50 protein-coding genes, 1 tRNA gene and 1 pseudogene (1 of these 52 cut by a window edge) are annotated in these 57,073 nt (G+C 69.6%); 25 read left to right on the forward strand and 27 right to left on the reverse strand.

Features of this window, described 5'->3' with window-relative positions; genetic code table 11:
* Positions 1-303, reverse strand: a pseudogene (locus BLT27_RS13765) (IS6 family transposase); the annotation flags it as partial.
* Positions 304-407: 104 nt separating this feature from the next.
* On the opposite strand from BLT27_RS13765, the gene BLT27_RS13770 reads away from it, so the two are divergent.
* A complete protein-coding gene (locus tag BLT27_RS13770) occupies positions 408-1,082 on the forward strand; it encodes an HAD family hydrolase (protein ID WP_089734869.1) in 675 nt (224 codons plus the stop codon).
* Positions 1,083-1,112: 30 nt separating this feature from the next.
* On the opposite strand, the gene BLT27_RS13775 is transcribed toward BLT27_RS13770, so the two are convergent.
* From BLT27_RS13775 to BLT27_RS13790, 4 genes are all read right to left on the reverse strand, one after another.
* On the reverse strand, positions 1,113-2,066 hold the full coding sequence (locus BLT27_RS13775) for a M48 family metallopeptidase (protein ID WP_089734871.1): 954 nt from the start codon (positions 2,064-2,066) through the stop codon (positions 1,113-1,115).
* A gap of 101 nt (positions 2,067-2,167) precedes the next feature.
* On the reverse strand, positions 2,168-3,781 hold the full coding sequence (locus BLT27_RS13780; protein WP_089734873.1) for a GTPBP1 family GTP-binding protein: 1,614 nt from the start codon (positions 3,779-3,781) through the stop codon (positions 2,168-2,170).
* An 80-nt stretch (positions 3,782-3,861) separates the two neighbouring features.
* A complete protein-coding gene (locus tag BLT27_RS13785) occupies positions 3,862-4,233 on the reverse strand; it encodes a hypothetical protein (protein WP_089734874.1) in 372 nt (123 codons plus the stop codon).
* A gap of 71 nt (positions 4,234-4,304) precedes the next feature.
* On the reverse strand, positions 4,305-4,880 hold the full coding sequence (locus BLT27_RS13790; protein WP_089734877.1) for a J domain-containing protein: 576 nt from the start codon (positions 4,878-4,880) through the stop codon (positions 4,305-4,307).
* A 194-nt stretch (positions 4,881-5,074) separates the two neighbouring features.
* On the opposite strand from BLT27_RS13790, the gene BLT27_RS19860 reads away from it, so the two are divergent.
* Positions 5,075-5,248: a hypothetical protein gene (locus BLT27_RS19860; RefSeq protein ID WP_175526470.1), complete on the forward strand. Its 174-nt coding sequence runs from the start codon at positions 5,075-5,077 to the stop codon at positions 5,246-5,248.
* On the opposite strand, the gene pyrF is transcribed toward BLT27_RS19860, so the two are convergent.
* From pyrF to BLT27_RS13805, 3 genes are all read right to left on the reverse strand, one after another.
* Positions 5,245-6,084, reverse strand: a complete 840-nt coding sequence (gene pyrF, locus BLT27_RS13795; protein ID WP_089734879.1) for an orotidine-5'-phosphate decarboxylase — start codon at positions 6,082-6,084, stop codon at positions 5,245-5,247. The genes BLT27_RS19860 and pyrF overlap by 4 nt on opposite strands.
* Before the next feature lie 69 nt (positions 6,085-6,153).
* Positions 6,154-7,116 (reverse strand): beta-ribofuranosylaminobenzene 5'-phosphate synthase family protein, encoded by a 963-nt coding sequence (locus BLT27_RS13800; protein WP_089734881.1) that lies wholly within the window; start codon positions 7,114-7,116, stop codon positions 6,154-6,156.
* Positions 7,117-7,224: 108 nt separating this feature from the next.
* Positions 7,225-8,181 (reverse strand): glycosyltransferase, encoded by a 957-nt coding sequence (locus BLT27_RS13805; protein WP_089734883.1) that lies wholly within the window; start codon positions 8,179-8,181, stop codon positions 7,225-7,227.
* A gap of 225 nt (positions 8,182-8,406) precedes the next feature.
* Here BLT27_RS13805 and ilvD point away from each other — a divergent pair, with 225 nt between their 5' ends.
* Entirely contained in the window at positions 8,407-10,134 is a 1,728-nt protein-coding gene (gene ilvD / locus BLT27_RS13810; protein ID WP_089734884.1) for a dihydroxy-acid dehydratase, read from the forward strand.
* A 21-nt stretch (positions 10,135-10,155) separates the two neighbouring features.
* Here the strand turns inward: ilvD and BLT27_RS13815 are convergent, their stop codons facing one another.
* A complete protein-coding gene (locus BLT27_RS13815) occupies positions 10,156-10,821 on the reverse strand; it encodes a DUF7504 family protein (protein ID WP_089734886.1) in 666 nt (221 codons plus the stop codon).
* 126 nt (positions 10,822-10,947) lie between these two features.
* Between BLT27_RS13815 and BLT27_RS13820 the strand changes: the two genes are divergently transcribed.
* From BLT27_RS13820 to BLT27_RS13855, 8 genes are all read left to right on the forward strand, one after another.
* The gene (locus tag BLT27_RS13820) at positions 10,948-12,222 is read left to right on the forward strand and encodes an AAA family ATPase (RefSeq protein ID WP_089734888.1); all 1,275 of its coding nucleotides are present in this window, start codon (positions 10,948-10,950) and stop codon (positions 12,220-12,222) included.
* Between the two features lie 102 nt (positions 12,223-12,324).
* Positions 12,325-12,900: a DNA polymerase domain-containing protein gene (locus BLT27_RS13825; RefSeq protein WP_089734890.1), complete on the forward strand. Its 576-nt coding sequence runs from the start codon at positions 12,325-12,327 to the stop codon at positions 12,898-12,900.
* Positions 12,901-13,348: 448 nt separating this feature from the next.
* On the forward strand, positions 13,349-14,782 hold the full coding sequence (locus BLT27_RS13830; RefSeq protein ID WP_089734892.1) for a hypothetical protein: 1,434 nt from the start codon (positions 13,349-13,351) through the stop codon (positions 14,780-14,782).
* A 95-nt stretch (positions 14,783-14,877) separates the two neighbouring features.
* A complete protein-coding gene (locus BLT27_RS13835) occupies positions 14,878-16,335 on the forward strand; it encodes a hypothetical protein (RefSeq protein ID WP_089734894.1) in 1,458 nt (485 codons plus the stop codon).
* 74 nt (positions 16,336-16,409) lie between these two features.
* The gene (locus BLT27_RS13840) at positions 16,410-17,024 is read left to right on the forward strand and encodes a GNAT family N-acetyltransferase (RefSeq protein ID WP_089734896.1); all 615 of its coding nucleotides are present in this window, start codon (positions 16,410-16,412) and stop codon (positions 17,022-17,024) included.
* Entirely contained in the window at positions 17,017-17,691 is a 675-nt protein-coding gene (locus BLT27_RS13845) for a GNAT family N-acetyltransferase (protein WP_245707762.1), read from the forward strand. The genes BLT27_RS13840 and BLT27_RS13845 overlap by 8 nt, the downstream gene beginning before the upstream one ends.
* Before the next feature lie 66 nt (positions 17,692-17,757).
* A complete protein-coding gene (locus tag BLT27_RS13850; RefSeq protein WP_245707764.1) occupies positions 17,758-18,447 on the forward strand; it encodes a GNAT family N-acetyltransferase in 690 nt (229 codons plus the stop codon).
* Between the two features lie 185 nt (positions 18,448-18,632).
* Entirely contained in the window at positions 18,633-19,274 is a 642-nt protein-coding gene (locus BLT27_RS13855; RefSeq protein ID WP_089734898.1) for a DUF7978 family protein, read from the forward strand.
* Here the strand turns inward: BLT27_RS13855 and BLT27_RS13860 are convergent.
* Positions 19,271-19,789 carry a GNAT family N-acetyltransferase gene (locus BLT27_RS13860; protein WP_089734900.1) on the reverse strand — a complete coding sequence of 173 codons (519 nt, stop codon included), beginning with the start codon at positions 19,787-19,789 and terminating at the stop codon, positions 19,271-19,273. The genes BLT27_RS13855 and BLT27_RS13860 overlap by 4 nt on opposite strands.
* Before the next feature lie 59 nt (positions 19,790-19,848).
* The gene (locus BLT27_RS13865; protein ID WP_089734902.1) at positions 19,849-20,496 is read right to left on the reverse strand and encodes a metal-dependent hydrolase; all 648 of its coding nucleotides are present in this window, start codon (positions 20,494-20,496) and stop codon (positions 19,849-19,851) included.
* A gap of 99 nt (positions 20,497-20,595) precedes the next feature.
* Between BLT27_RS13865 and BLT27_RS13870 the strand changes: the two genes are divergently transcribed.
* Positions 20,596-21,303: a helix-turn-helix domain-containing protein gene (locus BLT27_RS13870; protein ID WP_089734905.1), complete on the forward strand. Its 708-nt coding sequence runs from the start codon at positions 20,596-20,598 to the stop codon at positions 21,301-21,303.
* Between the two features lie 282 nt (positions 21,304-21,585).
* On the opposite strand, the gene hmgB is transcribed toward BLT27_RS13870, so the two are convergent.
* The 5 genes from hmgB to BLT27_RS13895 form a co-directional block, all read right to left on the reverse strand.
* Positions 21,586-22,923 carry a hydroxymethylglutaryl-CoA synthase gene (hmgB, locus tag BLT27_RS13875; protein ID WP_089734907.1) on the reverse strand — a complete coding sequence of 446 codons (1,338 nt, stop codon included), beginning with the start codon at positions 22,921-22,923 and terminating at the stop codon, positions 21,586-21,588.
* Positions 22,924-22,997: 74 nt separating this feature from the next.
* A complete protein-coding gene (locus BLT27_RS20430; RefSeq protein WP_089734909.1) occupies positions 22,998-28,145 on the reverse strand; it encodes a PKD domain-containing protein in 5,148 nt (1,715 codons plus the stop codon).
* A 3-nt stretch (positions 28,146-28,148) separates the two neighbouring features.
* The gene (locus BLT27_RS13885) at positions 28,149-30,629 is read right to left on the reverse strand and encodes an Ig-like domain-containing protein (RefSeq protein ID WP_089734911.1); all 2,481 of its coding nucleotides are present in this window, start codon (positions 30,627-30,629) and stop codon (positions 28,149-28,151) included.
* Between the two features lie 68 nt (positions 30,630-30,697).
* On the reverse strand, positions 30,698-31,285 hold the full coding sequence (locus BLT27_RS13890; protein WP_089734913.1) for a DUF2150 family protein: 588 nt from the start codon (positions 31,283-31,285) through the stop codon (positions 30,698-30,700).
* 142 nt (positions 31,286-31,427) lie between these two features.
* Positions 31,428-32,267: a TatD family hydrolase gene (locus tag BLT27_RS13895; RefSeq protein WP_089734915.1), complete on the reverse strand. Its 840-nt coding sequence runs from the start codon at positions 32,265-32,267 to the stop codon at positions 31,428-31,430.
* Positions 32,268-32,463: 196 nt separating this feature from the next.
* On the opposite strand from BLT27_RS13895, the gene BLT27_RS13900 reads away from it, so the two are divergent.
* Together BLT27_RS13900 and BLT27_RS13905 are read left to right on the forward strand one after the other, a co-directional pair.
* A complete protein-coding gene (locus BLT27_RS13900) occupies positions 32,464-34,320 on the forward strand; it encodes a S8 family serine peptidase (protein ID WP_089734917.1) in 1,857 nt (618 codons plus the stop codon).
* Between the two features lie 274 nt (positions 34,321-34,594).
* Positions 34,595-36,472: a S8 family serine peptidase gene (locus BLT27_RS13905; protein ID WP_089734919.1), complete on the forward strand. Its 1,878-nt coding sequence runs from the start codon at positions 34,595-34,597 to the stop codon at positions 36,470-36,472.
* Between the two features lie 69 nt (positions 36,473-36,541).
* On the opposite strand, the gene BLT27_RS13910 is transcribed toward BLT27_RS13905, so the two are convergent.
* The gene (locus BLT27_RS13910) at positions 36,542-37,003 is read right to left on the reverse strand and encodes an NYN domain-containing protein (RefSeq protein ID WP_089734920.1); all 462 of its coding nucleotides are present in this window, start codon (positions 37,001-37,003) and stop codon (positions 36,542-36,544) included.
* A gap of 158 nt (positions 37,004-37,161) precedes the next feature.
* Here BLT27_RS13910 and BLT27_RS13915 point away from each other — a divergent pair, with 158 nt between their 5' ends.
* From BLT27_RS13915 to BLT27_RS20435, 9 genes are all read left to right on the forward strand, one after another.
* Positions 37,162-39,018, forward strand: a complete 1,857-nt coding sequence (locus BLT27_RS13915) for a S8 family serine peptidase (protein WP_089734921.1) — start codon at positions 37,162-37,164, stop codon at positions 39,016-39,018.
* A 448-nt stretch (positions 39,019-39,466) separates the two neighbouring features.
* Entirely contained in the window at positions 39,467-40,117 is a 651-nt protein-coding gene (locus tag BLT27_RS13920; RefSeq protein WP_089734924.1) for an adenylate kinase, read from the forward strand.
* A gap of 36 nt (positions 40,118-40,153) precedes the next feature.
* Positions 40,154-41,059, forward strand: coding sequence for a DUF106 domain-containing protein (locus BLT27_RS13925; RefSeq protein WP_089734926.1), 906 nt, complete (start codon positions 40,154-40,156; stop codon positions 41,057-41,059).
* A gap of 74 nt (positions 41,060-41,133) precedes the next feature.
* Positions 41,134-41,709: a (d)CMP kinase gene (gene cmk, locus BLT27_RS13930; protein ID WP_089734928.1), complete on the forward strand. Its 576-nt coding sequence runs from the start codon at positions 41,134-41,136 to the stop codon at positions 41,707-41,709.
* 3 nt (positions 41,710-41,712) lie between these two features.
* Positions 41,713-42,618 (forward strand): RNA-guided pseudouridylation complex pseudouridine synthase subunit Cbf5, encoded by a 906-nt coding sequence (locus tag BLT27_RS13935; RefSeq protein WP_089734930.1) that lies wholly within the window; start codon positions 41,713-41,715, stop codon positions 42,616-42,618.
* 55 nt (positions 42,619-42,673) lie between these two features.
* Positions 42,674-42,744 (forward strand) — tRNA-Pro (locus tag BLT27_RS13940).
* A 385-nt stretch (positions 42,745-43,129) separates the two neighbouring features.
* Positions 43,130-43,873, forward strand: coding sequence for a universal stress protein (locus BLT27_RS13945; RefSeq protein ID WP_089734932.1), 744 nt, complete (start codon positions 43,130-43,132; stop codon positions 43,871-43,873).
* A 108-nt stretch (positions 43,874-43,981) separates the two neighbouring features.
* On the forward strand, positions 43,982-44,917 hold the full coding sequence (locus BLT27_RS13950; RefSeq protein WP_089734933.1) for a ZIP family metal transporter: 936 nt from the start codon (positions 43,982-43,984) through the stop codon (positions 44,915-44,917).
* A 52-nt stretch (positions 44,918-44,969) separates the two neighbouring features.
* Positions 44,970-45,101, forward strand: a complete 132-nt coding sequence (locus BLT27_RS20435; protein ID WP_281241460.1) for a hypothetical protein — start codon at positions 44,970-44,972, stop codon at positions 45,099-45,101.
* A 61-nt stretch (positions 45,102-45,162) separates the two neighbouring features.
* Here BLT27_RS20435 and BLT27_RS13955 read toward each other — a convergent pair whose 3' ends face one another.
* From BLT27_RS13955 to BLT27_RS13965, 3 genes are all read right to left on the reverse strand, one after another.
* Complete coding sequence (locus BLT27_RS13955) at positions 45,163-46,377, reverse strand: MFS transporter (RefSeq protein WP_089734935.1); 1,215 nt, start codon at positions 46,375-46,377, stop codon at positions 45,163-45,165.
* Between the two features lie 109 nt (positions 46,378-46,486).
* On the reverse strand, positions 46,487-47,155 hold the full coding sequence (locus BLT27_RS13960; RefSeq protein WP_089734937.1) for an HAD family hydrolase: 669 nt from the start codon (positions 47,153-47,155) through the stop codon (positions 46,487-46,489).
* Positions 47,152-47,790, reverse strand: a complete 639-nt coding sequence (locus BLT27_RS13965) for a flavodoxin domain-containing protein (RefSeq protein WP_089734939.1) — start codon at positions 47,788-47,790, stop codon at positions 47,152-47,154. The genes BLT27_RS13960 and BLT27_RS13965 overlap by 4 nt, the downstream gene beginning before the upstream one ends.
* A 124-nt stretch (positions 47,791-47,914) precedes the next feature.
* Here BLT27_RS13965 and BLT27_RS13970 point away from each other — a divergent pair, with 124 nt between their 5' ends.
* Both BLT27_RS13970 and BLT27_RS13975 read left to right on the forward strand, forming a co-directional pair.
* Positions 47,915-49,414 (forward strand): replication factor C large subunit, encoded by a 1,500-nt coding sequence (locus tag BLT27_RS13970; protein WP_089734941.1) that lies wholly within the window; start codon positions 47,915-47,917, stop codon positions 49,412-49,414.
* Between the two features lie 112 nt (positions 49,415-49,526).
* A complete protein-coding gene (locus tag BLT27_RS13975) occupies positions 49,527-51,002 on the forward strand; it encodes a hypothetical protein (RefSeq protein WP_089734943.1) in 1,476 nt (491 codons plus the stop codon).
* A 117-nt stretch (positions 51,003-51,119) separates the two neighbouring features.
* On the opposite strand, the gene bioD is transcribed toward BLT27_RS13975, so the two are convergent.
* The 7 genes from bioD to BLT27_RS14010 all read right to left on the reverse strand — a co-directional run.
* A complete protein-coding gene (bioD, locus tag BLT27_RS13980; RefSeq protein WP_089734945.1) occupies positions 51,120-51,782 on the reverse strand; it encodes a dethiobiotin synthase in 663 nt (220 codons plus the stop codon).
* Positions 51,779-52,993 carry an aminotransferase class I/II-fold pyridoxal phosphate-dependent enzyme gene (locus BLT27_RS13985; protein ID WP_089734947.1) on the reverse strand — a complete coding sequence of 405 codons (1,215 nt, stop codon included), beginning with the start codon at positions 52,991-52,993 and terminating at the stop codon, positions 51,779-51,781. Before BLT27_RS13985 ends, bioD begins: the two co-directional genes overlap by 4 nt.
* 63 nt (positions 52,994-53,056) lie before the next feature.
* A complete protein-coding gene (locus BLT27_RS13990; protein ID WP_089734948.1) occupies positions 53,057-54,124 on the reverse strand; it encodes a (S)-8-amino-7-oxononanoate synthase BioU in 1,068 nt (355 codons plus the stop codon).
* A gap of 37 nt (positions 54,125-54,161) precedes the next feature.
* Positions 54,162-55,286: a biotin synthase BioB gene (gene bioB / locus BLT27_RS13995; RefSeq protein WP_089734950.1), complete on the reverse strand. Its 1,125-nt coding sequence runs from the start codon at positions 55,284-55,286 to the stop codon at positions 54,162-54,164.
* A 200-nt stretch (positions 55,287-55,486) separates the two neighbouring features.
* The gene (locus BLT27_RS14000; RefSeq protein WP_089734952.1) at positions 55,487-55,807 is read right to left on the reverse strand and encodes an antibiotic biosynthesis monooxygenase family protein; all 321 of its coding nucleotides are present in this window, start codon (positions 55,805-55,807) and stop codon (positions 55,487-55,489) included.
* A 77-nt stretch (positions 55,808-55,884) separates the two neighbouring features.
* Positions 55,885-56,835, reverse strand: coding sequence for a hypothetical protein (locus tag BLT27_RS14005; protein WP_089734954.1), 951 nt, complete (start codon positions 56,833-56,835; stop codon positions 55,885-55,887).
* Positions 56,836-56,901: 66 nt separating this feature from the next.
* Positions 56,902-57,073, reverse strand: the 3' portion of a protein-coding gene (locus BLT27_RS14010; protein ID WP_089735002.1) for an amino acid ABC transporter permease. 704 nt of this gene lie beyond the right edge of the window; only the last 172 of its 876 coding nucleotides appear in the window; its start codon lies off the right edge, out of view; it ends in the stop codon at positions 56,902-56,904.

Here is a 57,073-nt window from a genome sequence, read left to right on the forward strand (position 1 = left end):
GACAGCAGCGTACAGCCAGTACTGTTCATCGTCGAGTTGGATCACGGTCTCGTCGACCGCGACGTGATCCGGCGAGTGACCGTCCTCGGGCTGTAGATCAGCCTTATGCACCCAGTTGTGGACGGTCGATTTGACGCGGTCAACACCGAACAGTTCGAGAATCGAAACAGTATTCGAAAGCGAGAGACCAGCAAGATGTAGTTGAATACTGAGCTTCATCAACAGTCGCGGTGTTGCTTCTCGCTCCACAAAACCTAACTCGATCTCGTCCAAAGAGTCGTTGAGGCGGGCATTTTCTGGCATAGAGCACTAGAAAACTGCTCCGCCTCACCTTTCAATCCTTATCTGAACACCGCCTCCAGTTCAGGCCAGTCATTTATGACTCCGCCCGACGCAGTACCGACCGAATGACCGACGCCGACGTCGACACCGTCCTCTTCGACCTCGACGACACGCTCTGCCGGTACCAGCGGAGCGTCGGCGAGGTCCTCTCGCTCGCGTTCGACCGCACCGGGGTCGAGCCCGTCTTCGACGCCGACGACTACGTCGCCAGCTACGACGACTACGCCGAGCGAGCCGACAGCATCGACGACCTCCGTCGGCGCTGCTTCGCGGACCTGGCAGCCGACCGTGGCCTCGCCCCCGACGCCGGCCGCGCCGTCGCCGACGCGTACACCGAGACGCGGGACCAGACCGCCGTCGAGCCGCTCCCGGGTGCGGCCGCGGCCGTCGAGGCGCTCGCGACGGACCACCGGCTCGCCATCGTCACGAACGGCGCGCCGGAGATGCAGACCGCGAAGCTCGGCGCGCTCCCGTTCGGGGACCGGTTCGAGCACGTCGTCCACGGGGGCTACGACGCGCCGGCGAAGCCGAGCCCGGAGCCGTTCCACCACGTGCTCGACCTGCTCGACGCCCGGGCCGACCGCGCGGTCCACGTCGGGAACTCGCTCGGGTCGGACGTGCGCGGGGCCCACGCCGCGGGCCTGCGCTCGGTGTGGCTCGCCGACGGCTCGACGCCGGCGCCGACGCCCACGTACGCGGTCGAGCGACTGGACGAACTGGTCGACCCGCCCTGGTGGTAGCGCCAGCCCGCGACCGGCTCCGCGGCGTCGCTACTCGATCTCGATGGGCGTCCACGCCTCGTCGGCCCGGTCGAGCAGGCGTTCGACGCGCTCGCGCATCGGCGGGTGGGTCGCGAGCAGCCGCGTGAGTCCGCCGTCCTCCTCGCCGTGGATGTACAGCGACGACAGCAGCCCGCTGTCGGGGTTCGAGGCGCGCTCGATGCGGGTCAGTGCGCGGGCGAGGTCTTCCGGCCGCCCGGTCACGTCGGCGGCGCGGTCGTCGGCGACCAGCTCCCGTCGCCGGGAGTGCGCCCGGAGGAGCAGCGTCGCGACGACCGTGGCGGCGACGACGACCCCGGCGACGACGACGTACGCCCGCTCGACGTGCGCCGCGAGCGGTTCGAGCGGGCGGCCGAGCACCAGCCGCACCGCCCGACGGAGCCCCACGACGACCAGCCCGACGGGCAGCAACAGGAGGAAGAGCAGGCCGCTGAACGTCTCGACGACGCTGTAGCCGAGCGTCTGGACGAGGCTGTCGCGGCTCTCGATGTGGGCGAGCTCGTGGGCCACGATGGTCTCCATCTCGTCGAGCGTGAGCAGGCGGAACAGCCCCGCGTCGAGGACGACCACGCTCCCGCGGCCGCGGCCGCCGATGGCGAGCGCGTTGGGCATCGGCATCCGGCCGACCAGCAGGGTCGGCTCGGCGACATCCATCCGCTCGGCGAGCCGTTCGACGCGGGCGTGCAGCTCTGGGGCGCGGTCGTGCGGGAGCTCCGTCGCTTCGAGCGCGGCGAGGATGCGGGCGGTGCCGCCGCGGTAGCTCGCGTAGCCGAACAGCAGCGCGGAGGCGAGCAACGCGACGGCGAGCCAGACGGGGTCGGGGCTGCCGGCCCAGAGGACGGCGAACACGCCGGCGAAGAGCGCCCCGAGCAGCAGGTACAGCGCGAGGAGGACCAGACCGGTGCAGACGGTGAGAAAGCGGGTGGCCAGGGCGTCGGAGTCCATCTGGCGTGTAGCTACGGCCGGCGGTCTGAAACCGTTATCGGGGAGCGTGGCCTGCGTGGGCAGGGCGGTCGCGGGAACGGGGCCACAGAGAGCAGGTCCGCCTACTCCCGGTGGACCGCGGTGACGGTGCCGACGCCCTTGGACTGGCCCTCGCGGAAGACGAACCGCTGGCCCTCCTCGACGAGGTAGGGCTGGAACTTGAACCGGACCGTCGCGTGGCCCGCGTCGCCGGGGAGCAACTGGCCGTCCGCCGGGTGGAAGACGGCGGCCTCGCTGATGGTCTCGACGTGGACGACCGGCTCGTAGCCGTCGTCGATGCGCGTCGGGTGGTTGAGCACCATCACGTCGGCCTCGAACTCCCGCACCGTGGCAGGGTCGCTCTCGCGCGGGACGAGCGCCATCCCGCGCGATAGCTCCGATTCGCTGACACCCTTGAGCGCGATACCGACGATGCGGCCCGCGCGTGCCTCGTCGACCCGGTGGTAGTGCATCTCGATGGAGCGCACCTCGACCTCGCGCCAGCCGCCGCCGGGCATCGGCCCGAGCAGCAGCTCGTCGCCGGCCTCGACCTCGCCGGCCATGATGGTGCCGGAGGCGACCGCGCCGACGCCGGTGACCGAGTAGGTGCGGTCGACGTACATCCGGAAGTCGCCGTCGTCGCCGGCGGTCTTGGGGAGCCGCTCGAACAGCTCGTCCAGCGTGTCCAGCCCGTCCATCGACACCGCGCTGGTCGTGACGATGGGGACGACCGTCTCGCCGATCTCCTCGACGGCCGCGTCGACGCCGTGGCGCGCGACCCGCAGCGGCGTCTTGTCGACCTCGCGGAGCAGGCGCTCGACCTCGCGTTCGACCTCGCGGAGGCGCTCCTCGTCGACGAGGTCGGCCTTCGTGATGGCGACCATCGTCGGGAGCTCGGTCGCGAGCAGCACGCCGAGGTGCTCGCGGGTCGTCTTCGTCGGGCCGTCGTCGGCCGCGACAGTCAGCAGGCCGTAGTCGAGCTTCTGCCCGACCAGCCCCCGGATGGTGGTGCGGAGCCAGGGCTCGTGGCCGACCGTGTCGACGAAGGAGACGAGGCGGTCGGCCTCCTCGACGACGCGGGCGCGGTCCTGCTTCCGGTGGGGGTTGTCCATGTGGACCGACCCCGACTCGTCGTCGAAGCCGTAGACGGCGTAGGAGAGGTCCGCGGAGAGCCCGCGCTCGACCTCGTGGGGCTTCACGTCGAGGTAGCCCCGCGTGGAGCCGTCGCCGTCGTCGGGCTGGCCCGTGACCAGCGAGCCGACGAGCGTCGACTTGCCGTGGTCGACGTGGCCCGCCGTGCCGACGACGATGTGCGTGTCGTCGGTCTCCAGCACCGCACCCTCGCGGACCACCGCGACGCCGACGATGCCGCGCTCGTCGTCCTCGCCGACGCCCCACGTCTGGACGTCGTCGATGTGCGCGCCGGCCTCCTCGGCCAGCAGGCTCAGCACGTCCATGGACTCGGAGAAGGTGCCGGGTTCGATGCCAGCGAGACCGCCGTCGTCCGTGACGCCGACGACGTACAGCGCCTCGCCGTCACCGGAGAGGACGCGGTGACGGAGCTGCGCCGCCAGACTCTCGCGTCGCCCGTCCGTCAGGTGGACGTCCTTGCTGAGCCGTTCCTTGAATTCGACGTTGCCGCCTTCCTGCTCGCCGCGTTCGAGGGCCCGTTCCAGCACGGCCCTGTCGGGGCTCATGGTGTCGCGTTAGCATACAGTACGGAAAAGCCTTCCCGTATTTTGGGTATTGTTCACACAGGAACCGACGATGACCCAGTTCAGTCCCGCTTCCCGTAGAACAGCACCAGCCGACCGACCGCCGTCGCCCAGAACCACGCGAGCATCCCGAGCTCCACGGCGACCGGCAGCCCCTGCGGGAACAGCAGCAGGCCGACCACCAGTGCGACCCCGAGCAGCACCAGGAACGCCAGCGTGTTGTCGAGCACCGTCGGCGGCTCGAGCACGTCCTCGAAGGCCAGCTGGAGCACCGCCGCGGCGACGCCGACGCCGACCGCGAGCGCGACCGTCCCCGCCCCCGGTAGCGGCGGCACCGTCCCGCCCCAGAACTCGAGGTAGACGATGCCGGTGAGTACGACGGCGATCACTACGGCGGTCCGGCTCCGCCGCCGGTCGACCGTCTCGGGGACCATACGTACTCAATCGGCGCCCGACCTCAAAAGCCCACACCCCGGCGATACGGCTCCGGCGCGTCCCGACGTGTTCACTCCTCGGAGAGTCGGTCGTACGCCGCCGTCACCCGTTTGAACGCCTCCTCGTCGCCGCCGGTCGTGTCCGGGTGGACCTCCTTGACCTTCTCGCGGTACGCCGCGCGGACGTCGGCCTGGTCGGCACCCGAGTCGAGGTCCAGCCGGTCCAGTGCCTCGTTCCGGGACGGTCCGTCGGTCGTCCGGGGGGCACGCCGACGCTCGCGCTGGCCCCGTTGCCGCCGGCCCCCCTGTCCCGCACCGGCCGCCGCGGCCCGTGCACGGCGGCGGCGCTCCTCCGCCGCCCGCCGTGCCTCCCGCCCGAACCGGCTCCGTGGACCGCGTGGTCCCTCCGCCGCCTTCTGCTCGGCGGCCCGCCGCCGCTGCCCGAACGCGTCGCGGTACGTGCCCGCGTCGACGCGCTCGCGCAGCTTCCCGCTCGCCTGGAACCAGAACAGGTACGTGGTCACGGCTAACGGGGCCGCGATCCCGAGGACGAACAGCTCGCGGGTGACGATGGCGACGACCAGCAGCACCGTCGTCAGGCCCGCGAACACCGCCGCCAGACCGAACAACAGCGGTGAGTCTCGCACGAATCGGGGGTAGGGACTAGCCGACCTAATATCTCTCGGTGGTCTGTCCGATGGCTCGGCTCCGGCGCTCGCTCCCCTCCCCACCCAGTCGTCGTTCGACCGACCGTGTGGACCTCGGGCCGACCCCGGAGTACGGGCGCCCGGTACGGCAGCACCCGGGCACACTCAAGGCCCGCGGCGTGCTACACGCTCGCATGAGCGTCGAGACCCTCTGCCAGATCTGCGAGGACGCCCGGGCGACCCATCGGTGCAACCGCTGTGGCGCGATGGTCTGTGACCGGCACTACGAGCGCGAGTACGGGATGTGCCTCGACTGTGCGTCGCGGGCGGACCCGGCGGGCCGCGGCGGCGACACGTACCAGTACTAACGGTGCTGGTTCAGGCGGCGCTTGAGTCGACGGGCGGCGTCGCCCGCGGCGGCGAAGAACTCGTCCTCGCCGCGGGCGTTCTCGCCGGCGAAGATGATGCCTCGCGAGGAGTTGACGAGCCCGACGTCGACGCCCCGGGCCGCGGACTCGGTGCCCGCCGGCAGCTCCGTCAGTCCGTGCTCGACGGCGGCCTCGGCGTCGCCGCCCTGTGCACCGACGCCGGGGACGAGGAACGGGAGATGGGGGACGCGCTCGCGGACGGCCTCGAGCTCGTCGGGCGTGGTCGCGCCGACGACCAGCCCGACGTTGCCGTGCTCGTTCCACTCCGAGGCGCGGGTGGCGACGCGCTCGTACAGCGGCTCGCCGGTGGCGAGTTCGAGGTCCTGGAAGTCCGTCCCGCCCGCGTTCGACGTGCGGGCGAGCACGAACACACCGGCGTCCTCGCGCGAGAGGAACGGCGCGAGCGAGTCCCGCCCGAGGTAGGGGTTGACCGTGATGCCGTCGACGACGTCGAGCAGTTTCGCGTACTGTCGCGTCGTGTTGCCGATGTCGGCGCGCTTGGCGTCCAGCAGCACGGGCACGTCCTTGCCGTGGGCGTAGGCGACGGTCTCCTGGAGGGCACGCCAGCCGTCGGCGTCCTCGTAGAACGCGGCGTTGGGCTTGAAGCAGGCCGCATGCTCGTGGGTCGCGTCGATGATGCGACGGTTGAACGCCCAGCGCGGCAGGTCGTGGTCGGCGAGGAACTCGGGAATACGGTCGGGGTCGGGGTCCAGCCCGACGGAGACGACCGTGTCCCGGTCGTCGATGCGGGCCGCGAGTCGGTCGAAGAAGCGCATTGCATCGGTGTGCGCGGGGGGTCGTCTTGGACCTGTCGAAGCCGCGTCGGCCCGTTCCGTCGCCGGAACTCACTCGACCCGCGCGCCGCGGCTCGCGGCTTCGACGACGCGTACCTCGCCGTCCACGTCGGCCGCCCGGAGTGCCTCTCGCGCGGCGGCCGCGGCTGCGTCCTCGCGGGCCGCATCCGTCAGCCCGTACACCGTCGGCCCCCAGGAGGACTGGCCGACGCCGGTGACTGCGGGGTGGCCGGCGAGCTCGTCGACGACGGTGCCGACCGGCGGCCGGAACACCCCGCCCTGCTCGTCCGCGTACCACGCGCCGTTGAGGCGGCCGACGGCGGCGACGGCGTCCCCGAAGTCGTCGAGCCGGCCCTCCGCGGCGGCAGGCAGGAGCCGGCGGTTCACGACGCCCGCGACCTCGTCGGCGATACCGGGGTCGGCGCGTTCGACGACCGCTCGCATGCTCTCCTCCTCGTGGTCGCCGTTGCGCCCCCGGGCCGCGTCGGGAACCGCGAGCACGAACCGCCAGTCGGTGGGCAGCTCGTGCCGCGCGACGACCGGCGGGACGGTCCACTCGCCGGTCGCGGGTGGGTCGGTCGTGAACCGTGCCGTCGGGTGCCCGCCGTCGACGACGAACCCGCCGTCCTCGAAGGCGGCGACGCCGACGCCGGAGCGCCCGCCCCTGCCGAGTTCCGGAGCGCGCTCGCGGACCTCCGGCTCCCGGTCGTAGGCGTGTGCGACCGCCGCGAGCGTCGCCAGCGCGAGCTGGGTGCCGCTGCCCAGGCCGACGTGCCGCGGCAGCGACTCCGCCACCGAGACGGTGGCCCCGGGCACCTCGAGCACCGCGGTCGCCCGCTCGGCGTACCGGCGAACCGTCTCGTCCGCACAGTCCACGCTCTCGGCCCGCGTCGCCGTGACCCGTACCCGCGGCTCCGCGAGCGCGACACCGAGCCCGCCGTAGAGCCGGGCGTGCGCCAGCGAGAGGTTCTGGAAGCCGAAGTGCAGGCGCGCGCCGACGCCGACCGTTGCCATCACCGGCTACTGGTGGTATACGTGGGAACCCGTTACGGCGGTGGCAACCGTATCCGGTGTCGACTGTCCGCGGAGTGTCTCTCGAAGGAGTGGTCTCGACTCGCAGTCCTACAGCCCGTCGAGGATGGCCTCGGCGGCCACCTCGGCGCCGTTCTCGAAGCTCGGCGGGTCCGGCGGGTTCGCGACGGCGCGGCGGATGTGCGGTACCGAGTGCTCAACCTGGAAGCCGGTGACGCCGGCCCCCTGGATGACGCGGCCGACGCCGCGTTGCTCGTCGGTGAACGGCCAGATGATGCAGGGCGTGCCGGCGACGGCGGCCTCCATCACCGTCGAGTAGCCCGAGCAGACGACCACGTCGGCGGCCTCGAGGTGGGGGAGCATCGCGGGCACCGGCTCCCAGTCGTCGCCGCCGACACGGGTGACGCCGTGGCCGTCGTCGCGGAGCCCGGAGACGAGGTCGTCGAGCGAGTCCGAGTAGTGGCTCGGGACGACGAGCACGTCGAAGGGGTCGACCGTGCGGTCGTCGTCGCACTCCAGGGCGACGGGTGGGACGTGGGTGACACCGTCCGGGTCGTCGTCGCAGGGCGGCCACACGGCCGGGTAGAGGAACTGTTCGCACTCGTAGAGCTGGTGCTTGGTCAGCAGCCAGGTGAACCACTCCTCGACGGCGGCGTCGTAGAAGTGCGGCGAGTTGTGCGTCAGCACGTGCAGCGAGGTGTCGGTCAGCGTGGCGGCCATCGCGGCGAACATGTCGTCGGTGACGAGCGCGTCGGGCTCGGTCCGGCGGAGCCACTGCACGTAGTCGTAGACGCGCTTGCCGCTCATCGGGACGCTGTGGGTGATGACCCGGAGGAGGTTCCCGCCGTCCTGGTAGTCGCCGATGTAGTCGACGACCGCGGGGACGTACTCCTCGTAGCCGTTGAGTTCGACGAAGCGCTTCCCCGGGCCGCCGCCGGCGAGGCGGACGGTCGCGCCGCGGTCTTCGAGCGCCTTGGCCACGGCGAGCATCCGCGTGGCGTGGCCGGCACCTTCCGGATAGTGGGCGACGGCGACCTCGGGGTCCATGTCGTCTCGTCTGCCGCGTCCGCGCAAGAAGCTTTTGAAAGCCCAACACCGTCGGGTTGGTGGGGATGTCGGGCCCGACGCCGCGGCGGCAACTCGATTCCCCGCGGCCGTCGGTAGTGGGTCCGAACGTGGGCGTCGTGACCGACACGCCGGCCGGCGGTCGGGTTCGGCAGCAACATCTGTCCCAGCGACGGGACTTAAGCCCCGGCACCGCTACCTCCGACCATGCACGACCGACCCGAGAAGCCCGAGAGCCTCCGGAGCCGCGAGGTCACCGAAGGGCCGGAACGGGCACCACACCGGGCGATGTTCCGCGCGATGGGCTACGACGACGCCGACCTCTCCGCACCGATGGTCGGCATCGCGAACCCAGCCGCGGACGTGACGCCCTGCAACGTCCACCTCGACGACGTAGCCGCGTCCGCCATCGAGGGCGTGGAGGCGGCCGAGGGGATGCCCATCGAGTTCGGCACCATCACCATCTCCGACGCCATCTCGATGGGGACCGAGGGGATGCGCGCCTCGCTGGTCTCGCGCGAGGTCATCGCGGACAGCGTCGAACTGGTCGCGTTCGGCGAGCGCGTCGACGCGCTCGTGACCGTCGCGGGCTGTGACAAGAACCTCCCAGGGATGCTGATGGCGTCCATCCGCACGGACCTGCCGAGCGTCTTCCTCTACGGCGGCTCCATCATGCCCGGCGAGCACGAGGGGCGCGAGGTCACCGTCCAGAACGTGTTCGAGGGCGTCGGCGCGGTCGCCTCGGGCGACATGACCGAGGACGAACTGGACGAACTGGAGCGCCACGCCTGCCCGGGTGCGGGCTCCTGCGGCGGGATGTTCACCGCGAACACGATGGCGTCCATCTCCGAGGCGCTCGGGATGGCTCCCCTGGGCAGCGCGAGCCCGCCAGCCGAGGCGGAGTCGCGGTACGAGGTCGCCCACCGCGCCGGCGAACTCGCGCTGGAGGCGGTCGAGGAAGACCGCCGCCCGTCGGACATCCTCTCGAAGGAGAGCTTCGAGAACGCCATCGCGCTCCAGGTCGCCATCGGCGGCTCAACGAACGCGGTGCTCCACCTGCTCGCGCTCGCCGCCGAGGCCGGCATCGACCTCGACATCGAGGAGTTCGACGAGATAAGCCACCGGACGCCGAAGATCGCCGACCTCCAGCCCGGTGGCACGCGGGTGATGAACGACCTGCACGAGCTCGGCGGCGTGCCCGTCGTCCTCCGTCGGCTGCTCGAGGGGGGCTACCTCCACGGCGACGCCGCGACCATCACGGGCCGCACCGTCGCCGAGGAGCTGGCCCACCTCGAACGCGAGGGCGAACTCCCGCCCGACGACGAGGTCGACGCCGAGTTCCTCTACACGACCGACGAGCCGCTCCACGAGGAGGGTGCCATCAAGATTCTCACCGGCAACCTCGCCCCCGACGGCGCGGTCCTCAAGGTCACCGGCGAGGACAACTTCCACCACGAGGGCCCGGTCCGCGTCTTCGAGAGCGAGGAGGCCGCGATGAAGTACGTGCAGGAGGACCGCATCGAGAGCGGCGACGTGCTCGCCATCCGGAACGAGGGGCCACGCGGCGGCCCGGGGATGCGCGAGATGCTCGGGGTCACCGCGGCCGTCGTCGGCGCGGGCCACGAGGACGACGTCGCGCTGCTCACCGACGGCCGGTTCTCGGGCGCGACGCGAGGGCCGATGGTCGGCCACGTCGCTCCCGAGTCCTACGTCGGTGGGCCCATCGGCGCGCTCGAGGACGGCGACGTCGTCACCGTCGACATCCCGAACCGCGAGCTGTCGGTCGACCTGAGCGACGAGGAGATAGCGGAGCGACTCGACGCCCGCGAGGAGCCCGAGCCGGCGTACACCTCGGGCGTGCTCGCCAAGTACGGCCGCGACTTCGGCTCGGCGGCCAACGGCGCGGTGTCGAACCCCGGCGCGAAGCGGGAGTAGCAGGACGGGCGGGGCGACCGCCTACTCGGCGGCCGCGTCGAGCGCCACCCAGCCCGGCGGCGCGGTCTCGATGCCGACGAACCGCACCTCGCGGCCGCCGTCGCGGCGGCGCACCCGGACCATCCCGCCGAACAGGTGCTTCAGTCGCTCGAAGTCCGTGCCATCGGTCACGTTCGTGTACACCGGGAACAGCGACAGCCCGGTCGCGCCGCCGGACAGGAGCACCTGGTGGGCGTAGCGGAACACGGCCTCGGCGTCGGCCGAGAGCAGCAGGGTCGACAGCGAGTCGAACAGGAGGTGGCGACGCTCGACGCCGGCGTCTCGCAACGTCTCCAGGCACTCGGTGATGGCCATGCTCGCCGCGGTCAGGTCCGTCGGCGACGGCACGCTCCAGTGGCGCTCGCGGGGGTTGGCCCGCACCACGTCGTGGGTCGGCGTGCAGTCGACGACGCCGAGGCGGTCGCGCTCGAGGGTGGGCACGTCGCGGACGACCCGGTCGAGGAGCGTGCGGGCGGCGTCTCGGGTCGTCACCAGCGCCGCGCCGTCGGCCGGTTCGGCCGCCCTTGCGAGGATGCGCGTCGGGACCGGTCGGACCGTCTCGCGGCTCGGCCCCGCGACCAGCAGGTCGCGGTGGCGAGAGAGCACGGCGTCGGTGAGGACGTCCTCGAAACGGTACGCCTGGGTCATGTCTCCCCGTCGAAGCTACCGAAAGACGGCGGTTCAGCGACTTATCCTTGTCGGTCGGTCCCACCCCGGGCCACTTTCACTCCGGTCCCCGTCGACTTACGGTCCTCCCGGACGAACGCTCCACCGATGATCACGGACCCGCGGGTGCTGCGGGACGAGTGGGTCCCCGCCGAGGTTCGCCACCGGAACGCCGAGTGCAACCAGCTCTCGACCGCGCTCGCCCCCGTCGCGGACGACGACCGGCCGGGCAACGTCTTCCTCCACGGCCCGCCCGGCACGGGCAAGACCTGCTGTGCGCAGTACATCGTCTCGCAGTTCTGCCGCGAGGTGCGCGACGTGGCCCACGAGTACGTCAACTGCTGGACGGACTCGACGCGCTTTGCCGTGCTCGAACGGCTGCTCGCGAACGTCGGCCGGGGCGTCGACGCGCACCGGCAGGCGACGGCGGCCGACGTGCTCGTCCGCCGGCTCCGCGAGTACGGCGAGCCCTACGTCGTCATCCTCGACGAGGTCGACGTGCTGCGGGACACCGACGTGCTGTACGACCTCTACCAGCTGCCCCACGTCGCCCTCGTCCTCGTCGCCAACCGCGAGGAGTCGTTCCTCGCGGACCTCGACCCGCGCCTCCAGAGCCGCCTGCGCACCTGCGCCTCCATCCGGATGGCGCCGTACACGACGGACCAGCTCGTCGCCATCCTCACCGACCGGGTGCGGATGGGCTTCGAGCCGGGGGCGGTCGGGGACGAACAGCTCCGGCGCATCGCCGACGCCGCCGCGGGCGACGCCCGCCTCGCCATCAACGTGCTCCGGATGGCCGCCCGACAGGCACAGGAGGCCGGCGCGGAGCGGGTCACGCCGGCCCAGGTCACGGCGGCCGTCCCGGAGGCCGAACACGACGTGCGTCGGAAGACCCTCTCGAAGCTCTCGAGGTACCAGCGCGTGCTGTACGAGATCGTCCACGAGCTCGACTTCGCGTCGCTGTACCCGAACGTCATCCGCGAGCACAACGTCACCCCCGAGACGGTGGGCTGTGACTGCCACGCCGACCGCGAGGATGTCCCGGGGCTCGGCTACGCCATCTGCGACGAGCCGGGGTTCCTCCCGGACGTGCTCGCGCCGCTGCTTGACGACCGCGCCGGGTTCAAGGCACGGCTCGCGGACCTACCCGACGAGGACGCCGGCGACGTGGACGAGGAGGGCCTCGCCGCCAGGTCCGCCGCCATCAAGTGGGTGCTCGTCTCCTGCTTCGGCTACCAAGGCTACCGGAACGCGAAGTTCGGCCGCATCGAGTGCCACGAAGCCATCAACGCGTTCGCCCGCGAGACCCTGCTCGACGCCAAGGCCGAACTCGAGCGCGCGGGTGGCACGTCGTCCACGCCGTCGTCGACTCGCTCTGGGTGACGCCGCGGGAGGGGGCCGACCAGGAGCCACTCGACGCCGTCGCCGCCCCGGGTCACCGAGGACGCCGGCATCCGCCTCGAACACGAGGCGCACTACGACTGGGTGGCGTTCGTCCCCCGCCGGGGCACCCAGGCGGGCGCGCTCACCCGCTACGTCGGCCGGGCCGACGACGGCTCGTTCAAGCTCCGGGGCATCGAGGCCCGCCAGCGGTCGACCCCCGAATGGGTGGCGGACTGCCAGCGCGACCTGCTCGACACCCTCGACGCCGAGCGCGCGCCCGAACCCGTCGTCGACCGCCTGCGCACCCACCTCATCGACCTCCACGCGGGCCGGGTCGACCCCGCCGACCTCGTCGTCACGAAGCGGGTCGGCAAGCGCCCCGGCGAGTACACCCAGGAGACCCGCACGGTCGGCGCGCTCCGACGGTACGAGCGCCACGACGTCGCCCGCCACCCCGGCCAGCCCGTCCGGTTCGTCGTGGTCGACGACGACGCGGCCCGGACCGCCGACCGCGTCCGCCTCGACTTCGAGTCGCCCGAGGAGTACGACGCGGAGTTCTACGCCGACCTCGCGACCCGCGCCGCCGTCAGCGTGGTCTCCCCGCTCGGCTGGGACCGCGAGCGCGTCGACCGGTACCTCAGGGACCGCCAGGACGCCGCGCTGTCGGCGTACCTGTGAGCGGCCACTCGCGACGTGGCCCGACTTCCCAGCACGGCGCGCGCTGGCGAGCGTGCCGAACGAAGTGAGGCCGCTCGCCATGCACGTGCGAGGGGCGAGAAGCGCAGGGAGCGCCAGCGACTGAGCATCGCAGTCGGCTGGGGAGGGTGAGGCCGCGCTGCTGTGCGGGGTGGGACTGAAAGGGGCTGCTCGCTCGGCGAATCCCGACGAAGTAAGGACCGCAGCGCAGCGAGGACCGCAACGAGTCGCGGGAGTCGAGCGAGCAGGGGCTTTCTGGCAGTTGGTAGCACGAGCTATTCTCGTCGATGATGGGGCTTTCTGGCTGTCTAAGGGCCGCGCGAGTGCGGCGGTCCGGCAGGCATTCAACCTGTTCGCGGTCCCAGCGAGTCCCACGACTGTCGAGACCGTCTGACGTAGATATTAAGCGCTGGCGGGCGAAACGGAGTGCATGGCTTTCGACACCGGCTGGGACCTCCCGGCGACCGTGGCCGTGTCGTTCGACCCGCCGGTCGAGGCGGACGGGGTCGCCAGCACGGACGCGTTCCGCGCGGCGTACGGGCCGTTCCTGCGCGGGGTGCTCGGGACGAACGTGGACCGGGAGCTGGACGAGCAGACGCTGACCGGGCTGGCGAACCGCCTCGGGGGCGTCACCTGGCAGCCCTCGTTCGCGCGGTTCGAGCGGCCCGCCGACGCCGACGAGCTCGCGGACCTGACACGGGTCGTGCAGGCGTACGCCCGTGCGGGGGGCGCGATGCGGCCGACGCGGCGCCCGGGCTACTGGCGACACGAGGAGTCGCGCGAGCGGGCGGTCGAACTCGTCGACGAGTGCGAGGCGTGCGAGGCGCGCGAGCTGACGGTGACCACCGGGTCGGCGACGTGCTACCGGCTCTGCGAGGCGCACCACCGCGAGGTGTACCGCGAGTACGTCGATGCGACCCGGCAGGAGCCCGACCCGCCCGGACACGAGGAGGCGTTCGACCTCGCGGACCGGCTGCGAGAGGAGGCGCTGCCGACCGACGCGGCGAGCCGGCTGGCCGAGCTCGGCGCGCAGGACCCCCACCGGCTGCGCCCCGTCTCGGACGCGCTCGTCGACGCGTTCGAGGCCCAGCGCGGGGCCCACATCGTCAGTGTGGACTTCCTGCGGGCGGTGACGACGGCGCTGACCCACCTCGGGACCATCGACTCGACGGTCCGCCAGCAGCTCGTCGCGGGGCTGGGCGACGACGACGAGAGCATCCGCGGGGCGAGCGCGGCCGCCATCGCCGCGCTGGCGTGGGAGCGACCCGAGGCGTTGCTCGACGTGGACGAGGAGAGCCTCGGGGGGTCGGCCGCGGAGCGCCGCCCGCCCGTCGTCAGGCGGCTCGGGTCGATGCTCGGGGCGGATTCGGTGCGCTGTCGCACGCAGGCGCTGTCGGCGCTGCGGGAGTTCGCGCGGAGCGACCCCGCGCAGGTCGAGCCCTACGCGGACTCGATCCGTGCCGCGACCGAGGACGAGAACCCGCGCATCCGCTTTCTCGCGGGGGTCACGCTCGCGAACCTCGCCCGGGCCGACCCGGACCGCGGGGCGGACTGGCGGCCGGACTTCGCGCGGCTCGCCGACGAGGAGAGCCACGTCGCCGCCGCCGGCGTCATCGGTCTCGGCGTCCTCGCGGCCGCGGGCCAGGCGGTGGGGGCCGAGCTGGACGATCTCACCGCGCTGGTCCGGACGTTCGCCGACCCGACGCGGCGGCCCCACCGGGTCGTCCGAGAGGCGACGTTCGCGCTCGGGCACCTCGGCGGCCCCGGCGACGCCGAGCACGTCGACTGGGTGGCCGACTGCGCGCGGACCGACGCGCTGCGGGACGCCTGCGAGCGGGCGACGGACGAGCTGTTCGTGACCTGAACCCGGGAGCCGCCGGCACCGGTCCCGCGGCAGGACCAGCGCGACGGCCGGCGTCTCGGGACCGAACTTATACGCCCGGACACGGACCGGACCGTATGGACGAGCCACTATGCTTCGCGCTTCCCGACAGCGTCTTCGTCGCGTTCGACGCGGAGCCCGCGGTCGCGAGCCGCCGCGGCGCGCGCCACGCCATCGACGGCGCCGACTACGCGGCGTTCTTCCGGCGCTACGGCGTCGACATCCGCGAGGCGGACGCCTCCGACGTGCGCTCGCTCGGCGACCTGCTCTCGACGCTCTCGTGGGCGGACGCCGAGGCGACGACGGTCCCGCACCCGGCCGACGCCGACGAGCTCGCGGACCTGACGCGGCTGTTCCTCGCCTACGGCGCGGCGGGGGCCGGCCTGGAGCCGGACGACGGTGCCGGTACCTTCCTCGACGACGACGGGCTCCGGGCGACCGCGCGGCGGACCGCCGACGGCTGTGACCGCTGTACGGCGGCCGCGGTCGACCAGGTCGGCGCGACGTACTACGAGATCTGCAACCCCCACCGACGGGCGCTCTACCGACGGGCGGTCGAGCACGAGACCGGGACGGAGCCGGACCTCGCTGCCATCGACGTGGCGGACTGCGTCGACCGGCTGGACACCGAGGACGACCCGACCGCCGCGGCGGCCGCACTCGCCCGGGTCGCCCATGAGGAGCCCGGCCGCGTGGCGCCGGCCCGCGCGGCGCTGTTCGACGTGCTCGACCGGCTGCGCGCCGACCCGTTCGCCGACGAGGGGCCGGCGACGGCCGCGGTCACCGCGCTGGCCGGGCTGGCGACGGCCGACGCCGAGACCCGCACCCGGCTCGTCGAACTGCTCGACGACGACCACGCCGGGGTCCGTCGCTGCGCCGCGACCGCGGTCGGCGTGGCCGCGGAGGACCCGCCGACGGCGGCCGCCCTCGTCGCGAGCGCGGACGACGACGGCGGCGGGCTGCTCGACCGGGTCGTCGGGGGCGGCGGACCCCCACCGGCCATCGAGCGGCTGACGGCGATGCTCGACGAGGAGTCGCCCGGGAACCGCGCCCGGGCGCTGTTCGCGCTGACGGAGCTCGCGCGCGACGAGCCGGACGCCGTCGCGCCGGTCGCCGACGAGATTCGCGCGCGCCTCGGCGACGACGACCCCGACGCGCGGTTCCGAGCGGTCGTCGGCCTCGGCGTGCTGGCCCGCCACGATTCGGGCCTCGTCGGCGACGCGCTCGGCCGACTCCAGGGGTTCGCCGGCGGCGACGGACCGGACGCCGACGCGGCGACCGTCGCGCTCGCGTACTGTCTGGCGGGCGGCCTGGACGTGGGGACGGACCGCGGTGACCTCCGTCGGGCGGTGCGCGACCTCGCGGACCCGTCCCGACAGCCCGACCGCACGGTCCGGGAGGCCGCGCTGGCGCTCGGTGCGGTCGGCACCGACGCCGACCGCGACTACCTCTCGTGGGTACGCGACTGCGCGGGCTCGCCCCGCGTGGCGAACGCGGCGGAGCGGGCGGCGCGGGACCTCCGCGAGCGGGTCTGAGGACCACCTCCGGCGTGTGCGGAGCCGTCACACCCCTGGCAAACCGTTTTTAGCCGGCTGGACGATGCAGGCGCATGGACCTGTTCCCCGCCGCGTTCGAGACCGAGCGACTGCGGTACGAACGCCTCGACGAGTCGATGGGGGCGTTCGAGCTGTACGAGTACACGAGCAGCGACGAGTTCGTCGAGGTCGGCCGGTTCATCTCGAAGGACCCCCACCACACCCCGAAGGAGACGGCGGACTACCTGGCCGAGTCCGCGGAGCGCTGGGACGAGGGGAGCCGTGCGAACTGGGCGATGTACCCGACCGCCGACGAGGACGGTGCCGGCGAGTTCGCCGGCGTCGCGAGCTGCATCCCGCTGTGGGACCGCCGGACCGCCCGCCTGGGCGTCTGGCTCCGCACGCCGTTCTGGGGGCGTGGCTACTCCGGCGAGCGGGCGGACGCGCTCGTCGCGCTGACGTTCGACCGGCTCGACCTCGAACTCGTCGGCGCGGGCTGTGTCGACGGGAACGAGAACTCGAAGCGGGCCATCGAGAAGTACGTCGAGCGCTGGGGCGGCACGTACGAGGGGCTGCTGCGGAACTGGCTCACGCTCGACGACGAGCCACGGGACCTCCACCGCTGGAGCATCAGTCGGGCGGAGTACGAGGAGAGCGACGTCACGCCGGAGCTGACCGTCGATGAGTGAGCTGTTCCCCGACCGCATCGAGACCGAGCGGCTCGTCCTCGAGCACGAGTCGCCGGCCGACGCGGACCTGTTCGAGCGGTACCGCCACCTGTCGACGGACGCGACGGACCCCGAGGCGTTCGAGTACATCCCGGTCTCGCCCCACGAGCACCCACAGGACACCGCCGAGATGCTCGGCCACCGCCACGAGCGCTGGGTGGACGGCATCGGCGCGACCTACGTCGTCCGGCCGAAGGACGGGGCGAGCGAGGTGCAACACGCCTCGGACGGCCGAGCGGGCGACGCCCGCGATGCCGGTCCGCCAGCCGGCGAGGCCGAGCTGCTCGCCGACTGGGAGCACCGGAGCGCGTACTTCGCGTTCGGCCTCCGGAAGCGGTTCTGGGGCCGGGGCTACTCGGGCGAGCGCGCCGCCGCGCTCGTCTCGCTGGCGTTCGACCGGCTCGACCTGGAGCTGGTCTCCGTCACCCACCTCGCCGCCAACGAGAATTCCCGTCGGGCCGTCGAGAAGTACGTCGACCGCTTCGGCGGCCGCCGCGAGGGCACCGTCCGGAACCAGATCACGCTCGACGACGAGCCGGTCGACACCGTCCGCTACAGCATCAGCCGGGCAGAGTACGAAGCGAGCGACCCCGACCGCGACCACACGTTCCGCGACAGCGAGGACTGACCACCGCACTCGAATGACGACCGACCACCGCACCCGACCGACCGCCGCACACGACGAGATTCAGCCATGACGATAACGTTCACCGACTGGAAGGGTCTGCTGCCCCGACGCATCGACACCGACCGACTGACGATGCTGCCCTCGACCCCCGAGGTGATGGACCCGCTGGAGTACTACCGGGTCTGCTCGGACGGGGGCGACATCGAGGCGGTGACCGAACACCTCACCTGGGACCCACACGCCCACCCGAAGGAGACACTGGAGTTCCTCGAGACGACCCGCGACGGGCTCGAATCGGGCGAGGACGCCTCGTACCAGCTGTACGTCGACCCGGCCGACGCACCCACCGACATCGACGGCCCGACGCCCCGCGGCCCGTACGCCGACGCGGACCTCGTGCTCGCCGGCGGCGCGGGCATGGGCATCGACTGGGACCGACGGACCGGCACCCTCGGGACCTGGCTCCGCAAGCCGTTCTGGGGACGTGGCTACTCCGGCGAGCGCGCCGCCGCGTTCGTCGCGCTCGCGTTCGAACGCCTCGACCTGGAGGTCGTCGCCGTCGAACACGTCGCCGGGAACGAGAACTCGAAGCGGGCCATCGAGAAGTACGTCGAGCGCTTCGGCGGGCAGAAGGAGGGCGCGCTGCGCAACTGGGCGCTGAAAGACGGTGAACCGGTCACCCAGCACCGCTACAGCATCACCCGTGCGGAGTACGACGCCAGCGGGGCCGACCTCGACGTGACCGGGCGACCCTGACGGGCGCCGTGTGACGGCACGAGACCCGCCCGGGTCGCGCCCGACCCGGAGGCAGTTCGCGGGCCGGGACTTGAAAGCGACCCCTACAGAATTTGATTGAAATGTGACACAGTTAACGCATCAGAAGCAACTCGAGGGGTGTTTGCCGAAGATATTTACCGTCTGCGTCAGAACCCGTTCCTGTCATGTCAGCGAACACGAGGCTCGGCGGTTCGGGTTCGAGCGGGAACAGCGTCGACGCACGGTCGGTCGCGACCAGCGCCGGCGCCGGCGCGGTCGCGTTCGTCGCGAGCTATCTGGTGACGTTCCTGCTGTGGACCCAGACCACGCTTCCGGACCCCGAGACGTTCGACCAGGCCATCGACCAGGCGTTCGTCCAGTCCGTCCGCGACACCGTGCCGTCGTGGAAGGCCGCCGGGATGATGCTGTACAACGCCCACTTCGTCGACCTCACGTACAGCACGCCATCGACCACCAGCTCGGTGAACCTCATCGACGCGGCGGGCGGCGGCCTCGTCACGTTCGCGCTGTTCGTGCCGCCGCTGTTCCTGCTGCTCGCCGGGTTCGCGGCGGTGTCCGTGAGCGACGTGACGGCCGACCTGCCGAACGCGGTGGCCGCGGGCGCGCTCGTGCTCGTCGGTTACCTCCTGTTCGCGCTCGTCGGCGCGCTCCTGTTCGGCCACACCGAGACCGTCGAGTTCTTCGGCTTCTCCGGCCAGTACATCCTCTCCGTCCCGCTGCTCTCGACGGTCGTCTTCCTCGGGGTCGTCTACCCCGTCGTGTTCGGCGGGCTCGGCGGCGTCGGCGCGTACCTCCTGCGGGATTAGAGCTCGCGAGCGACCATCTCGCCCCAGTGCGCGAAGCCGTGTCGCTCGTAGAACGCCTTCGCCCGCTCGTTCTCGCGGTCCACGTCGAGCACCAGCCGGTCGAGCGGCAGGTCCTGCGACCGCGCGAAGGCGACCGCCTCGTCCACGAGGTCGTCCGCGACGCCCGTGCCGCGGTCGTCCGGGGCGACCCACAGCTCGTTCAGCACCGCGGCATCCCAGACGTGCGCGAGGCGCTCGGGGAGGACGAACACGTAGCCCGCAAGCGCGTTCGCGCCGTCCTCCCCGTCGTCGCTCCCGGCGTCTGCGACCGGTTCGACGAGGACGCAGCGCTCGTCGGCGGCGACACAGCGGTCCACCCACGCCAGCCAGGACTCGCGGTAGGCGTCGGTGAGCTTGCCCTCGTACTTCGCGCGCTTGTCGTCGCCGCCGGTGCCGGAGCCCAGGCCGAGTTCGAACGCGCGCTTTGCCTGCCAGAGCGCCGCCTCGTCCGTCTCGGCGTCGTAGGGTCTGACCATGGGCCGGCTTCGGCGGCGGTCGGCTTCAGTCGTGCGGGTCGCGGTCGTCGGGGGCCGACTCAGGCCGCGTACTCGTCGTACAGCCGGCTCGCCATCACGAACGCCCCGGTGACGACGAGCAGGAGCTGTTCGCCGCTGTCGGCGAGCGGGAACACGCGCTCTTGCACCTCGGCCTCGCCCGAACGGTCCGGGTTCGTGTCCACGCCCGTGTGGTACTGGGTCTCCTGCGTGGAGCCGCGAGAGACCGACTGCGCGGGCTCCTCGCTCTCGAGTTCGACGAAGGTCTGGACGAACCCCTTCCGGTTCGAGAGGTACATCTCGCCGTTGAACGCGTAGAACTGGTCGTGGACCGGCCAGAACAGGTTCGCGCCGTTGGTCATCAGGTCCGGGCCGAGAGCGCCGAAGAGGGCGGCGACGACGCCGACGACGCCGACGCGGTGGGCGGTGGGACCGAACCGGCTGCGGAGGAGCGAGTCGTCGCCGCGCGTACGGTCGGCGAGCAGCACGACCCCGATGGCACCGAGGAACACCAGCGAGTGGAACGCCGCCCGGTGGGCACCGACGACGACGAACCCGAGGAACACGTCGAGGTCGACCAGCACCGTCAGCCCGCAGACGGCGAGCAGCGCGCGCCAGGAGAAGGCGCGACCGAGGAGGGCACACCCGACGATGCCGGCGAGTGCCACGTGAACGACTGTCGAGGGCATACGGGAGGCATCGTCGCTCGGAGCAAAACCCTTCGGGTTCGTCACCTGTCGAAGGTGGCTTTCGATACGCTTTTGCGCCGCGTCCGCCACCACCGGACGATGAGCGACAGCCCACGCCGACAGCTGGCGACGAAGATCGCCGGCGAGGTCACACTCTCGGCGGACCCCGGCTCGACCCTGCGGAAGTGGCGCACCGACTTCGACGTCTCCCAGACGAACCTCGCGGCCGAGCTCGACGTCTCGTCGTCGGTCATCTCGGACTACGAGAGCGGCCGGCGCGAGAACCCCGGCATCGGCGTCGTGAGCCGCATCGTCGAGGCGCTGCTGACCATCGACGAGTCCCGCGGCGGCGACCACATCCGCCAGTACGCCCGCGTGCTCTCTGCCGGCTTCGAGAGCGACATCGTCCGCGACCTGCGGGAGTACCCGACGACAGTCCGCCTCTCCCGGCTGTACGATGCCATCGACGCGACCGAGGTGCAGTCGGGTCACGCGACGAGCGTCTCCGGCCACACCGTCATCGACTCCATCGCGGCCATCACGCGCCTCTCCTCCGAGGAGTTCTACCGCCTCTACGGCCAGTCCACCTCGCGAGCGCTCGTGTTCACCGAGATCACCCGCGGCGAGTCACCGCTGGTCGCGATGCGCGTCGTCACCCCCACCCCGAACGCCGTCGTCCTCCACGGCATCGAGGAGGACGACCTCTGGGAGCACGCGCCGAAGCTCGCGCGCGCCGACGGCTTCTCGCTGGCCGTGACGAACGCCTCGACCGAGGAGATGCTGGAGTCGCTCGCGTCGCTGCCGTAGCGCCGCTCGGGAACCACCCACTGTTTCCGACTCAGAAAATCTGCGACCCGGTTTTTATGCATCCCGGGCACAGGACAACATGGCGACGGCCGCCCACCCCGCAACCACCCGTCGCCATCCACCGACCCCACCCCGAAGTCGGTGCCGGGCCCTGCCCACCCCCAGCCCGGTTCCGACCCCACCACCCACAGACAGCCTCCACCTTCCCCCGCTTGGGTCACCCCGCTGACGCGACCGGCCGCCGCCACCGCGTCCGGCCGGACTCGTTCCCCGTCCGTCGCCTCACTCGACGTACGTGTACTTCCGCTCGCCCATCCGACCCCAGCCGTCGAAGACGAACTCCGCCTCGGGCGCGGTGAACTCCTCCAGCTCGGAGTCCGTCTCGTGGTTGTGTCGGTCGTGGACCTGCTCGTACTCCGCCCACGAGAGGTCGTAGCGGTCGGCGACCTGCTCGTCGATGTCCAGCGCGGCGATCTCCTCCTCCCAGCCGTCCTGGACGGTCTCGCCGTGGATCTCCGCCTGCGCGCCCGAGCCGTAGGACGCGACGAGCATCGACTCGCCGGCGACGTCTCGTCCCGTCTCCAGCGCCGTCTTCAGCGCGGAGATGCGCGCCAGGTGGACCGACGCGGTGTACCAGTTGCCGACGTCGCGCGCGATGGAGAGCGTCGGGTCGACCGTGCCCGCGTACCAGTCCCGGTACTGCTCGGTCTCCTTCAGGGCGTCCATGTACTCGCGGACGGCCTCCTCGTACTGCCCGTCGTCGTCGAAGCTCTCGCGACGTGGCTGGCGGCCGATGCCCTCGGCGAGCTCCTCCTCGACGCCGGTGTCGCGGGTGACGTGGCGGTACGCGAGCGCGGCCGCCTTCCGGACCATCCCCGGGAACGGCGTGTGGAACGGCGCGTAGACGAAGTCGTCGATGTGCACGTCGCCGGCGACGCTCTCGTAGTCCTCCAGCGCCTCGCGCATCCGGGCGAGGTACACCTGCACCGAGCGCTTGCCGTCGACGCTCGGGAACTGCTGGTTCGGCTTCAGGAAGTCCGTCTCGTCGGCGCTCCCGTAGCCCTGGTGCGTCGACAGCTCGACGAGGTCGGGGTCCTCGCTGATGAGCAGCGCGACCGCACCCGCACCCTGTGTCGCCTCGCCGGCGTCGCCGCGGGCGTACAGCGCCGTGTCGGTCGCGACGACGATGGCGCTCCGGCCACGGTTCCGGCCCGCGCGGATCCAGTTGTACGCGTCGTCGACGCTCTGGGTACCCGCGATGCAGGCGAACTTGCGCTCGCCCTTGTTCGCGTGGTGGAAATCGCCGTCGTACACCTGCTCGAGGCAGCCCGCGATGTACGTCGAGATGGGCTTGGAGTTGTCGAAGCTCGACTCGGTGGCCACGTCGATGCGGCCGATGTCGTCCGGCGTCAGCCCCTTCCGGTCCATGAGCTCCTTCGACGCGTTCGCCCCCATCGTCACGATGTCCTCGTAGGAGTCAGGGAACGACGACGCTCGCAGGCCGAGGCCCTTCGTGTACTTCTCCGGGTCGTCGCCCTTCTCCGGGGCGAACGTCTCCGCCAGGTCGAGTTTCAGGTTTCCAGTCCAGACTTCGACCGCGTCGATACCGACTGCTGTCATGTGGGGGAATGGGTGGACTGGCTATTTGTGCGTGTCGATGGATGTTTCGACAGGTGTCGAAGTCTCATGGGTGTCTAACAGGTTCCGGGACCATCCGGGGTGACGGTGAACGTCGCCTGTGAGCCATCGGCGAAGTACAGCGTGATTTCGACCGGTTCGCAGGTCATGTCAAACTCGTTGTCGCTGCTGTCGATGAACCGGTAGAGGTGGAACCACGCGACCCCACCACTCGTAATGACCGGCTCGTCGTTGGCGTTGCTCGCTGCACTGAGGTCGGCGGTACCGGGAACCGCGAACCCACCACCCAAGTCCGCCGTGTAACTCGTTCCGTCCACTTCGACGTGGAACTCGCTGGCGTAGACACCCACCTCGGGGAGCGGGTCGTCGAGCCGCGCGACGTTGCTGTTGGCGGGCTCGACACGAATTTCGGTCACCCGGACGTCGCTACTGCGCCCGTTCTCGACCGAGAACGCAACGCCACCCCGGATGTCGTCGTTGGTCACGTCGACAGCGATGCCGTTGTCGACGAGCGCAACGTCGGTCCCAACGGGCTCGCGGTCGGCCCCAGTCAGCCCTTCCGCACCGTACGTCACCGCGTTCCGGAGGAGCGCGTCCGCCTCGGACGAGTAGTGGTGGTTCTGGGCGTAGTACTCCCGGCCGATTGACGCGAGCAGCACCGTCCCCTCGGCGTCGTCGACCGCCACTGCAGGGCCGTCGAAGCCGTTGTCGTCGCCGGAACTCGCGAGCGTCGTTCCGCTGTACCCCGTGAACCACGCGTGGTCGGAGAACTCCGAGTCGTGGACGACGAACGTATCGCCGGACCCACCGATGCCGTTGAACAGCGGGTGGTCCTGGTCGATGCGCATCCGAGCCAGGCTTCCGGAGGCGTAGTCCTCGCTCGTGCTGACTGGGTCACCGGTCGTCGCCGACAGCTCCGAGATGGCATTGCTGTTGTCGGGGTCGATCCCGTCGTCGCTCCACTGGTCGAGGTAGACCACTGCCGTGCTGGGGTCGTTCGTCGCATCGACGAACGACTGGACAGCGGTCGTGTCGCTCGGGAGGTCCTGAACCACGACGACCTCGTACTCGTCCGGATTCGCGGTGACGTCGCCCAGACTCGCACCGGTGACGGAGTAGTTCGTTGGGAGTTCGTGGGTCAGGACCGACTCGACCTGATGGCCGTAGCCTCCGGAGTCGTCAACGACGGCGACCTGAACCGGGTCGACGGTGACGGTAGTTGTCTCGGTCGTCGTGGCCCCATCGTCGTCCGTGACCGTCACCGTCACCGTATACGTCCCGGGTTCGGTGTACTCGTGGTTCGGCGTCCCCCCGGTCGCGTTCGGGGTGCCGTCGCCGAACGCCCACTCGTAACTTGCGACCGAGCCGTCGTCGTCGCTCGCGCCTGCGTCGAACGCCACTGTGTCCGCAACAGTCGGGTCCGAGGGCGACGACGACGGTACAGCAGTTGGCGCGACGTTGTCGACCTGAACGCTCCTCGTCGTAGTGTCGCTGTTCCCGTTCGTGTCCGTCACGGTAAGCGTCACCGTGTACGTCCCGTTGTCACCGTAGCTGTGGGTGACGCTCTGGCCCGTCGCGGTGGTGCCGTCCCCGAAGTCCCACTCGTAGCTCCCCGGGGCGGCGACCGTGCTGCCAGTGGCGTCGAACGTGACGGAGTCGCTCGTGTCGGGACTCGACGGCGCGTAGGTGAACGACGCGTTCGGCGCGGGGTCGAAGAAGTCCGTCTCGGCCACGTCGGACCAGTCGCTCGGGTCGTCGGTGTCCTCGTACCAGCCGCTCCCGTCACCGTTCCGGGTCGCCACGCCGGTCGCGTTGCCGTAGGCGTAGCTCCAGCCGTCGCTCGTACTCGCCGAGCCGTAGGCGAACTCGTCGATGACCTGCCCGTTGCTGGTGTTTACGAGTTCGAGCGGCTCGCCGCCGTTGGCGAGCACACCGCTCCCGCCCGGGTCGAACTCGACGAGCGTCACGTCGGCCGGAACCGACCACTGCTGCTCGAACGCGGTGGTGTTCCGGACGAACCACACCCGGCCGTCGGCCGTCGCCGGGAGTTCGGCACTCGTCTCGCCGCTCCCTGTCTCGTCGTCGCGGACGACCCAGTCGGTCGTGTTGAGCGGGCCATCGACCTCGATGGCGATGAACTCCCCGTCGTTGTCGGCGAGCGTGTCGGGGTTCGGTTGGACGGCGGTCAGCAGCGCCGCCGGGCGGACCGTGACCGTCCGCGTCGTGCTGTCGGTGAGGCCGTCGTCGTCGGTGGCGGTGAGCGTGACCGTGTACGTGCCGGGCTGGCCGTAGGAGTGGCTCGCGGTCTGTCCGGTCGCGGTGGTGCCGTCGCCGAACTCCCACTCGTAGCTGGCGATGGTGCCGTCCGAGTCGGTGGAGCCCGACGCGTCGACCGAGAGCGTGTCACGCGTGGTCGGGCTCGACGGCGAGGCGGTGAACGACGCGGTCGGCGGCGTGCCGCTCGCGTCGTAGGTCGGACAGTCGCCGGCAACCGCGACACCGTTCGCACCGTCCGGTTCGACGGTCAGCCCCGCGAGACACGGACTCTGGGTGGGCGCGGTTGAGTTCAGTTCGACGACGACGCGGAACCGGTCGCTCGAGGTTCCGAAATTCCCGTCACCGACCGCGTAGGACCGCTGGCCATCGACGATGGAGACGGGGTCGCTCCGGTTCCACGTCCCGTCGTCCTCGGAGTCGGACTCGACGTAGACCGTGAGGCTCGTCCCCGACGGCACGTCGGCGGTGACGTTCTCGAGCCGGATGGTCCGCGGGTCGACCGTGACCGAGGTCGTCTTCTCCGCGGTCGTGATGGTCCCGTTCCTGCTGGTCTCGTACAGTGCCAGTGCCTCGGCGTCGGAGAGCGCGCGGTCGTAGAGCCGCACCTCGTCGAGTCGGCCGTCGAGGTACTCCGGCGAGCCCCCGGTGTCCTCGATGACGCCGATACCCGAGAACGAACTCGTCTTCGCGCCCGTCTCGGAGATTTCGGTGTCCTCCAGCACGCCATCGACGTACACTCGCGTCTCGCCGGAGGTCGCGTTCCGGACGAGGACGACGTGGTGCCACGTACCGTCGTTTATCTCTGTCGTGCTCTGTGCGCCGTCGTCGTTCCCTGCCATCACACCGATGTTGCCCGAAGCGTCGATCCAGCCGTAGAACACGTCGTTCCCGTCGCCGTTGCTCTCTACGCCGGTGATGCCCGGAGCCTGCCACATCGTGTCGTCGCCGCTCTGTGTCGTCCTGATCCACGCCGAGACCGTCCCGCTGGTTCCCATCGATGACGAGAGGTCCGTGGGGGCCTGCACCGAATCGTCGGCACCGTCGAAGTCGTACGCAGAGGTGTTCAGGATTCCGGGGACGCCCTGCATCACGCCGCTGATGGTTCCGTCGTTCCCGCCGCTGGCGTCGTTGGCCGTCGAGCCGGCGTTCCCGTCGAACGGGTAGTACGCAACGAGCCCAGCGCCATTCGTCGGATAACCGAGCTGGACCGCACCCGCGTCGTGATCCCCGTAGCCCGCGTGGACGACGCCTTGTTCGCTCGTCGCGGCGTCCCAGTCGGCGGCGGTCTGCCAGACCAGCGGCGAGAGCGCGCCGCTGACCACCTCGACGACCAGCCGGTCGCCGCTGCCCCCGCTCGTGACGTACGCGAGGAAGGTGCCCGTCCTCTGGAAGTCGAACGTCGCGTCGGCCGCACCGGAGGCGTTGGTCTGCCCGTCGACGCTCGTGATGGTCGCGACGCCCGTGTCGTTCACGCTGAACTCGACCGGCTGGTTCGCCAGCCCCTCGACGATGCGGGCGGTGAAGTTCCGCGTCGGGGAGGCCGTCCTGTCGACGGTGACCGTGCTGTTGCGGTCCCACTCGACGGTGTAGACGCCGCCACTGCCGCCACCGCTACCGCTGCCGCCGCCACCGTCACCGGGGGTGACGGTCGTCTCGACCGTCGCGTTCAGTGGTGCGTTCGGGTCGAATCCACTCCGGGGGTTCCCCTCGACGCTCACGTTCACCGTCACGTCGGTCGCCGTCGTCACCGAGCCCGGCGCGTCGTAGCTGACCGTCACCCGACCGTCGTCGCCGACCACGAGGTCGCTGAAGTTGTCCCTGGTCGCCCCGTCGACGGTCAGGTCGCCCGGGCTCCCGTCGAGCGAGAGGTTCACCGTCGAGCCCGCCACCGGGTTGTTGTACCGGTCGCGGACCTCGACGGTGAACTCGCGCGACGAGCCGGCCTCGACCGTGCCCCCAGTCCCATCGGCGACCGTCACGTACGCCGGGCCCGGGGTGTTCGGGTCGGGCTCCGACGCCGTCCCGAGGTGGACCTGCGTCGCCTGCACCGCGTACGTCTCGTTCGCGACGAGCGTGATGCCGACCCGGTGGAGCGTCTCGCCGCCGGCCGTCGGTGCCGGCGTCGGCGTCCGGTTCACCACGCCGGTGACGTAGCCGCCGTCCTCGTCGAGCTGGCCGTCCCCGGCCAGGGTCTCGTTCCAGAACTCGGCCGACCGGTAGGACGTCACCGTCAGGGTCACCGGCCCGGAGTCGTTCCGGACCCGGACGGTGTTCGTCGAACTGCTCGTCGGCGTCACCTGAAGCGAGAGGTCGTCGGTGACGCCGGACCGCGTCTCGCTCACGTTCCCCGACGCGACCAGCAACGAGAGCCGCTTCCCGTCGACGAGCGACTGCGGCGACCGGACGAGCGTGGTCGAGTCGTACCGGTCGTACAGCAGCGTGTTGTCCAGCACGGTCGTCGGTGCGCCTTCGTACTCGTGGTAGCCCGGCCGGTAGGTGACCAGCGCGGTGTCGTAGCTCAACTCGGTCCCCCAGAAGTCCGCCGTCTCGCCGTCGACCGGCGTCGCGTTGGAGACGTTCAGGGTGACCGCACCGCCTCCCGAGACCGTCCGCAGCTGGCCGACCGGCGGCTGCGGGTTCCGGTAGATGGTCCGGTCCGGGTACGTCGTCCCCAGCGGGATGGCGACGCTGCCACCGCGGCCGCCCGCGCTCGCCGAGACCATCCGGCTGCGGAGCTCCTGCATCTGCTCGTGGACCTGCTGGTTGTGGCCGTACTCGATCTCCTCGTTCTGGGCGGGGACGACGCTCACCTGCCACGCCGTCACCGCGAGGATGAGGAAGCCGAAGAGGAGGACGACCGCGAGGACGGTCGACTGGGCGCGGTCGTCGTCGACACCGCGACGTTCCACGTCACTACCAGTGGACATCTATCAGGCGACCCCTGGGCCGACGCCGACGGTCACGTTCCCGCCGAACTCGTCTTTCACCCAGCCGGTCGTGTCGGTGGTGAAGTCGTAGTACTTCAGCTCCTGGTTCTGGTCGACGTAGATCAGTTCGGGAGTCCCGTCACCGGTGTAGTCGTACAGCCCCATCGATGCGCCGGACTTCGGTTTGTCGCTCATCCCGGGGAGCGTGCTGTCCTCGCTGTTCGTCCCGTCCGCGAGCCGGACGAACGGGGAACTCCCGGTGCGCCAGACGACATCCGCCGGCGTGTCGCCGTCCAGTTGGGCAGGCTCGGTCGTCGCCGAGACGCCCACGACGTTCGGGTTGTCGACGGCTTTCTTCTTCTGATTGTCGCCGTTGCCCTTCTCGTCGACGTACGCGAGCTTCGAGTTGCTGTCGACGAACGCGATCTCGTCACCACCGCCGGCCCCGTCGTCGAGGAAGTTCCCGACGCCCGCGACGGACTGGGCCTGAATTGGGTCCTTGGTTTTCGACGGTTTCTTGTAGACAGCTTCCGCGCTCGTCGAGGCACCACCTTCCCAGTCAACCCGGTAGAGGTCGGAGCCGTCGGAGAAGTAAACCTCCGAATCCCCGGTTCGGTAGCTCCCGACTCCGAGCCGCCCGCTGGTGCTCGGGAGGATGGACGCGCTATCTGGCACCAGCGTCTGCACCTCACCGTTGAGGTCGCGAATCTTGAGCGCGCCGTTACCGTCGACGTACGGAACCTCGACGAGCCCGTCACCGTCGATGTCCTCGTCCATCGGACCGAGGGACTGTGCTGTGACCTGACCCGAGGGACCGAACTCGTAGACGCGGCCGTTGGCGTCGAGACTGCGCAGGTAGCCGCCCGAGGTGGTGTATACCATCCCCGGCTGTGGGCCACCGGGAATCCCGGTCACGTCGAAGGTTACCCGGTCACCGCCCGCGCCGCTGGTGACGTACGTCGTCACCGACCCGTTCTGGCTCACGGTCAGCGTCGTCTGGTCTTCCCCGCTACTGCTCGTCGTCCCGCTGGTCGGCGAGAAGCTCCCGACCGTCGTGTTGCTCACCGAGTAGGTAACGCTGGCACCGTCAGCGACAGGGTCGGTGAACATCGTCATCGGGAGGTCCACGGAGGACTCGCCGTTGCCGTCGATGGTGCACTGCCCGCGAGGCTGTCCATCCGAGCACGAGATCGTCGCAGCGCCGGAGGGGCTCGACGAGTCCGGGTTCCGCCACGTGACGTTGTACGCGCCGTTCCCGCCGCCCCCGCCACCGCCGCTCGCGGTGACCGTAATGTCGAACTGGACCTGCTGGGAGCGGTTCGCGCCCGTCGAGAGGTTCACCGTCACGGTCGCAGAGCCGCTGCTGGAGGGTGCGTCGTACGTGAACCGCGCCCGGCCGTCGTCGCCGGTCAGTTCGGTGCCGTCGCCCTGGAGTGAGCCGTCACCGGCGACGGTTGCCTCGACCTGAACGCCGCTCTGTGCGCCGTTGAACCGGTCGCGGACCTCGACGGTGAGCGTCTCGCTCCCGTCGGCCGGGACGCTCCGGGACGTACTCCCGGGCGTGGTCAGGTAGGAGCCGCCGTCGACGGGTGTGACACCGGTGCCGACCCCGGCCTTCGCGAGCCGGAGCTGGTAGGTGCCGGGTTCGAGCTCGAATGTGACGAGTTGCAACGGAACGGGGCCGTCGGTCGAGAGCGTCCCGTCCGGGCGGACCTCGGTGACGTTCGCGTTCGGGTCCGTTCCGGGTTCGTCGTACTGCCCGGACTCGTTCAGGAGGTTTCGCCACTCGTCGGCCGACAGCGTGGTCGGGATGGTCACCGTGACGGGGTCGCTGGCGTTCCCCTCGACGGTGACGGTGCGCGGTTCGGCCGTGACCGCACGGACCGTCAGCGAGGCGGTCCCGCCCTCGCGGCGGACCTCGCCGTCGAGCGCGGTGAGCGTGATGCGGCTGCCCTCGAACACATCCTGCTGTGTCAGGGTGATGTTCGCGGTCCGGAAGCGGTTGTACGCCAGCGAGTTCTCGTACACCGTCGCCGGCGCGCTCTGGTAGACGTTGTATCGCGGTTGGTAGACGATGGCACCGGTCGAGAAGGAGCGGGCGGTGCCGTTCCAGTAGTCCGCAGTCTCGCCGTCGAGCGCGGAGGCGTTGTCGACGGTGAACCCGACCGACTCGTTGGTCGTCCCGATGGTTCGCAACAGCCCCGTCGGTGACGGTGGGTTCACGAAGATGCTCCGGGCCGGGTAGCGCGTGCCGAGCGGGACGGCGACCGAGCCGCCGACACCGCGCGCCGGCACCGTGCCGATGGTGTCGCGGAGGTCCTGCATGCGTTCCTGGACCTCGCGGTTGTGGTTGACCTCGACCTCCTCGTTCTGGTTCGGGACGACCTGCACCTGGTAGGTCGAGATCGCGATGACGACGAACGCGAGCAGAATCACCGCGCCCACCTGGACGCTCACTCCCCGCTCGTCGTCGAAAAACTCCATTCTACGCACAGGTTCGCTTGGCGCGAGTAAAACCCTTATGACCAAATTACCGCAGGGGTAACCCCCGATTACTCGGCGTCCTCGTCCTCCTCGACGACCTCGGGGTCCTCCATCGCGGACTGGAGGCTGGCGAGGCCGTTGAGCCACTGGGCGACCGGGCCGTACTCGAGTTCCTCGCCGAGTTCGGGCGAGAGCTCCTCGCCGTCGATGATGAGCGTCCCTGCCTTCACCAGGTAGCCACGAGCGCTCTCGATGTCCTCCTCGGCCTCGGCCTCGGCGGCGGCGGAGACGTACTCCGGGATGGCGGCCTCGTCGGCGACACCGGCGTGGATGTACTCCATCGCGGCGTGGAGGACGATGCTCAGGCTCTCCTGGACGCTACCGACGAGGAACAGCTTGTCCTCGTCGTCGAACTCGGGCTCGGTGAAGACGATGTCCCCGATCTCGTTGATCTTCTCGGACGCCGCCTCCTCGTCGAGTTCGCCGTCGTCTGCCGCGGAGACGATCTTCGCGACGGCGATGGCGGCGTCGTCCTGCATGAGGTCGAACACGCGCATCGAGTCCTCGTCTTCGGCGTCGACGTCCTCCGCTTCGACCCGGTCGATCCAGTTCTGCCAGCGTTCCGCCGAGTAGTATTCGGTCGGGGGATTGCTCATACCACAACCTACCCCGGCGTAGTGAAATGCCTTTCTCTACGGTGACCGGTTCCGGTGCGAGACGCCCGTGCGTGGACACGACACGGCGGGGTGGCCCGGAACACGCCACGGACGCGCCGCGGAGGTGGCGGCCTCCCTGCGGTTACAGCGTCTCGGTGGTGTCGATGCCGTAGACGAGTTCGGGCGTCTCGACGTGGGCACGACGGACGGCCTCGTCGTGGCCCTCCTCGAGCAGCCAGCGGACGCGGCGTGGCACCGTCTTCGGGCCGAGCACCGCACCGGGACGGTCGGGGTCGTCGACGAAGTCGGTCTCCATGAGGAACGGGGCGTCCGAGGCGGCGGCGACTTCGAGGCGGTCCGTCTCGCTCATGACGCTCGGGATGGGGCCGAGGAGCTCGCCGCCCGCGTAGTGCTTGACGACCTGCGTGCGGTCCAGCCCCTCGTCCTCGGCCCACTCGGCGACCTCGGTGAGGTCGTCGCTCGCCTCGGTGTGGAGCTGGACGGCGCAGTCGACCTCGGCCCCGAGCGAGAAGGCGTGACGCATCACGTCGTTCGAGGCGGCCCAGACGGCATCGTCGACGTCGTAGTGCGGGCGTCCGGACTTGAGCGCGAGTGCGCGGCCGTCGGCGACGTACTCCGCGGCGAGGTCGAGCCCAGCCTGCATCAGGTCGCGGGCCTCCGCGGGTGTGTGGCCGTCGTCCACAAGGTGGGAGACGAGTCCGGGGTGGACGCCGAGGACGGGCCACGCGCGCCCGTCGAGGCGGTCGCTCGCTGCCGCGACCGCACCGAGGGTGGTCTCGAACACGTGCCGGAACGATTCGCGGTCGGTCGGCAGGTCGCCCAGATGCCAGGACGGCTTGTTGACGACGAGCAGGTGGGTGCCACCCAGCCGCGCGAAGTCGTCGACGGCCGCCATCCCGCGGCCGTGGTCGGGGTCGAGGTGCATGTGGTTGTCGAGAACGGGAGTGTCGATGTCGTCCATTGTCGTTGACCTTACGTGTGTGCGTGAACGCGTAAGTAGATATTAGCTCCCGTTTTATCGCGTCCTGGACCAGTGATTTCAGCGACCAGGAAGCGCCCAGGCGGAGCGAACTGACAACTACTCGTGTTTACCGCTAGTTAATTGAGTTCCGCGTTACCAAGATATAAATATAGGGCGGTAATTGCTATTGGTGGGCATGGCAGAAGATACCCAAAGCGGTACGAACAGACGCACTTTCCTGAAGACGACCGGCGCCGCGGCGAGCGCGGCCGCCTTCGCGGGCCTCACGCAGGCCACCCCCGGACGCGAGCCGGGTGCGAAGGAGAACGAGCTCCTCGTCGGCATCTCGTCTTCGACAAACATGGCATCCGTCCAGCGGCAGGTCGAGCGAGACCTACCCTCCGACGCGAACGTCGTCCACGAGAACGACAACCTCGGCTACATCGCCGTCGAGGTCCGCGACGACGGACCGTCGACGATGGACGCCGTCGCCTCGCGTATCGAGCGCCAGTCCGGCGTCCGCTACGTCGAACAGAACACGACGCACCACGCGTTCGCACAGCCGGACGACCCCAAGTTCGACCAGCAGTACGCGCCACAGCAGGTGAACGCGCCGGCGGCCTGGGACACCACCTTCGGCAGCGAGAACGTTACCGTCGCCATCGTCGACACCGGCGTCGACTACACGCACCCGGACCTCCAGAGTCGGTTCGGGTCGAACAAGGGCAAGGACTTCGCGGGCGGGGACAACGACCCCAACGCGCCCAGCGGCGAGAACCACGGGACTCACGTCGCCGGCATCGCGTCCGCGACCACCGACAACGGCACCGGCGTCGCCGGGATGTCCGACTCCACGCTACTCGCCTGTCGTGCGCTGGGCGGCGGCAGCGGCTCCACGGCGGACATCGCGGACGCCGTCGAGTGGGCGGCCGACCAGGGCGCGGACATCATCAACATGAGCCTCGGTGGCGGCGGCTACACGCAGACGATGAAGAACGCCGTCTCCTACGCGGTCAACAACGGCGCCCTCCCGATCTGTGCGGCCGGGAACGACGGCTCGGGCTCGGTGTCGTACCCCGCGGCCTACGACGAGTGTGTGGCGGTGTCGGCAGTCGACAGCAACGAGGACCTCGCGAGCTTCTCGCAGTACGGCCCGAACCTCGACGTCGCCGCACCCGGCGTCGACATCCTGTCGACGTGGACGGAGAACAAGAGCCAGTACGGTGGCCAGTACAACAAGATATCCGGCACGTCGATGGCGTGCCCGGCGGCCTCCGGCGTCGCGGCGCTGGGCAAGGCGGCCGACGCCAGCCTCTCGCCGACGCAGCTGCGTAGCCAGCTGAAGAGCACGGCCGTCGACATCGGTCTCTCAGCGGAGAAACAGGGCGCGGGCCGCGTCGACGCGCTCAACATCGTCGGCGGCGGTGGCGGCGACCCGCCGGAGAACGAGGCACCGACGGTCTCCATCGACGCCTCCTCGGCGACGGTCACGGTCGGCCAGGAGGTCACCTTCGACGGCTCCGGCTCCAGTGACTCCGACGGCTCCATCAGCGCCTACGACTGGAGCTTCGGCGACGGCGCGACTGCGACCGGCCAGACCGTCACCCACACCTACAGCGCCGCCGGCGACTACAGCGCCAGCCTCACCGTCACGGACGACGACGGCGCGAGCACGACCGACTCCGTCGCCATCACCGTCGAGTCCGACAACGGTGGCGGCAGCTGTGGCGACACGTCAACGGGCGGCTCGGCCGACAGCTCGCTGTCGGGCTACTGGGACGCCGAGTCGTACACGTACACGAACAGCCTCGACGACCCGTGCCAGGTCACCGTCTCGCTGAGCGGGCCGAGCAACGCCGACTTCGACCTGTACGTCACGCTGGACGGTCGCACGCCGTCGACGAGCGACTACGACAAGCGCTCCATCACGCAGGACAGCCAGGAGCAGGTCATCGCGGACGCGGTCAGCGCCGGCCAGGATATCGGCATCCTCGTCGACTCCTACTCCGGCTCGGGCAGCTACACGGTGAGCGTCGAGGAGCTCGGGCAGTAAGTCCCGTCACCGTCGCTCCCCCCGTGTCACTCGCCGGAGAGGTCCTCCGGCGAACGCCGCCCGCGGTTTCCAGACGCTATCTCCGCCTGATGCGGACCGTAACCCGAGGTATCGAGATGGGAAGTCTGGAACTGTCGGCGCGTTTCTTCTAGTTTTTAACCGGGCGGACATGCAACTTTTTCGGAAATAGTGGCCAAATATTATAATTTAGAAATAAATTTACGCTCTATTCATAAAAATATAAGTGGGGCAGATGTGACTGGCGTTGTGTGTCATGACAGGCAATAACACTCAATCGTGGGCACGACGTACCTTCCTCAAAGCGACGGGCGCTGCGGCTTCCGCCGCGGCACTGGCGGGCATCACCAGCGCGACCCCCGGCAGGGACCCGCAACCGCGGGAGAACGAGCTCATCGTGGGCGTCTCGGGCGCTGCGAGCATGGCGAGCACCGAGGCGAGCGTCCAGGAGGAGCTCCCCGGACCGGCGAGTGTCACGCACCGCAACGAGAACCTCAGCTACTTCACGGTGGAGCTACCGGACCAGGCCGCCGCCCGGGCCGAGTCCGCCATCGCGGAGTCCCTCCGACGGAAGACCGGCGTCCGATACGTCGAGCCGAACGAGACCGTCCACGCGTTCGCGACGCCGAACGACTCGCTGTTCGACCAGCAGTACGCGCCCCAGCAGGTGCGTGCACCGTCGGCATGGGACACGACGCAGGGCAGCTCCGACGTGACCGTGGCGGTGGTCGACCAGGGCGTGAAGTACGACCACCCCGACCTACAGGCGCGGTTCGGTTCGAACAAGGGCAAGGACTTCGTCGACAGCGACGGCGACCCGTACCCGGACTCGATGGCGGACGAGTACCACGGCACCCACGTCGCCGGCATCGCGGCGGCGACCACCGACAACAGCACCGGCGTCGCCGGAATCTCGGACTCGACGCTGCTGTCGGGGCGTGCGCTCTCCGAGCAGGGCAGCGGCTCGACGACGGACATCGCGGACGCCGTCGAGTGGGCGGCCGACCAGGGCGCGGACATCATCAACATGAGCCTCGGTGGCGGCGGCTACACTGACACGATGAAGAACGCCGTCAGCTACGCCGTCAGCAACGGGTCGCTCCCGATCTGTGCGGCCGGGAACGACGGCTCGGGCTCGGTGTCGTACCCCGCGGCCTACGACGAGTGTGTGGCGGTGTCGGCAGTCGACAGCAACGAGGACCTCGCGAGCTTCTCGCAGTACGGCCCGAACCTCGACGTCGCCGCACCCGGCGTCGACATCCTGTCGACGTGGACGGAGAACAAGAGCCAGTACGGTGGCCAGTACAACAAGATATCCGGCACGTCGATGGCGTGCCCGGCGGCCTCCGGCGTCGCGGCGCTGGGCAAGGCGGCCGACGCCAGCCTCTCACCGACGGAGCTACGCAGTCGACTGAAGAACACGGCCGTCGACATCGGCCTCTCGGCGGAGGAGCAGGGCGCGGGCCGCGTCGACGCGCTCAACATCGTCGACGCCGGCGGTGACGGCGGTGGTGGTGGCGGCAACACCGCGCCGACAGTCTCTATCGACGCCTCCTCGGCGACGGTCACGGTCGGCCAGGAGGTCACCTTCGACGGCTCCGGCTCCAGTGACTCCGACGGCTCCATCAGCTCCTACGACTGGAGCTTCGGCGACGGTGCCTCTGCGACGGGCCAGACCGTCACCCACACCTACAGCGCCGCCGGCGACTACAGCGCCAGCCTCACCGTCACGGACGACGACGGCGCGAGTTCGACCGACTCCGTCGCCATCACCGTCGAGTCCGACAGCGGTGGCGGTGGCAGCTGTGGCGACACCTCTGCGGGCGGCTCCGCGGACGGCTACCTGTACGGCTACTACGACTCCACGTCGTACACGTACACGAACAGCCTCGCCGACCCGTGCCAGGTCACCGTCTCGCTGAGCGGGCCGAGCAGCGCCGACTTCGACCTGTACGTGACGACGGACGGGCGCACCCCCAGCACGTCCGACTACGACAAGCGCTCCATCTCGATGAACAGCGACGAGCAGGTCATCATCGACAGCCCGAGCGCCGGTCAGGATGTCGGCATCCTCGTCGACTCCTACTCCGGCTCGGGCAGCTTCACTGTCGACGTCGAGGAGCTCGGCCAGTAAGGACTGCACCGCGGAACGACTTCCCCATTCCCGCCGCCTTCCTCCCCGTCTTCTACCCCGAAAGCGCCGCTACTCCTCGATGACGATGTCGTCGTTCGCGGCGTTCCGGAGCGCGTCCGAGCGGCCGTGTTCGCCCGGTGCGATGGCCAGCGTCCGGATGCCGTAGCGGCCCGCCTTCTCGAGGACCGGTTTGAAGTCGGTGTCACGGGACGCGATGGCCAGCGTGTCGATGGCCTCGGTCACGACGGTCTCGGTCGCGTCGACCGCGAGCTTCACGTCCACGTCCCCGCTGGTGATGACGACCTCGAAGCCGCGTGCCTCGGCTGCCTGGATGAGGCCGGGGGTCGCGTGCTCGTCGAGGTACAGTCGTGCCACCGTGAGGTCGCCCGCGTCCGTCGCGGCCGTCCGTACGTCGTCGAGGTCGACGTCGAACTCGTCGCGGAGCACGTTCGGACCGTCGACGAAGAGTCCCACCCGTGCCCGCGGATGCGGCTCCGTGCCGGGTAGGAGCCGCCTGAATCGCTCGTCCATACCTCCTCTCTCTCCGTATCGCTCAAAGCCGTGACGGTTCGGACGAACGAAGTTGCAACAACTCTTGGAAACCAGTATACAATTTGTATATGCAGTAAAATTAGCAATTGAATCTACAAAAATTTAAATAGGGAACGGGTTCTCGGTAGGACTGTCTCATGACAGACGATAGCAGCTACGACTGGGGGCGGCGAACCTTCCTGAAAGCAACTGGTGCCGTGGGGGCGGCAGCAGCCTTCGCAGGGTTGTCGTCCGCGACACCGACGCGAGAACCGGGCGCACGGCCGAACGAGATCCTCGTGGGCGTCACGAACACGTACTCGGTGGCCGACGTCGCGTCGGCGACCGCGAACGACGAGCGACTCCCCGACGAGATGTCGGTCACGCACGAGAACGACGACCTCAGCTACATGGCACTGTCGAAGCCCGAGGTCACGACGATGTCGGACGACGACATCCTCGAGACGCTCGAGTCGCTCGACCACGTGCGCTACGCCGAGTTCAACGAGACGCTACACGCGCTCGCGGAGCCGAACGACCCGCGCTTCGGCGACCAGTACGCGCCACAGCTCGTCAACGCACCCGCCGCGTGGGACACCACGTTCGGCAGCGAGGACGTCACCATCGCCGTCATCGACCAGGGCGTGAAGTACGACCACCCCGACCTCTCGGGGCAGTTCGGCTCGAACAAGGGCAAGGACTTCGTCGACAGCGACGGCGACCCGTACCCGGACTCGATGGCGGACGAGTACCACGGCACCCACGTCGCCGGCATCGCGGCGGCGACGACGAACAACGGGGACGGCATCGCCGGGATGTCGAACTCCACGCTGCTGTCGGGGCGTGCGCTCTCCGAGCAGGGCAGCGGCTCGACCAGCGACATCGCGGACGCCGTCCAGTGGGCGGCCGACCAGGGGGCAGACATCGTGAACATGAGCCTCGGTGGCGGTGGCTACACGAACACGATGAAGAACGCCGTCAGCTACGCCGCGGACAACGGCGTCACCATCATCTGTGCCTCCGGGAACGACTCGTCGGGCTCGGTCTCCTATCCCGCCGCGTACGACGAGTGTATCGCGGTCGGTGCCATCGACGAGAACGAGAACCTCGCCAACTTCTCGAACTACGGCGAGAAGCAGGACGTCGTCGCACCGGGCGTGAACATCCTCTCGGCGTGGACCGACTCGCCGTACAACAGCATCTCCGGAACCTCCATGGCGTGCCCGGCAGCGGCCGGTGTCGCCGCACTCGGTCTCGCGGCGAACCCCGGCTGGTCGAACACCGAGCTGCGCAGCCAGCTGAAGAACACGGCCGTCGACGTCGGGCTGCCCGAGAACCAGCAGGGCGCGGGCCGCATCGACGCAGCGAACCTCGTCGGCGACGGCGGCGGCGGCGACCCGCCGGAGAACGAGGCACCGACGGTCTCCATCGACGCCTCCTCGGCGACGGTCACGGTCGGCCAGGAGGTCACCTTCGACGGCTCCGGCTCCAGTGACTCCGACGGCTCCATCAGCGCCTACGACTGGAGCTTCGGCGACGGCGCGACTGCGACCGGCCAGACCGTCACCCACACCTACAGCGCCGCCGGCGACTACAGCGCCAGCCTCACCGTCACGGACGACGACGGCGCGAGCACGACCGACTCCGTCGCCATCACCGTCGAACCCGACGACGGTGGCGGCAGCTGCGGCGACGAGTCATCGACCGGCTCCGCGGACGGCTACCTGTACGGCTACTACGACTCGGACGACTACACGTGGACGAACGACCTGCAGAACCCGTGTCAGGTAACCATCTCGCTGTCGGGCGGTAACTGGTCCGACTTCGACCTGTACGTGACGACTGACGGGCGGACGCCGAGCCAGTACGACTACGACAAGCGCTCCATCACGCCGGACAGTCAGGAGCAGGTCACGCTCGACGACGTGAGTGCAGGCCAGGAGATCGGCATCCTCGTCGACTCCTACTCCGGCTCGGGCAGCTACACGGTGAACATCGAGGAGCTCGGCCAGTAACGCGCGCCAGCGCGCCGAGCCATCGAACCGATTGTTCGAGGAACACTTTTTCCGGACTAACGGAGTTCTTCCTGGGCCTTCCAGGGAGTGGGAGCCGCCGCCGACAGACTTTTATGTCCAAACCTCATCTCCATAAGAAATTAGATACGCAGATAACTAATACCGAAGTTTTTAGTGTCGGCTCGTTGACCGGGAACCCGGTCATGGCAGATGAGGACAACTGACAGCCTGGACGCGGAGGCTATCTGAAAGCGGCCGGCGCACTCGCCGTCGCAGCCCGGGGAACGACGGCCCGGGCAGCTTCGAGCGGACCAACACCGGGTGCGAGTAACCGCTCGGCGAGTCGTCAGTCGTTCGCCTGGAGGACCCGACGCGCGACCCGCGGCGGTCACCCCACGTGCCAGCCGTTTTCTTTAACTCTTTACGTGCCGGGTTCGAGCGCCCAGGTATGAGCAGTCCGCACATCCTCATCCTCGGTGCACCGGGCGCAGGCAAGGGAACCCAGTCCGCGAACATCGTCGACGAGTTCGGCGTCGAGCACGTCACCACGGGCGACGCGCTCCGCTCGAACAAGGAGATGGACATCTCGGACATGGACTTCGAGTACGACACCCCCGGCGAGTACATGGACGCCGGCGACCTCGTCCCCGACGCGGTCGTCAACGCCATCGTCGAGGAGGCGCTCTCCTCGGCCGACGGCTACGTCCTCGACGGCTACCCGCGCAACCTGGAGCAGGCCGAGGAACTCGCCGATATGACCGACCTCGACCTCGTCCTCTACCTCGATGTCGACCGCTCGGAGCTGGTCGACCGGCTCACCGGCCGCCGCGTCTGCGATGACTGCGGCGCGAACTTCCACGTGAAGTACAGCCAGCCCGAGGAGGAGGGCATCTGTGACGAGTGTGGCGGCGAACTGGTCCAGCGCGAGGACGACACCGCGGAGGCCGCCGAGAACCGCCTCGACGTGTTCGAGGAGAACACGCTCCCGGTCGTCGAGTACTACGAGGGAACCGACGAGTTCGTCGCCGTCGACGGCGAACAGGCCCCCGACGAGGTCTGGAGCGACGTGAAGGCCGCTATCGAGGCTGTCACAGAGTAAAAGACTCTTATCCCACGACTGCCTAGAGGCTCTCATATGGCCTGGACGGCGGAAGACATACAGGATTTCCTCTCGGACAACCCCGGGACGTCGGAGGCGCTCCAGGTCGTCATGGACGCCTCCAACGACGGGGACGACGAGGTCGAGTGGAAGGACGTCAAAGACGAGGACGGCATGGACAGCGGCCGCTGGGGACGACTCATCCAGAGCGAGATCCTCCGCGAGCAGGAGGACGGCTTCGTGGTCGTCGACCCGGACGCCGTCACCGACGCACTCGAGGACGACATCACCGTCGCCAGCGAGAGCATCGAGGTCGACAGCGAGGGGTCGAGCTGGCAGACCCGCGACAAGCTCGCGGCGGTCGTCTCCGTCGGCATGATGGCCGGCTACTACTACACCCCGATCCGCAACGCGGTCGGGAGCACCATCAACGTCATCTTCGAGCCACTCAACGACGTGCTCCCGTTCTACGCGGTCATCCTCTCGCTGGCGCTCATCACCGGCCTGTACTCGACGCTCCTGCAGGCGAACATGGTCGACCGGAGCAAGGTCAAGCAGATCCAGCAGAAGATGCAGGAGATCACAGAGCGCGAGGAGGCCGCCAAGGAGCGCGGTGACGACGCCGCGCTCGACCGCATCCAGGACGAGAAGATGGACGCCCTCGGCGACCAGGGCGAGATGATGAAGGAGAACTTCCGCCCGATGGCGTGGATCATGCTCCTCACCATCCCGGCGTTCCTCTGGATGTACTGGACCATCCTCGACGGCGGCCACCTCGTGCCGGCCGAGCAGAGCATGGTGCTGCCCATCTTCGGCGAACGGGAGTGGATGGCCGGCGCGATCGGCCCGATGCCCGCGTGGATCGTCTGGTACTTCCTCTGCTCGATGGGGTTCACCCAGCTGCTCCGGAAGACGCTGGACCTCGACGCGACGCCGACGTAGGACCGGCACACTCCGCTGCCGTCCGCCCGCCGTCCAATCACAACCCATTTTACCGACACCCGCGCAGATAGGATATGTTGCTCACCGTCTCCGGCCCGCCGGGCAGTGGCAAGAGCACCACTGCGGCCGGGCTGGCCGATGCGTTCGACCTCGACCACGTCTCCGGCGGCGATATCTTCCGCGAGCTCGCCGACGAGCGCGGCTACACACCGCTCGAGTTCAACAAGCTCGCCGAGGAGGACGAGGACATCGACCGCGACCTCGACCGACGCCTCCGCGAGATCGCCGTCGAACGCGACGACCTCGTGCTCGAATCACGGCTCGCCGGCTGGCTCGCGGCCGAACAGGCCGACTTCCGCTTCTGGCTCGACGCCCCCCTCGCGGTACGTGGCGAGCGCATCGCCGACCGCGAGGACAAAGAGCCCGCACTCGCCCGCGAGGAGACCGCGGCCCGCGAGTCCAGCGAGGCCCAGCGCTACCACGAGTACTACGGCATCGACATCGGCGACCTCTCCATCTACGACCTGAGCGTCAACACCGCGCGCTGGAACGCCGAGCACGTCCAGCACGTCCTCGTCGAGGCCGTCGAGTCCTACGACCCCGAGACCGACGAGGGGAAGGCGCCCGTCGAGCTCGACTACGAGTTCTGACCCATGTGCCTGCGCGCACCGCCCGACGAGCGCTCGCCCGCCGAACTGCTCGCGTTCGGCGTCGTCAACCTCGACAAGCCCGCCGGCCCGTCGGCCCATCAGTTCACGGGCTGGTGCCGCGACGCCGTCGCCGACGCCCTCGACCGCGCCGGCAGCGACGTCACCGTCGAGGAGGCCGCCCACTCCGGCACGCTGGACCCGAAGGTCACCGGCTGTCTCCCGACGCTGTTCGGCGACGCCACCCGGCTCGCCCAGGTGTTCCTCGAGGGCACCAAGGAGTACGTCGCCGTGCTCGAACTCCACGGCCGCGCCCCCGGCGACGTCGCGGCCGTCGCCAACGAGTTCGAGGCCCCGCTCTACCAGAAGCCACCCCGGAAGAGCGCGGTCACGCGCCGCCTCCGGGTCCGCGAGGTCCACGACCTCGACGTGCTGGAGGTCGAGGAGCGCCGCGCACTCGTCCGCATCCGCTGTGAGTCCGGCACCTACATCCGGAAGCTCTGCCACGACCTCGGGCTCGCGCTGGGCACCGGCGCGCACATGGGCCACCTCCGCAGGACCGCCACCGACCCCTTCGACGACGCGACGCTCGTCAGCTACCACGACCTCGTCGACGCGCTCGCGTTCTGGGTCGAGGACGGCGACGAGGAACCCCTGCGGGACGTCGTCCAGCCCGCCGAGCGAGCGCTCACGCACCTCCCACGCGTGGAGATCGCCCCCTCCGCCGCCGAGCAGGTCGCCAACGGCGCGCCGGTGTACGCCCCCGGCGTCATCAGCGTGGCGGGCGGCGAGCAGGGCGACCTCGTGGCCTGCTACCTGCCCGGCGGCACCGCGGTCTGCCTGGGGACGCTCGTCGGCGACCCCGACGCCGAATCGGGCACCGTCGTCGAGTTGGAGCGCGTGCTTGTGTAGCGTGGTGCCGACGAAACGACACGCTTAAACGGTAAACGGGCATCGGTTGACGTACGGGACCGTGGGGTAGTGGTATCCTCTGCGGATGGGGTCCGTAGGACCCGAGTTCAATTCTCGGCGGTCCCATTTCTCGGATTTCGTGAGGGAACGATGAACAGGTAGCGAGCATGCCGAGCATCCAGGGTCCGTGCCCGAATCGGCCGCAGGGTAATCTAGCAACTGTCACCGTCTGCAGCGCCGAGTCGCCTCCCCATTCTCGGACGGAGGTCTGGGAGGTTCGGGAAAGACGGGTGCTGGGAAGTCCGCTGCTGGCTCGGGGTGCGCGACGCTCCCGCGGCTGGAGCACCTGACGTCGGAGAGCACGAGCCGACGACAGCGGAGTGTATCGCCGGCGGAACGGGGCTGTCGGGATATGCGAACCAGCGGACGCTTCACTGGGTTTATTGACCGTGCGTGTCAAACGTTGTCGTCAGTCCATCAGTTCCACCAGGGCCGACCACGAGCTCAGACAATGTCCAACAAACCCAGCATCTTAGTCCCGTTGCGTGTTCTCGAGGGGGAGTCGATTCCGGAGGGCGTCCCCGAACTCCTCGGGAACGCACACGTCGTCCTGCTTGGCTACCACGTTGTGCCGGACCAGACCGCGACCGACCAGGCAAGGTCCCAGTTCGAAGACAAGGCCATGCGCCGTCTCGACGATTTCACGGCGATACTCGAACACGCCGGGGCGACGGTCGAGTCCCGGCTCGTGTTCACCCACGATGGACAGACGACGATCGATCGGACGACGGAGGAGCACGACTGCCTCGCGGTACTGATCCCGAACGCAACGAGGCCGGTGGAGAACGTCCTCGTCCCGGTCCGCGGCATCGTCGGCGTCGATCGGTTCGTCCGGTTGCTTTCGGGGCTGTTCGCGTCGGAGGGCGTCGACGTAACGCTGTATCACGTCGCGACGGACGACGAGACCGACGCGGACGTCGAGACGCTGCTCGATGGGGTGGCGACGCGACTCGCCGGGGAGGGACTCTCCGCGGACGCGATAGATATCGAGATATCGCGTGCGGGGAGTCCACAAGAGAGGATCGTCGACACGTCCGACGACTACGATGCGATCGTCATGGGGGAATCCGACCCGTCGGTGACGACCTTCCTGTTCGGGATGACTGCGGACCAGGTCGCCGACCAGTTCCTGGGCCCGGTCTTCGTGATACAGCACGGGGAACCCGAGGACGTCGAGGAGACCGACACCGAGTGAGTCGCCGGCCCATCTCGTGTCTCCGACCCCTCCCCCGGCGTTTAGGCCGACCGAAAAGTTGTAACAGAAGTGATAGAACTTATCTCTCCCGAACCGCTAGTCACACCTATGAGCCTCGTGGGCAATCTCGTCGTTGTCTTCCTCGCCGGGTTGGCGACCGCGTTAGCGACCGGGCTCGGCGCGCTGCCGTTCTTCCTGGTCGACGACGTGAGCGACCGGTGGAACGTCGCGCTCTGGGGGGTCGCCTCGGGCATCATGATCTCGGCGTCCATCTTCGGGCTGTTGAACGAAGGCCTCGCAGCATCGGAGGGGTTCCCGACGATACTGCTCGCCGGCGTCGTGGTCGGCGTGCTGCTCGTCCTCGTCGCCGACAACCTGCTCGACCGGGTCGACGTGGCGAAGTACGCCGACGACGGACCGGAGCAGGCGACCGACGGTGGGGCCGTCGAGGAGGTGCCGAAGCACGAGGACGCGGGTCACGACCACGAGGAAGACAGCGAGCACGACCACGACCACGCGGAGCTGGTCCACCCGACCGTCGTCGCGGAGGGCGACATCAAGACGCTGGTGCTCGTCCTGGGCATCCTGACCGTCCACTCGTTCCCGGAGGGCGTCGCAATCGGCGTCTCGTTCGCGGACATGGGGCTGGCCGGCGGCATCGGGCTGCTCGGGCTCACCGTCCCCGTGCTGGCCATCATGATGACCGTCGCCATCTCCATCCACAACATCCCGGAGGGGCTGGCCATCTCCATCCCGCTGCGGGCGATGGGTGTCGGTGGCTGGCGGATGGTCGGCGCGGCCGTCTTCTCAAGCCTGCCCCAGCCCATCGGTGCGGTCATCGCGTTCGCGTTCGTCCGGTACGCCCGCGACTTCCTCCCGTTCGGCTTCGGCTTCGCGGCGGGAGCGATGGTGTTCCTCGTCCTGAGCGAGTTCATCCCCGACGCGCTCAAGGCGGGCGAGCAGTTGGAGTCGAAGGGCTACCCCGAGCTGGCCGTCGGGTTGGTCGCGGGCTTTGCGGTGATGGTCCCGTTCGCGTTCATGTAGGCGTCCCACACCGCACCTCCCGTTTATCCGGCCCACCTCGGCGGGTCGATGTGTGAGTGACGAGACCGCCGGCGGTGAGTTCGACGACGCGCTCCTCGACGACCTGGCAGCGACCGCCGTCGCGCTCGACGGCACCGACCCCACGGCGGCCTCGGCGGCACGGACGAGTGGCACGACGTGCTGACTCGGGAGTTCGGTCTGCGGTACCGGCGGGGCTGAAGGGCTGTCCCCGCCGCGCTCCGCTCTCAGTCCGAGGCGGCCGCGCCACCACCCGAGACCGCGGTCGTCCCCCCGCCGCTCCGCACGGGCCGGGTGAGGATCCAGAGCAGGCTGGCGACGACCACGAGGGCCGCGCCGGCCCGGGGCAGGAACGCGAGCGGGCCGAGCTGCTCCGCGATGCCACCAAGTGCGAGCTTCAGCAGCCCGCTCGACAGCGACAGCACCATCGAGACGCCCGAGAGCACCGTCGCACGCCCCACGTCCGCGAGCCGGTCGTTCAGGTACTGGTTCTGGACGGGCTGGACCACAGACCGGGCGCTCCGGTAGAGGAAGAACGTCGGGACGAGGAACACGGGGAACAGCGCCCCGAGGACGAACGCGACGGCGAACACCGGGACGAGCAGTCCGAGCACGCCCCGCGCGCCGAGGCGCTCCTCGAACCAGCCGGCCGTCGAGGCCGCCCCCGCGGACACCAGCTTGAACGCCGCGAAGACGACGCCGAGCCCGGCCGCCGGGACACCGAGCGCGTCCAGCGCCGGCTGTTCGACCATCCGGGCCAGCCCGAACAGGCCGTAGAACAGCGCGACGTAGGCGACGAGCCAGCGGACGCTCTCGCGGCTCGCCTGCACGCGGAGCATCCGGACCGCTTCGCGAACCGTGAACGCGTCCGCGTCCTCGTCGGCGACCCGGACCGAGGGGAACGTGTACAGCACGGGGACGCCGGAGACCGCGAGCGTCGCGCTGAGCAGGAACGGCAGCTCGTGGGCGACGCCGTACAGCAGCCCGCCGGCGATGGCCGTCACCGCCGACGTGAGGAGCAACACCGTGCTGCCCCGACCCTTGATGCGGGCGAACTCGTCGTCGTCGCAGGTCCGGGCGAGCAGCTCGTAGAGCCAGGCGTCGCCCGTGCCCGAGCGGAACGCCCAGCCCGTCGCCCAGACGGCCTGCATCGCCACGAAGCCGGCGGGCGTGTCGACGAAGGCGTAGCCCGCCATCCCCGCCGCCCGGAGGAGGTTGCCGACGGCCAGGCTGGCCCGCCGGCCGATTCGGTCGCCGAGGTACCCCGAGGGGATCTCGGCGGCCAGCATCGCGAGGGAGAACGTCGCCTGCACCAGCGCGACGAAGCCGAGCCCGAACCCCTGGTCAAGCAGGTAGAGGACGCTGATGGGGAGGTAGAACCCGGCGGCGTTCGTCGCACGGAACAGGTAGTACCGCCGCACGACCGATTCGTCCGTCGCCATTACAGCTAGACGTACGGCGGGCAGACTTGTAGGGTTTCCCGGAAATTCTCTTTTGTAAACAGCCTTGCTGGAATCCGATTTTGTACGGATTCAGACAGGTTCGTCGCGGTCAGCGGGCGTCGTTCGCGATGTCCCGAACCGCGTGTAGCGTCTCCACCTCGTAGGTCGGCTCCGTCGACAGGCTCGCGTCGCGGCTGTGGTCGCGTCGGACGAACACCGAGTCCATCCCGGCCCGCTCGGCGGCGACCACGTCGCTCTCGCTGTCGCCGACGTACAGCGCCGACCCGCCGCCGAGGTCCGCCAGCGCCCGGTCGAGGTAGTGCGTGTTCGGCTTCTTCAGCGACAGGCTCTCGATGGTCATCGGCCGCCCGTAGTACGTCTCGAAGGCGTCGGCGAAGTCGAACCGGTCGAGTACGAACTCGACGGTCGTGTGGTGGTTGTTGCTCACGAGTCCACAGGGCTGGGCGATGTCCGAGAGTGCTCCCACGTCCTCGTAGGTCTCACGCCGGCCCGCCCGGAACGCCTCGAACTGCGACCGCTCGTCGTGGCGCTCGCGGGCCGCCCACAGCGCCTCGCGGTCCACGCCGTAGGTCCGTTCCAGGTCGGCGAGGAGTTCGGGTGTCACGCCACCGGTGAGGGCGGAGAGGTGGTCCTCGTCGGGCGAGTCGATGCCGAGCTCGTCGAACGCGTCCCGGATGGCCGCGAGCTGGTCCCCGTGTCCCGGCGGGTCGACCAGGACGCCGTCGTTGTCGAAGAGTATCGCGTCGTAGGTCGTCACTTGTCGGCGGTAGTACCGGTCGCAAGTTGGGTGTTTTGGTCGTGTGTGGGTCGCTCCCGTGGTCCCCGACCGCTGTCCGGCGTCGGCGTCAGTCGGTGGCCTGCTCCGGGGCAGCGGTCGTCATCGACGGACCGGGCGAACTCGACCGCGAACGGGTCAACCGCCGCCCAGTCGGTGTACTCGTAGTCCCGCGACGTGTCGGTGTCGCCGGTCGCCTCGGCGGCGATCTGCTTCATCACGAGGCGCTTGAGGAAGCCGTACTCCGAGAAGCGCAGCGCGCCCGCGAAGCTGGCGACGGCGTCGAGCTGCCAGCCGGTCTGCTCGACGAACGCGTCGATGTAGCCGGTGGCCTCGGCCCGGCGCGCCGCGTCGTCGCTGGCGCTGGAGAGGCACACCTGGAAGAACGCCGACGGGCGCGCCGCGAGCGCGTCGCGGTGGTCGCGGGCGAACCCGACTACGGCGTCCCGATGAGTGCCGACGTGGATGGAACCACCGACGATGACGGCGTCGTACGCCGGCACGTCGAGGTCCGCGGGGTACCGCCGCGACGTCGAACGCCGTGACCTCGTGCCCGCGTCCGCGACCTTCGCTGTCTGTCCCTCACCGGTGCCGTAGATGACGAGGAAGTGAGCCATCGTATCTTCACCGGGTCCTGGTACGCGCTCTCGGGGTGTCTCAGTAGCGGTGATTCCCTCCCGGCGGGAACCACGCCGAGGGTGCTCCGCAACCACTAAACGCGGGCCGCCCCTCCCTCCGCTAATGGCAGACTGGACGGAGAAGTACCGCCCGTCGACGCTGTCGGAGGTGCGCGGGAACGACAAGGCCCGCGACGCGCTCCGGAAGTGGGCGGAGACCTGGGACGACCACCGCGAGGCAGCCATCGTCCACGGCTCGCCGGGGGTCGGGAAGACCTCCGCTGCGCACGCGCTGGCCAACGACATGGGCTGGCCGGTGATGGAGCTGAACGCGAGCGACTCCCGGACCGCCGAGGACATCGAACGGTTCGCCGGCCGGGCGTCGAAGAATCAGACCCTCGGCGGGACCGACGGGCGGCAGCTGCTCGTCGTCGACGAGGCCGACAACTTCCACGGGAACAGCGACTACGGCGGCTCGCGAGAGATAACGAAGGTCGTCAAGGAGGCGGACCAGCCGATGGTGCTCATCGCGAACGAGTTCTACGACATGAGCAACAGCCTCCGGAACGCCTGCCGCGAGATCGAGTTCCGCGACGTCTCCCGGCGCTCCATCGTCCCCGTCCTGCGCGACATCTGTCGCCAGGAGGGCATCGAGTACGAGGACGACGCGCTCGACGAGATCGCCAGCGAGACCAGCGGCGACCTCCGCTCGGCGGTGAACGACCTGCAGGCGCTCGCCGAGCGGAACCAGCGCCTCACCGTCGACGACGTGGTGACGGGCGAGCGCGACCGCACGGAGGGCATCTTCGACTTCCTCGACGACGTCATCAAGCACAAGTCCGCCGAGGAGGCGCTGTACGCGTCCTACGACGTCGACGAGACGCCGGACGACCTGCTCAACTGGGTCGAGGACAACGTCCCGAAGGACTACCGCGGCGACGAGCTGGCCGACGCGTACGGCTTCCTCGCGAACGCCGACCGCTGGCTCGGCCGGGTTCGGGCCACGCAGGACTACTCGTTCTGGCGCTACGCGACCGACAACGTCGCCGCGGGCGTCGCCGCCGCGCGGCGGCACGACCACGGCGGCTGGACCCGGTACGGTCCGCCGTCGTACTGGTCGAAGCTCGGGCGCTCGAAGGCGACGCGGAACAGGCGCGACGCCATCGCCCGGAAGATCGCCGAGAAGGGCGGGTTCAGCATGGGGACGGCGCGCCGCGAGGTGATGCCGTTCCTCGCGGAGATGACCCACCACTGCAAGCCCCGCGAGCTCACCGTCCGGATGACGATGGTGTACGACCTCGACGCAGCGGACGTGTCGTTCGTCACGGGCAGCGGCGAGGACACGAACAAGGTGCAGGGCATCGTCGAGGAGGCCCAGGAGCGCCGCGACGACGCCGTCGTCGAGAACGCGGGCGGCGCGTTCGCCCAGTTCGAACCGGCGGACGACGACGACACTGCGGCGACCGACGGCGAGTCGGCCGCGGAGGGCGAGTCGGCCGCGGCCGACGACGACGGCCAGCGGACACTCGGCGGCCCGGCGGCCGACGCCGACGAGCCGTCGCCGGCCGACCCCGAGACCGAAGAGACAGATGACGGACAGTCCGGACTCGACGACTGGCTGTAGGGGCAGACCCCACCTCCGTCCCCGGAACTCGTGGAAACTTTCCCGCTGTTTCCGGTGAAACGAGACCGCAACGCCTAAGCGTACTAACTCCTGTATTGGGAATAGTTCTCACATGAAGCGAGCGCTTCTCGCAGTCGCGTTGGCCCTCATGCTCGTGGTCGCGGGGTGTAACACCACCGACCAGGGTGGGGACTCGACGACAGTCGAGACCACGGGGGAGCCGACCGACGTGCAGACGACCGCGGAACAGACCGACACGCAGACGTCCGAACCGACGCAGACCACCACGTCCGACGAGGACCAGGAGGACCAGGAGGAACCCTGTGAGTACCGCAGCGAGGAGAGCGACCTCGTGCAGGTGCAGGGTGCCTGCCTCGGCTTCGACGCCAACCAGGTCTACCTCAACGTCATGGAGATGGCGGGCGTCGAGCTCGACCAGGGCCCCTCGGTCCGGTCGCTCTCGCCCGAGCAGACGAACCCGTACACGTTCGACCAGTTCGGGTTCAACAACGAGTCCTTCCAGGCCGTCATGGGCATCGCACCGGAGGGCACGCCCGACGTGTTCGTCGCGGGGTACGCCTCCCCGCAGACCGGCCCCGACGGCAGCGTCGAGGTCGACGTCGTGATGCGGTACATCAACGCCAGCAGCGGCGAGGGTCGCGCGCAGGGCCCGGAAGAGGCCGAGATCACGCTCGCCCACGAGTTCCTGCACGCCATCCAGTTCTACGAGGGGAGCCAGGACCGCCTGGCGGCCAACCTCACCAGTGAGGGCGTCAACCTCGACAACGTCGAGACCTCGCTCGTCGAGGGCAGCGCGGTCTTCTTCGAGAGCGAGTACCAGGAGCAGTACATGGACCGCGACGCCGCCTCCCGCGATGTCTCCGCGTGGGCGAACTCGTCGCCGTTCTCGATGTACCAGCTCGGCCCGTACGTGATGGGCGAGCGCTACACGAAGTTCCGCGTGAACTCGACCAGCGAGTTCCAGACGCTGTACGACAATCCGCCCATCTCGATGGAGCAGATCATGCACAACCACATGCCGGACGAGGAACGGCCGCTGGACCTGAGCGTCGAACGCGGCCAGGACTCCGTCTGGAACCACTACTCCACGAGCACCCGCGGTGAGCTGTTCCTGCGCTCCTCGCTCCGCGCCGGCGTGAGCGGGCCGCGCGCCGCCGCCGGTGCCGATGGCTGGGGCACGGACCGCGTGATGGTCTTCAAGAACCAGAGCTACGGCGACGCCTCCAAGTACGGCTACGCGTGGACGCTCCGGTTCGACAACGCCTCCGAGCAGGACGAGTTCCGCAGCATCTTCGGTGACTGGCTGGAGAGCCGCGGGCCCCTGTCCGACGGCGTCTACCGGATGGACGAGGACCAAACCTACCGGATGGTCGAGATCAGCGACGAGACGGTCGTCGTGCTCGCCGGTCACGAGCGCTTTACGACCCGAACCGTCGCCACGGGCAACTCGAGCCACGTGACGGTCACGATGACCGACGCCGACCAGACGAACAGCAGCGTCCAGTCCGACGACGACGAGGAGCGCCTCGTCACCGCACAGGCCGGCGCGGTCCGCGCGGCAGTCTGAACCGGGGAGCCCGACACCGACCACCTTCTTTCGCGCACTCGACGGCGAGTGGCGACGCCGCCGCTGGTCGACGAGGAGCCGGCAACGACCGACGAACACCGCGGGACCGCCGTGGCGTTACGCCGTCGGCAGGAACGGGTCCGGGAGGTGTGCGTCGACGAGGGCGACCGAATCAGCCGGCTCGTCGATGTCGGCCGGCGGCACCGTCGCGACGGGCAGCCCGGTCATGCGCTCGAGTTCGGCGGGGTTCGTCCGCTCGGCGACCGTCTCGCCCGCCCACTCGTTCAGGACGATGCCCCGCACCGGGACCCCGGCCGCCTCGAGCGCGTCGACCGAGAGCGCGGTGTGGTTCAGCGTGCCGAGTCCGGAGCGGGCGACGAGAAGCGCCTCGCAGTCGCAGTCCGCGACGAGGTCGAGCACGTCGTGCTCGGCCGCCAGGGGGACCCGCAGCCCGCCGACGCCCTCCAGCACGCCCACCGCGGGGGCGGCGAGCGCGTCGGCCGCCCGCCGCCGCAGGTCGTCGTAGTCGATGGTCGTCCCCTCCCGCTCGGCGGCGACGCGCGGGGCCAGCGGCGGTTCGAGCCGACCGAGACAGGTCGCCGCCTCGTCGTCGTCGCAAGCCGCCTGCACGAACGCGGCGTCGTCGTCCGGCGGGAAGCCGGTCTGGTACGGTTTGACCGCGCGGGCGTCGACGCCGTCGCGGCGAAGGACGCCGGTCACGCCCGCCGTGACGACGGTCTTGCCGACGCCGGTATCCGTGCCGACGACGGCCAGCCTCACAGCAGGCCCACCTCCTCGCCGGCGGCGCGGAACGCCTCGATGCAGTGCTCCACGTCGCTCCGGGAGTGGGTCGCCATCGGTGCGACGCGGATGCGACTCGTCCCCTCCGGCACCGTCGGCGGCCGGATAGCTGGTGCGACGACGCCGCGCTCCCGTACCGCGCGTTCGAGCGCGAGCGCGTCGTCCCGGTCGCCGACCACGATGGGGAGGATCTGCGTGTCGCCCCTGACCTCGTAGCCCACCGCTTCGAGCCCGTTGCGCAGCTGGCCGACGTTCGACCAGAGGCGGTCGCGGCACTCGCCGTGGCGCGCGAGATGCAGCGCCTCGCTCGCTGCGGCGGCGGCCGGCGGGGACAGCCCGGTCGAGAAGACGAACGAGCGCGCCTCGTTGACGAGGTGCTCGACGAGGGACTCGCTCCCGGCGACGTAGCCACCCTGGCTGGCGAGCGCCTTCGAGAGGGTCCCCATCTGGACGTGGACGCGGTCCTCGAGCCCCGCGCGCTGGACGATACCGCCGCCGTCGACGTGCAGGCCGGTGGCGTGTGCCTCGTCGACCATGACCCACGCGCCGACCGACTCGGCGGCGTCGCAGATGGCCTCGAGCGGCGCGACCGTCCCGTCCATGGAGAACACGCTGTCGGTGAGGACGAGCCAGGACTCGTCTGCGGCGGCTTCGGGCGCGGCCGCGGCACGCTCGGCCAGCCGCCGTTCGAGGTCGGCGACGTCGCAGTGGTCGTAGACGACGACCTCGGCCCCGGAGAGCCGGCAGCCGTCGACGATGCTTGCGTGGTTGAACGCGTCGGAGAACACGACGTCCGGCGAGAGCGCCGCGATGGTGCCGACGTTCGCGGCGTAGCCGGAGGAGAACGCGAGCGCCCGCTCGGTCCCCTTGACCTCCGCGAGCCGGCGTTCGAGGTCGCGGTGGACCAGCGTGTCGCCGGTGACGAGTCGGCTCGCACCCGCGCCGGTGCCGACCACCTCGGCGGCCTGCGCGGCGGCGTCCTGCACGCGGTCGTCCTGTGTCAGTCCGAGGTAGTTGTTCGCGGCGAAGACGAGGTGCTCGTCGCCGTCGAGGACGGGGAGGTCGCGACCGGGGTCGGGCGCGAAGTAACTGCGCTCGGCGACCCGGTCGACAGGTGCGATGTCGCGGTAGAGGGTGGAGTCCCGTCGGGCGGCGACGCGGTCGGCGAGGTCGAACCCGCGCTCTGTCATCTGGTCGTAGATGTCAGTCAACGGCCCTTGAACCGTTCGGTACGGAGCTGGAACCGATGAGAACTAAAATACCGGCAGGAGGTCGGCCGGCCCGAACACGCCGTAGTCGCCGACGCGGTTCATCCGGACGGCGGTCTTGAGGTAGCCCAGCGCGGGGCCGTTGACGTTCGCGGCCATGCTCGTCGCGTCGTCGAGTTGGAACGTGTTCGTGCCGCGCTCGCCGTCGAAGGTCCGGCCCGTCACGCGGACCGTCGTCGTCGTTGGCTTCTCGTCGCTGCGGACGTCGAGGATGCCGCCGACGGTGACGTCCGCGGCGTCGCAGATACCGGCGCGTTCGAGCAGCACGTCGTCGGCGTGCTCCATGTCCTCGAACTCGATGACGCCGTCGTGGTCGTCGACGATGGCCTCGATCTCGGCGTCGCTCAGTTCGCGGGCGCTCTCGATGTCGTAGCCGTCGAGGTGGGCGATGTCCTCCCGGACGGTGCCGCGGTTGTCCTCGTAGCCCGACTTGAGGCCGACGCCCCACCAGATCTCGACCTCGTCGACCTCGACGAACGACTGGGCGGCGAGCGCCGCCGCACCGGTGAGGAAGCCAGGGGTCGCGCCCGCGCCGCAGACGAAGGTGATGCCCGACTCCTCGAACAGGTCCGCGCGCTCGTCGAGCATGCCGATGACCCGCGAGCGCTTGAGCACGTCCACGAGGACGCCCTCGTAGCCCGCCTCGGCGAACCGCTCGGCGGTCCGGGGGATGAAGTCGTGCGTGAGGTTCGGCAGGGCGAGCAGCACCGCGTCGATGGCCGCCGACTCGTCGATGACGTCCTGGATGGGCGTCTCCGTCGGCCGGGCCTGCTCGCTGGCGACGACCCCCGCGCCCTCGCCGTGCCGTTTGACCGCCGTTCCGCCGTCGGTTCGGGTGTCGTCGCCGCTCGGTGCGTTCCCAGCGTGCTCGCTGGCGACGTTCCCCTCCGTCGCCGCGAGGAGTTCGCCGACGTCGAGGCCGTCGTGGTCGACGGCGATGCCGTTCCGGTCACACGCCGCGACCGGCGTGAGTCCGTCCTTGTGCTGGCTCACTTCGAGCGTTCGTCGGCCGATACCGCCCGTTCCGAGTACCGCGAATGTCACGTCGTCCATGGCTGATAGCAGGTTTCAGTCGTCGGTCCGCCGTCGGTCAGTCGTCCAGTTCCGCGTTGCTCGTCGCCGTCCCGGCCGCCGTCTCGACGGGCCCCTCGCGCCGGTCGTCGTCGCCCCGGGACTTCACCGCCTCGGGGTCGAACTCGTTGGCCGCGGTGTTCGGCTCCAGGCCGGCGCGCTCGATGACCTCGATGTCGTCGCCGGGGGTCTGCCCGCCGGTGGTCAGGTAGTCGCCGGTGAGGATGCCGTCCGCGCCGGCCTCGAACGGGCGATGCTGCTCGTCGACGGCGAGGTTGACCTCCCGTCCGCCGGTCAACCGGACCCGGGCCTCGGGGTGGAGTAGCCGGTACACCGCGATGGTCCGGATGATATTCTCGGTCGAGATGTCCGCGGAGTCGCCGAGTTCGTCGCCCAGCTCGGTGCCGGCGACGGGGTTGAGGATGTTCACCGGCAGCGAGGAGACGCCGACCTCCTGCAGCGCGATGGCCGCCTCGACGCGGTCGGTCGGCGTCTCGCCCATCCCGAGGATGACGCCCGCACAGAGGTCCATACCCACGTCCTTCGCGAGTTCGAGCGTCTCCACGCGGTCCTCGAAGGAGTGCGTGTCGACGATCTCGGGGAAGAACCGCGGCGAGGTCTCGATGTTGTGGTTGTAGTGGTTGATGCCCTCGTCGGCGAGTATCTCGGCCTCCTCGCGCGTGAGGATACCGAGGCTGGCGTCGACCTCCACGTCCGTCTCGTCGCGCACGAGACGGATGGCCCGGATGACCTCGCTCCACTCCTCGGGGCGGTGCTCCTTCGAGACGCCCTTCTCCGCGACGACGATGCCGAACCGCTGTGCGCCGTCGCGTTCTGCCCGCTTGGCGGCGTCGAGTATCTCCTCGGGGTCGAGGAAGCCGTACGTCTCGATGCCCGTGTCGAAGTGGACCGACTGCGCACAGAACCCGCAGTCCTCCGCGCAGTCGCCCGCTTTGGCGTTCACGATGGAGCAGGCGTCGACGGTGTCGTCGCCCAGCTCCGACCGGACGTAGTCCGCCGCCGGCGCGAGGTCGTCCACCGGCTGTGCGATCAGTGCCAGACCGTCCGTGCGGTCGAGGCGTTCGCCCGCGAGCACGCGCTCGACGGCGTCGTCGACCGTCTGGTTTCCCGTCTCGTAAACCACGCTAGCGACGGCGGTTGACGGGATATTAGTTCTTGGGGTCTCGTCGTGGAACGGTCCAGTGGCTGCTGAATCATCCGGCAGTGGACGGCGTCGTCGACCTGTGCCCGTACCCACCAACGGCGATTGCTCGGTTCGGGAGCGACCGAGAGCGGCTGTGTCACCCCGTCTGCGGGTTTCACCCGCTGAACGAGAACGGCGTGCTACACGGGTGGGTCCGCGTCCTCACCGAACCCACTCCCGTACGCCTCGACGACCTCGGTGACGACGACCTCGTACGCATCGTACCACTCCGTCCACCGCTGTTTCGCCCGTTCGTGGTCGGGGTCGGCTCCGAACGAGCCGAGCGCGTCCAACGACTCCCAGTAGTACACGACGAGGACCTCCCCACTCTCCGGGGCGTGCCACGTCCGCTTGCCCCGATACCCCTCCGTCTCCTCCGCGGCCGCCTGTATCGCGTCGTTCAACTCGTGGAACTCCGCATCGTACTCCCCGGGGTCCAGCCGAAACGTCACGAGATACATCACACGGCCCACTCGCCCACAGGACCAAGATGCTTCGCTTCCCGGGCGGAGTCACCCCGAATCGAGCACGAAGCGGTTCACTCCGTCAGCTCGAACCCGTCGAGCGTTCGCTCGCCCGCGTCGAACCGGTCCAGGTAGTACTCGATACCGGGCTGGTGGGCCGCGCCGACGAGGAGGTGGACCGTGTCCCCCGGGCTGGTGTGGGAGACCCCGTAGTCGGCCATGCGCTCGTTGCGGGCGTGGGTCAGGAGCTCGAGTTCGGGGTCGTGCCGCCGGAGCCACTCGCGTTCGAGGGGCTGGGGAAGGAACGTCGTCCGGTAGTAGTACTGGAGGTGGACGAGCCGGGAGGGGTCGGCGGCGGCGCGCTTCGTGAGCTTGAACGACTCGTAGTCGTCGCCGGTCGCCAGGCCCTCGTGGCTCGTGAGGAAGTCGGAGGCGAGGTCGCCCAGGGCGCGCTCCAGCGTGGCGCCGTAGACGCCGTTTCCGTCCTCGACGAGCGTGAAGACGGCGTCCTGCAGCTCGCTGGTGAGCGAGTCCACGTCCTCCAGCAGCCCCTCGAAGTTGCCGGGCAGGTCCGCGAGGTGCGAGTCGATGTCGAGGTCGCGACAGCGCTGCATCGCCCAGCGGTAGTCGTCCATCTCGCAGGCGCGGTCGAAATCGTCGAAGTACATCCGTCGGATGCCCTGCTCGCAGTACACCGACGCGCCCGCATCGAGGAACTCGGCGACGTGCTCGCGGAGGAACGAGCGCTCGGCCTCGGTGTCGGCGTGGGTGATGCCGTGGACGTGGAACTCGCGGTCGCCGACGGCGACGGTCGTGCCCGGGACGCCCGAGGTGGCCGTCGGCGTGAGGCGGCGCTCCTGGAGCGCCCGCCACTCGCGCTTGGCGGCGAGGTAGGCCGCGTGCTCGCCGTCCGCCGCCGTCACGTCCGCCAGTTCCGCGAGGCTGCGTGTCCGTCGAAGCCGGTCGAAGCGCTCGCGCTGGCCGGGAGTGAGCCGTCCTGAGCGCGAGGGGGACACGTCGGTCATCGGGTGAGAACTCGGGGCCGAGCGTGCTAAAGGATGACGGGGGTTGACGAACGGGTCGTCAGGCCGTCACGACCGTCCGCGGGTCTGGCCGAGACCGGGCAGCGCGACGCGGTCCTCGACGTAGCCCATCAGCCTCGTCGCGGTGATGACGATACCGATGTAGACGAGAGCGACGACGGTGAACATCGCCGTGTAGTCGAACGTGTCGCTCGCGACGGCGTCGGCCCGCCGGAACAGC

The organism is Haloarchaeobius iranensis (assembly GCF_900103505.1).
Classification (GTDB): domain Archaea; phylum Halobacteriota; class Halobacteria; order Halobacteriales; family Natrialbaceae; genus Haloarchaeobius; species Haloarchaeobius iranensis.

Coding starts and splice junctions, on each gene's coding strand:
- BLT27_RS13770 (WP_089734869.1), top strand. CDS start 408: ATGACCGACGCCGACGTCGACACCGTCCTCTTCGACCTCGACGACACG.
- BLT27_RS13775 (WP_089734871.1), bottom strand. CDS start 2,066: ATGGACTCCGACGCCCTGGCCACCCGCTTTCTCACCGTCTGCACCGGT.
- BLT27_RS13780 (WP_089734873.1), bottom strand. CDS start 3,781: ATGAGCCCCGACAGGGCCGTGCTGGAACGGGCCCTCGAACGCGGCGAG.
- BLT27_RS13785 (WP_089734874.1), bottom strand. CDS start 4,233: ATGGTCCCCGAGACGGTCGACCGGCGGCGGAGCCGGACCGCCGTAGTG.
- BLT27_RS19860 (WP_175526470.1), top strand. CDS start 5,075: ATGAGCGTCGAGACCCTCTGCCAGATCTGCGAGGACGCCCGGGCGACC.
- pyrF (WP_089734879.1), bottom strand. CDS start 6,084: ATGCGCTTCTTCGACCGACTCGCGGCCCGCATCGACGACCGGGACACG.
- BLT27_RS13800 (WP_089734881.1), bottom strand. CDS start 7,116: ATGGCAACGGTCGGCGTCGGCGCGCGCCTGCACTTCGGCTTCCAGAAC.
- BLT27_RS13805 (WP_089734883.1), bottom strand. CDS start 8,181: ATGGACCCCGAGGTCGCCGTCGCCCACTATCCGGAAGGTGCCGGCCAC.
- ilvD (WP_089734884.1), top strand. CDS start 8,407: ATGCACGACCGACCCGAGAAGCCCGAGAGCCTCCGGAGCCGCGAGGTC.
- BLT27_RS13815 (WP_089734886.1), bottom strand. CDS start 10,821: ATGACCCAGGCGTACCGTTTCGAGGACGTCCTCACCGACGCCGTGCTC.
- BLT27_RS13820 (WP_089734888.1), top strand. CDS start 10,948: ATGATCACGGACCCGCGGGTGCTGCGGGACGAGTGGGTCCCCGCCGAG.
- BLT27_RS13830 (WP_089734892.1), top strand. CDS start 13,349: ATGGCTTTCGACACCGGCTGGGACCTCCCGGCGACCGTGGCCGTGTCG.
- BLT27_RS13835 (WP_089734894.1), top strand. CDS start 14,878: ATGGACGAGCCACTATGCTTCGCGCTTCCCGACAGCGTCTTCGTCGCG.
- BLT27_RS13840 (WP_089734896.1), top strand. CDS start 16,410: ATGGACCTGTTCCCCGCCGCGTTCGAGACCGAGCGACTGCGGTACGAA.
- BLT27_RS13845 (WP_245707762.1), top strand. CDS start 17,017: ATGAGTGAGCTGTTCCCCGACCGCATCGAGACCGAGCGGCTCGTCCTC.
- BLT27_RS13850 (WP_245707764.1), top strand. CDS start 17,758: ATGACGATAACGTTCACCGACTGGAAGGGTCTGCTGCCCCGACGCATC.
- BLT27_RS13855 (WP_089734898.1), top strand. CDS start 18,633: ATGTCAGCGAACACGAGGCTCGGCGGTTCGGGTTCGAGCGGGAACAGC.
- BLT27_RS13860 (WP_089734900.1), bottom strand. CDS start 19,789: ATGGTCAGACCCTACGACGCCGAGACGGACGAGGCGGCGCTCTGGCAG.
- BLT27_RS13865 (WP_089734902.1), bottom strand. CDS start 20,496: ATGCCCTCGACAGTCGTTCACGTGGCACTCGCCGGCATCGTCGGGTGT.
- BLT27_RS13870 (WP_089734905.1), top strand. CDS start 20,596: ATGAGCGACAGCCCACGCCGACAGCTGGCGACGAAGATCGCCGGCGAG.
- hmgB (WP_089734907.1), bottom strand. CDS start 22,923: ATGACAGCAGTCGGTATCGACGCGGTCGAAGTCTGGACTGGAAACCTG.
- BLT27_RS20430 (WP_089734909.1), bottom strand. CDS start 28,145: ATGTCCACTGGTAGTGACGTGGAACGTCGCGGTGTCGACGACGACCGC.
- BLT27_RS13885 (WP_089734911.1), bottom strand. CDS start 30,629: ATGGAGTTTTTCGACGACGAGCGGGGAGTGAGCGTCCAGGTGGGCGCG.
- BLT27_RS13890 (WP_089734913.1), bottom strand. CDS start 31,285: ATGAGCAATCCCCCGACCGAATACTACTCGGCGGAACGCTGGCAGAAC.
- BLT27_RS13895 (WP_089734915.1), bottom strand. CDS start 32,267: ATGGACGACATCGACACTCCCGTTCTCGACAACCACATGCACCTCGAC.
- BLT27_RS13900 (WP_089734917.1), top strand. CDS start 32,464: ATGGCAGAAGATACCCAAAGCGGTACGAACAGACGCACTTTCCTGAAG.
- BLT27_RS13905 (WP_089734919.1), top strand. CDS start 34,595: ATGACAGGCAATAACACTCAATCGTGGGCACGACGTACCTTCCTCAAA.
- BLT27_RS13910 (WP_089734920.1), bottom strand. CDS start 37,003: ATGGACGAGCGATTCAGGCGGCTCCTACCCGGCACGGAGCCGCATCCG.
- BLT27_RS13915 (WP_089734921.1), top strand. CDS start 37,162: ATGACAGACGATAGCAGCTACGACTGGGGGCGGCGAACCTTCCTGAAA.
- BLT27_RS13920 (WP_089734924.1), top strand. CDS start 39,467: ATGAGCAGTCCGCACATCCTCATCCTCGGTGCACCGGGCGCAGGCAAG.
- BLT27_RS13925 (WP_089734926.1), top strand. CDS start 40,154: ATGGCCTGGACGGCGGAAGACATACAGGATTTCCTCTCGGACAACCCC.
- cmk (WP_089734928.1), top strand. CDS start 41,134: ATGTTGCTCACCGTCTCCGGCCCGCCGGGCAGTGGCAAGAGCACCACT.
- BLT27_RS13935 (WP_089734930.1), top strand. CDS start 41,713: ATGTGCCTGCGCGCACCGCCCGACGAGCGCTCGCCCGCCGAACTGCTC.
- BLT27_RS13945 (WP_089734932.1), top strand. CDS start 43,130: ATGTCCAACAAACCCAGCATCTTAGTCCCGTTGCGTGTTCTCGAGGGG.
- BLT27_RS13950 (WP_089734933.1), top strand. CDS start 43,982: ATGAGCCTCGTGGGCAATCTCGTCGTTGTCTTCCTCGCCGGGTTGGCG.
- BLT27_RS13955 (WP_089734935.1), bottom strand. CDS start 46,377: ATGGCGACGGACGAATCGGTCGTGCGGCGGTACTACCTGTTCCGTGCG.
- BLT27_RS13965 (WP_089734939.1), bottom strand. CDS start 47,790: ATGGCTCACTTCCTCGTCATCTACGGCACCGGTGAGGGACAGACAGCG.
- BLT27_RS13970 (WP_089734941.1), top strand. CDS start 47,915: ATGGCAGACTGGACGGAGAAGTACCGCCCGTCGACGCTGTCGGAGGTG.
- BLT27_RS13975 (WP_089734943.1), top strand. CDS start 49,527: ATGAAGCGAGCGCTTCTCGCAGTCGCGTTGGCCCTCATGCTCGTGGTC.
- BLT27_RS13985 (WP_089734947.1), bottom strand. CDS start 52,993: ATGACAGAGCGCGGGTTCGACCTCGCCGACCGCGTCGCCGCCCGACGG.
- BLT27_RS13990 (WP_089734948.1), bottom strand. CDS start 54,124: ATGGACGACGTGACATTCGCGGTACTCGGAACGGGCGGTATCGGCCGA.
- BLT27_RS14000 (WP_089734952.1), bottom strand. CDS start 55,807: ATGTATCTCGTGACGTTTCGGCTGGACCCCGGGGAGTACGATGCGGAG.
- BLT27_RS14005 (WP_089734954.1), bottom strand. CDS start 56,835: ATGACCGACGTGTCCCCCTCGCGCTCAGGACGGCTCACTCCCGGCCAG.